Genomic DNA, 53932 nt, shown 5'->3' with positions numbered 1-53932 from the left:
CACCACCGGCACCACCACCCCTGCGACAGTCCCTGGCCACGATCGACGCGCAGGTAACGGACTACATCCGTCGATCCGGACTCCGAAACGCCGCCCGAAAACTCAAGATCAACGTCAAGAACCCGTCAACCAAGCTTCGCTGGGCGGGTGGAGCAGGGAGGTGCGGGCATGACCGACGTCGAGCTGCGCGTCGAGCACGGACGCCTGCCGGCCTTCCTCGCCGCGCCCGAGTCGCCGGGCCCGTGGCCGGGCGTGGTGGTGATCCACGAGGCGCTCGGGCTGACCGAGGACATCCGCTCCATCGCCGACCGGCTGGCCCGCTCGGGGTACCTCGCTCTTGCCCCGGACTTCCTGGCCTGGGGCCGCCGGTTCAGCTGCCTGAGGTCGGCGTTCGCCCAGCTCCGGGCCGGGCACGGCCGGACCTTCGACGAGCTGGACGAGGCCCGGCGCTGGCTGGGCGGCCAACCCGGCTGCTCCGGCCGGGTCGGGGTGATCGGGTTCTGCCTGGGCGGCGGCTTCGCCCTGCTGTCCGCCGGCTCCGGGTTCGACGTGGCCGCCGTCAACTACGGACTGGTGCCGGCGGACGCCGAACGGGCCCTGGCGGGTGCCTGCCCCTGGTGGCCTCGTTGGGTGCCAACGACCGGAGTCTGCGCGGCGGTGACGAGCGGCTGCAGTCCGCGCTGGTCGCGCTGGGGGTCGAGCACGACGTGCGGACCTACCCGGGCGCCGGCCACAGCTTCCTGAACCACCACGAGGGCGTGCTCAACCGCGCCATGGGATCCGTGATCGGAGCGGCGTACCACGATCCGTCGGCGCAGGACGCCTGGACCAGGATCCTCGCCTTCTTCGACACCCACGTACGACCGGAGGGAACGTCATGATCGGCGACATCATCTGGTTCCTTATCGTCGGCACCGTGATCGGCCTGCTGGCCCGGCTGGTGGACGTCAGCCGATCCCGATGTGGCTGACCGTGCTCATCGGCGTCGTCGGCGCCCTTGTCGGGAACTGGCTGGCCACCCTGCTCGGGGTCGGTAGCACCGGGGGGATCGACTGGATCCGGCACATCCTGCAGATCGCGGTCGCGGCCGGCGGGGTGGCCGGGACGGTCGCCATCCTGGGCAGGCGCGCCTCGACCCGCGCCTGACGCCGTCCGCCGGTCAGTCGGAGCAGAGAAACGCGGCGCCCGTGCCGGGCGGCGCCACCTCGGTGGACATGGCGAACCGCAGCTGCCGATCGCCGGTCGGCTCCGGCACCCGTGCGTCGAGGTAGAACACCAGGAACGGGGCGCCCAGGCACGGCTGGGTGTCCATCGCGCGGAACCGTACGGTCACCGCCAGCCGGCCGGCGGCGTCCGGAGCCTGCCAGGCCGTTGAGTCGAACAGCGGGGTCAGCGAGCCGGACGCGCTGTCGGGCGGGGCGACCAGCCGGGCCTGCTGGACCCGTCCCGCTGGCAGCTGGACGACCAGGCGGGCCGTGAGGGTCCCCGTCTGCGGGTCGTAGCTCGACTGTCCTGGCACGGTCACCGCGACCGGGGTGGTGATCCCCCCGCAGGCCACGCTGAGCGCCGCCTGGAGCTCGGTGGCCGCAGACCGGGTGAGTGGGACGCCGGGTGGCTCCCACCCGTTGGGCGGGCTGCCCGTCGTCTGCCGGCCGACCGACGCGACGAGTGGCAGCGGCGTCTCCTGGGTACTCGTGGGCAAGGTGGGCTGCGCCCAGGACAGGCAGGCCGACAGGGCCAGCCGGGTGCGAACGGTGGTGCTCTGCCCGCTCGCGACGGTGACAAAGGTCACCGCCGGGTCGACCGTGTCGCCCCAGCCGTTTCGGCCGGTGGTCCAGGCGACCGCGTCGAGAGGGCCGTCGTTTCGGACGGTGACGGCCAGGTCCAGGGCCGGCTGCAGCGGGTCAACACTGGCTCGGACCGCGGTGACGGACACCTGCTGCTGGGTGCGCACCCACGTGCACGCCCGCTGCACCCGCTCGGCCCAGACCGGCGCCGCCGCACCGAGCGGGACCAGCCGGGGCGCCTGGCGGGCCCCGTCCCGCACCAGCACCCACAGGCGGTAGCCGTCCACTGGGGTGGGCAGCGGGACGGCGGTGCAGTCGAGGTCGGCGCCGATGATCAGGGCTCCGACCGTGGGTGTGGGCCCGCCGAGCCGCGGAGCGCTCGGCAGCAGCGACGTGGCACGCAGGCCGGGGCCGTCCAGCCCGAGCAGCTCGACGGAACGGTTCGGCCCGGCCCAGGACTGGTCGGCCAGCGCGACCGCCACCGCCAGCTCGACGTGGGTGGAGCCGCCGGGCGGGCCCTCGGACAGCTGGGCCACCGGGTCGAGCTGGGCGGAGCCCGGGTCGACCGACACGGCAAGCGCCGGCGCCTGGGGTGGCAGCCGCTTGAGGTACATGCCGCCGGCCGCGAGGAGCACGGCCAGGACGAGGACGAGGCCAAGGACACGCCGCCGGCGGGGGCTGAGCGAGGACCACCTGGGAGCAGTCCAGCGGGTCGGCCGGTCGTTGCCGCTCTCCAGGAGGTCCGGCACGGTTCCGGCTCCGGTCACGCAGTCGATGGTAAGCGGCCCGACGGACTGGCCGGTCCGGCCGCTACGACGCAGACTGGGGTCATGGCGGGTTCCGGCGACGACGACCTGGAGCGGCTGCTGCGCGAGGTGGAGGCCAGCCTCGGCGGCCCGCCCGCAAAGAAGGCCAAGGCCGAGGTGACCCCCGCGAAGGGCTCCGGCGGTGGCGGTCTGAGCGCGACCGTGCGGACCGCGTTGGTCTCGGCCGCTGTGGCCGCGGTGGTCACCTGGCTGCTGTTCGCCGTGCTGCCGTTCGTCAGCGCCTGGTCCGGCGCGTGGGGCGCGGCGCTGGCGACCTTCGTCAGCGTGCTGGTGCTGCGCTGGCGGCGAGGCTAGCCAGCTCGGCCACGCCGTCCCGGATCCCCGCTGCCAGCACGTCGACGTCGGCGGCCTGCTCGCCGTCCCCTGTGACGCCGATGTGCAGCGACCCGTCGTAGCTGAAAATCCCCGTGGTGATCCGGGTGCGGCCGGCCACCGGGATGATCGGGAACATCGCCTGCACCCGGCGCCCGGCCAGGTAGACCGGCACCCGCGGCCCGGGCACGTTGGTGGTGAGCGTGTCCAGGTACCAGGCCGGCACGGTGCGGCCAGCGGTGCGAACGACGGCCTCGAGCGCAGCCGCCGGGACCAGCCGGTCCACCAGGCCGAGCAGGCCGACCAGCGCCACGGGCACGCCGAACGCCCGCATCGCTGCCACCTCGCGGCGCACCTGCCGCAGCCGCTCCACCGGGTCGTCGACGCCGACCGGGAGCCGGGCCAGCAGCAGGCTCACCTCGTTGTCGCTGCGCACCCCCGCGGGTGGCCGCACCGACACCGGGACGGCGTTGCGCACGCTGCGCCCGCGGGTCGGCAGCCCCCGGTGCTCGAGCAGCCGTCGGAAACCGGCGGCCACCGCAGCCAGGACGACGTCGTTGACGGTGCCGCCCAGGGCCGCCCGAACGGCGGCCACCTCGTCGAGCGGCACCGTCACCGAGACCCAGCGGCGCCGGTCCCCGACCGGGCCAGAGAGCGGGGACGGCGACTTCGGCAGCACCGCAGCGACGACGTCCGGCAGCCTCGGGAGTGCGGTCGGCAGCGCGGCCAGGCCGGCGAGGAGCTGCCGGGAGGCGCTGCTGGAACGGCCGGACTCGACGGCCAGGTCGGCCAGCGTCCGGCCAGGTCCAGGCTGCAGGTCGAAGGCGTGCCCGAGCAGCACCAGCGCCCCCAGCCCGTCCGCGATGCTGTGGTGCACCCGCCAGACCAGTGCCCAGCGGTCCGAGTCGGCGTCCTGGACGACCCACAGGTCCCACAGCGGCCGGTCCCGCGGCATCCGGGTCTCCATGATCCCGGACACCATGGCGTCCAGCCCGCCGTGCTCGGCGCAGCACTCCACCCGGTGCGTCTGCTGGGCGAGCGCAGCGGTGGCGTCGGTCGACCAGCTCGGCCGGCGCAGGGCGCCGCCATGGACCAGCCGTTCGCGCAGCCGCCCCATGTCGGGCAGCCGCTCCATGAGCAGGTCGGCGATCTCCCCGTCCGAAGGCGGCGGTCCCTCGGCGACGGCCACCGTGCCGATCGCGATGGGCGGCCCGTCACCCTCCATGGCCAGCCACGCGGTGTCTAGGGCGTGCAACCGATCCATCGCCGACCCCTCGTCGTCCGTCGCCCTGTCAGGGTGGCCCGGGTGCAGCCGACCCGGCCAGAGGCCGAAAGCCCCTGACTTGCCCGCGGTGCCCCGGATGGACTGGACGGGTCGCTACCTCGACCCGACTCGACCCGACCGGAGGCCGCCATGCCCGAGCCGTTCGACCTGGTGCCGGTGGCCTCGCCACTGCACGACACCGCGGCGCTGGAACGGTTCGCCGCGCCCTACCGCGACGCGCTGGCCGCGCTGGGTGGTCGCCCCGCGACCGCGACACCGACCGACGCGCCGCTCGCGGTGCTGGTCACGACCGGAGGCACCGAGCACGCGATCCTCGACCTCTGGCAGCGGCAGCAGGGGGCCTGGCCGGACGAGCCGCTGGTCCTAGTGGCCACCCCGGACAGCAACAGCCTGCCGGCCTGCCTGGAGGCGCTGGCCCGAGTCCAGCAGGACGACGGTGCCGGGCGCATCGTCTACTTCTCGACGCCGTGCGACGCGGCCGCGGCCGCGGAACTGGGTGACCTCATGGGGGTGCTGCGGGTGCACCGGCGGCTGCACCGCACCCGGATCGGCCTGGTGGGCGACCCCTCCGACTGGCTGGTGGCCAGCTCCCCCACGGCCGAGGTGGTGCGGCGGTCGTGGGGACCCGAGGTGGTGCCGGTGGCCATCGGCCGGGCCGTGGACGGGTACCGGGCCGTCCCCGAGCCGGTGGTGCTGCAGCTGGCCCGCTCGGTCTCCTCGGGCGCGTCTGCGTTCGGCGAGACCGACGAGCAGACCGTGGCGGAGGCGGCGCGGTTGCACCCGGCGCTGCGGCGGCTGGTCGACGAGGACCGGCTGGACGCGGTCGCCGTGCGCTGCTTCGACCTACTCACGTCGGTGCAGACCTCCGGCTGCGTGGCCCTGGCCGAGCTCAACGACGAGGGCATCGTGGCCGGGTGCGAGGGCGACGTGGTCAGCACGGTGGCCATGCTCTGGGTGCATGCCCTGACCGGCGGGGCGGCCTGGATGGCCAACCCGGCCCGGGTCGACCCGGCGTCCGGCAGCGTGCGGCTGGCGCACTGCACGATTGCCCGGTCGCTGACCAGCGGCTACGCCCTGCGCTCGCACTTTGAGTCCGGCATCGGGGTCGGCATCGCCGCCCAGGTGCCGCCGGGGCCGGTCACCCTGGTCCGGATCGGCGGCGCCGGACTGGACCGGCTGTTCCTGGCCGAGGGCGAGGCCGCCCCCGCCCGCCCGGACGAGGCGCTGTGCCGCACCCAGGTGGACGTGGCGGTCGGGCCGGACGCCGTGGCCGACCTGCTCGCGCAGCCGCTCGGCAACCACATCGTCGTGGTGCCCGGGCGTCACGCAGCGTGGTTGCGCCGCTACCACGACCTGGCGGTCCGGTCCGGGCGCTGACGGGGTCACGGTGAGTGCGGTGCGGCTGCCCGGGCCGGACGAGACGCCGCTGCCCACCCTGTCCGGGCGCCTGGTGGACACCGGCCGGTACCGGCTGCACGTGCGCCGGACGCCGAGCGCGGCCCGCCGGGGCTCGGCCCGGGCGGTGTACGTGCACGGCCTGGCCGGCTCCTCGCTGAACTGGACCGACCTGATGCACCTGCTCGCGCCCGCGCTGCCGGGGGTCGCGGTCGACCTGCCCGGGTTCGGGCTGTCCGAGGCACCGCCGGACCACGACTACTCGCTGGGGTCGCATACGGCGGCGGTGGCCGCGCTCATCGAGGCCGAGGGCGGCCGGCCGGTCCACCTGTTCGGCAACTCGCTGGGTGGTGCCGTCTCGGTGCGGCTCGCGGTCGAGCGGCCGGACCTGGTGCGCTCGCTCACGCTCGTCTCGCCGGCGCTGCCGGTGTTCCGGCTGAAGTGGACCAACCTGCACATGCCGCTCATGCTGCTGCCGGGGCTGCCCGGGGTGTTGTTCCGGCTGCCCCCAGCGTCCACTCCGGACGCCAGGGCCGAGCTGTTCATCAGCCTGTGCTGGGCCGACGAGAGCCGGCTGCACCCAGACCGTCGCGCCGAGGTCGTCGCCGAGGTACGGCACCGGGAAGGGTTCGAGCACACCGACCGGGCCTACGTGGAGTCGCTGCGCGGCCTCGCTGGTGGGTTCGTGGCCCGGGGCGAGGGCAACCTGTGGAGCTACGCGGCCCGGGTCGAGCGGCCCACGCTGCTCGTCTTCGGCCGCCGGGACAAGCTGATCGACGTGAGCATCGCCGAGCGGGCCGGCCGGACCATCCGCGGCGCCGAGCTCGTGGTCCTCGACGACGTGGGGCACGCGGCCCAGATGGAGGCACCCGAGGAGGTAGCCCGGCTGGTCCTCGCCCGCCTCCCCTCTGCATGAAGGTGCCCTTCTGTCGGCAGTGCGGACAGAAGGGCACCTTCATGCAGAGGGCCAGGCGGAGGGCGGTGGGGACGACGGGAGCGGGGCGAACCGGCGCAGCCGCAGGCTGTTGGTCACCACGAACACCGACGAGAACGCCATGGTCGCCCCCGCGATCAGCGGGTTGAGGAAGCCGGCCGCGGCCAGCGGGATGGCCGCGACGTTGTACGCGAACGCCCAGAACAGGTTGCCCTTGATCGTGCCCAGCGTCCGGCGGGACAGCCGGATCGCGTCGGCCGCCGTCCGCAGGTCGCCCGAGACCAGGGTCAAGTCGCTGGCCTCAATCGCGGCGTCGGTGCCGGTCCCCATGGCGATGCCGAGGTCGGCGGTGGCCAGCGCGGCCGCGTCGTTCACTCCGTCGCCGACCATGGCGACGGTGCGGCCCTCGGCCTGCAGCCGCCTGACCTCGGCGACCTTGCCCTCGGGCAGCACCTCGGCCACAACCTCGGTGATGCCCAGCTCGTCGGCGCCCGCCTGCGCGGCCTTGGCGTTGTCACCCGTGAGCAGCACCGGGGTGAGCCCCAGGTGGCGCAGCCGGTGCACGGCCTCGCGGCTGGTCGGCTTGACCGTGTCGGCCACCACGAGGACACCGGTGACGGCGCCGTCCCAGCCGACCGTGATGGCGGTGCGGCCGTGCGACTCGGCGGCGGCGACCGCCTCGACGAGCGGCGCGGGCAGGCGAAGGGCCCACTCCTCGGCCAGCCAGCGGACCCGGCCGGCCACCACGACGTGACCGTCCACCAGGCCGCGGACCCCCAGCCCGCGGCTGGCCTCGAACGACTCGACGTCCGGCAGGTCGCCGACCCGCTCGCGGGCGGCCCCGGCGATGGCGCTGCCGATCGGGTGCTCGGAGGCGTGCTCCACCGCCCCCGCGAACCGCAGCAGCAGGTCCGGGTCGACCCCGGCTGCCGCCACGACGTCGGTGAGGGCCATCCGTCCGGTGGTGACGGTGCCGGTCTTGTCCAGGACGACGGTGTCCACCCGGCGGGTGCTCTCGAGCACCTCGGGGCCCTTGATGATGATGCCCAGCTGGGCACCCCGCCCGGTGCCCACGAGCAGCGCCGTCGGGGTGGCCAGCCCCAGGGCGCACGGGCAGGCGATGATCAGCACGGCGACGGCCGCCGTGAACGCGGCGGCCACGGCCACCCCGTGGCCCAGCCAGTACCCCAGCGTGCCCACCGACACGGTGACCACGATGGGGACGAAGATCGCGGACACCCGGTCGGCGAGGCGCTGGACCGCGGCCTTGCCGCCCTGCGCCTGGGTGACCAGGCGGCCGATCTGGGCCAGCCGGGTGTCCGCGCCCACCCGGGTGGCCCGCACGACGAGCCGGCCCCCCGCGTTGACGGTGGCCCCGGTGACCGCGCCCCCGGGGCCGACCTCGACCGGGACGCTCTCGCCCGTGAGCAGGCTGCTGTCGATGGCCGAGCTGCCCTCGACGACGACACCGTCGGTGGCCACCTTCTCCCCTGGCCGGACGACGAACTGGTCCCCGACGGCCAGCCGGTCCACCGACTCCCGGACCTCGCGGCCGTCACGAAGGACCGCGACGTCCTTGGCGCCGAGCGAGAGCAGGGCACGCAGCGCCTCGCCGGAGCTGCGCTTGGCTCGGGCCTCCGCGTAGCGGCCGGCCAGGATGAACGTCGTGACGGCCGCGGCCACCTCGAGGTAGATCTCGTCGGTGCCGGAACCCTGGCGGGGCACCAGCGTGAACGGCATCCGCATCCCCGGCATGCCGGCGTCGCCCAGGAACAGCGCGTAGAGCGACCAGCCGTAGGCGGCCAGCACGCCGACGCTGATCAGGGTGTCCATGGTGGCCGCGCCGTGGCGCAGGTTCACCCAGGCGGCCCGGTGGAACGGCCAGGCGCCCCACACCACGACCGGAGAGGCCAGCGTGAGCGCGGCCCACTGCCAGTTGTCGAACTGCAGCGCCGGGACCATCGCCATGAGCAGCACCGGCAGGGTGAGGACGGCCGAGATGAGCAGCCGCTGCCGCAGGGCAGCGGTCTCGTCCTGGCCGGCCGGCGAGCCGCCGCCGCCGTGGCCGTCGTCGTCCGGGGCCGCCGGCAGCTGGGCGGTGTAGCCGGTGTCCTCGACGGTCTGCACGAGGTCGGCCACGCTGACCGGGCCGCTGACCTGGACCCGCGCCGTCTCGGTGGCGTAGTTGACCGTGGCCGTCACCCCGGCCATCCGGTTGAGCTTCTTCTCCACCCGGGCCGCGCAGGAGGCGCAGGTCATCCCGCCGATCTCGAGCTGGACGACGGCGGGTGCGGAGTCGGTGGGGCTCATCGCGTCGCCGCCCCGATCGCGTAGGCGCCCACGAAGACCACGGCCAGCAGCACGACGAACAGCACCAGCCGGGCCACCGCACCCAGCTGGCCGGTCACAGCGGCTGCGCCAGGGCCGGGCCCACCAGCAGGTAGCCCGCCTCGTCGACGGCGTCGCGCAGGCTGGGCTCCTCGACCGGGCCGTCGCTGGTCACGGTGAGCAGGCCGGTGGCGAGCTCGACCTCGGCCGACCGGACGCCGGGGACCGCGGAGACCTCCTGCTGCACGGCGTGCACGCAGTGGTCGCAGGTCATCCCCGAGACGGTCCAGGTGGTCACGTTCATCGCGGTGCTTCTCCTTCGGGGGTTCAGGAACGGACGAGCCGGGCGATCGCGTCGTTGGCCTCGCGCAGCTTGGCCTCGGCCTCCGGCCCGCCCTTGACGGCGGCCTCGACGACGCAGTGGTTGAGGTGGTCCTCCATGAGGGTCAGCGCGACGGCCTGGAGGGCCTTCGTCGCCGCCGACACCTGGGTGAGGACGTCGATGCAGTAGGTGTCACTCTCGACCATCTTGTGGATGCCACGCACCTGGCCTTCGATGCGGCGCAGCCGGGCGAGCACCTGGTCCTTGTCGGCGGTGTATCCGGGCATGACCCCAATATACCCCTACCCCCCTGGGGTATCAACCGGGCGGGTCGACGTTCCAGCGCACGATCACCGGCTGCTCCCGCTCCCAGCCCAACGCGCCGCGGCCGGTCGGCCCGAGCAGCAGGGTGCGACCAAGATCGGCCGGGGCACCGATCCAGCGGGCGGCCAGCACGCGCAGCAGATGGCCGTGGGCGACCAGCAGCACGTCCTCCCCCGCAGCCAGCACCGGATACGCTCGCCGGCTCACCCGATCGGCCCGGCGGGCCACCTGCTCGAGCGACTCGGCCAGCCCACCGGGGCCGACGGTCGCCGTCCAGATCGTCCAGCCCTGGCCCTCCTGCGCCCGGATCTCCTCGGCGGTGCGGCCCTCGAAGGCGCCGTAGTCCCACTCCTGCAGGTCCGTGTCGGTCTCGACCGGGTGGCCCAGGATCAGCTCGGCGGTGCGACTGGCCCGCAGCAGCGGGCTGCTCAGCACCAGGCCGAACGGCCGGTCCGCCAGCACCGGGCGCAGCGCCACCGCGGCCGCCTCGCCGTCCTCGGTCAGCTCGACGTCGGTGCGCCCGGTGTGCCGGCGCTGCGCGCTCCACTGCGTCTCGCCGTGGCGCACGATGACGAGCTCAGCCACGGGTCACCTGCCAGAAGGCGACGGCAGCGGCAGCGGCGACGTTGAGCGAGTCGACGCCGCGGGCCATCGGGATCCGCACCCGGCGGTCGCAGGCAGCCATGGTGCTGTCGGCCAGGCCGGGCCCCTCGGCGCCCAGGACGACGGCGCACCTGCGGGTGTCCTCGGCGCTGAGCCGGTCCAGGTCGACGGCGTCCGGGGCGGGCGTGAGCGCGAGCAGGGTGAGTCCCGCGGTGCGGATGTCGGCCAGCCCCTGCGGCCAGCGCTCGAAGCGCGCGTAGGGCAGGGTCAGCGCGGCGCCCATCGACACCCGGACCGACCGGCGGTACAGCGGGTCGGCGCACAGCGGGTTGAGTAGGACGGCGTCCAGGCCCAGGGCGGCAGCCGCCCGGAACACGGCACCCACGTTCGTCGGGTTGGTGAACCCCTCGAGCACCGCGACGTGCCGGGCGGTGCCGAGCAGGTCGGCGGGTGTCGGCAACGGTCGGCGCTGCATCGAGGCGAGGGCACCGCGGTGCACTGCGAAGCCGGTGACCTGCTCGATGACGTCGTCCGCGGCGGCGTAGACGGGGACGTCGAGCGGCTCGAGGACGTCGGCCAGCCCAGGCAGCCACTTGCGGGCCAGCAGCACCGAGCGCACGCCGTAGCCGGCCGCGACGGCCCGGCGGACCACCTTCTCCCCCTCGGCGAGGAACAGCCCGCCCACCGGCTCGAGGACCCGGCGCAGCTGCATGTCGGTGAGCCGGACGTAGTCGGCCAGCCGCGGATCCGCCGGGTCGTCCACTTCGATCCGCTGCACCCCCCCACTCTGCATGAAGGGTCCCTTCTGTGCGCAACGACGCACAAACCGCACCTTCATCCCGGAGGGGGGTCAAGGAGGGGGGCTTCCGGGCCGATCTTCGGGGCGTGGGGTGGGCGACGCGCCGGCTGATCCGGGCTGCGGTTCCGGCGGTGCTGGCCGCGTCCGTCTTCGCGCTGCTCCCAGGCGGGACGGCGGCCGCGGAGAGCCCCGAGCAGGCCCAGGCCGCGGCCGACGCGGCGGCCCGGGCCGTCGACCAGCTCCGCCCCCAGCTGCAGACCGCGCTGCGCGCCTACGAGGCCTCGCTGGGCAACCTGGCCACCGACGTCAGCGCCGGCCTGACCGCCGACCAGCAGGCCCAGGACGCCGCGGTCGCGGCCGCCGCCGCCCAGCGCACCCAGACCAACCGGGTCCGGGCGCTGTACATGTCCGGCGGCAGCGTGGCCGTGCTGGCCAGCCTGCTGGCGGCGACCAGCCCGACCGACCTGCTCAGCCGGCTGGACGCCGTCTCCCGGGTGGTCAGCTCGGACGCCGTCGCCACCCGGCGGGCCGACCAGATCGCGCTGACGGTCCGGGCCGAGGCCGACCGGCAGCTGGCCAAGGCCGAGCGCACCACGGTGACCGCCTCGGACGTCGAGGCCGCGGCCGTCCGGCTGCAGGACCTGCTGGCCGCCGCCGAGGCCAAGTTGCAGGCCCTGTCCACCCGGGCGAAGGGCCTGCTCGAGGCCCAGCAGGCCGCCCAGGCGCTGGTCGCGGCTCAGGCCGAGGCCGAGCGCGCGGGCCTCGCGGCTGCCGCCACCGCGACCGCCCGCGGCATCCCGGCCGACTACCTGGCGCTGTACCGCGGCGCGGCGACCACCTGTCCCGGGATGGACTGGCACGTGCTGGCCGCCATCGGCCAGGTGGAGTCCGGGCACGGGCGCAACGTCGGGCCGTCGTCCGCCGGTGCCGAGGGCCCCATGCAGTTCCTGCCGTCGACCTTCGCGGCCTACGCCGTCGACGGGAACAAGGACGGCATCACCGACATCTGGAACCCCGCGGACGCGGTCTACTCGGCGGCCAACTACCTGTGCGCCAACGGCGCCGGCCGCCCGACCGGGCTGAGCGGCGCGATTTTCCGCTACAACCACGCGGACTGGTACGTCCAGATGGTGCTGCGGATCGCCGCGCAGCTGACGGCGACCTACCCGGGCTGACCGGTCGGCGGCAGCGCCGGCGGCTCGTCCGCAGCGGCGGCCGGCGGGGCCGACGGCTTCGGCGCGTCCGGAGGGATTCGTGAAAAGGCCTGTGCCAGGCTACCCATCGCCCCGGTGAGCTCGGCCGGGATCACCCACACCTTGTTGGCGTCGCCCTTGGCGATGTTGGGCAGCGCCTGCAGGTACTGGTAGGCCAGCAGCCGCGGGTCCGGGTCGCCGTCGTGGATCGCCTGGAACACCCGCTGGATCGCTTTCGCCTCGCCGTCTGCGCGCACCACCGCGGCCTGCGCCTCGCCCTCGGCGCGCAGCACCGCCGACTGCTTCTCGCCCTCCGCGGTGAGGATCGAGGACTGCTTGAACCCCTCGGCGGTGAGGATCGTCGCGCGCTTCTCCCGTTCGGCGCGCATCTGCTTCTCCATCGAGTCCTTGATGGACGGCGGCGGGTCGATCGCCTTGAGCTCCACCCGGTTCACCCGGACGCCCCACTTGCCGGTGGCCTCGTCGAGGACGCCGCGCAGGGCGCTGTTGATCTGCTCGCGGGAGGTGAGCGCGTCCTCCAGGTCGATGCCGCCGACGACGTTGCGCAGCGTGGTCACCGTCAGCTGCTCGATCGCCTGGATGTAGTTGGCGATCTCGTAGCTGGCCGCCTTCGGGTCGGTGACCTGGAAGTAGATGACCGAGTCGATGTTGACGACCAGGTTGTCCTCGGTGATCACCGGCTGCGGCGGGAAGCTCACCACCTGCTCGCGCAGGTCGATGAGCGGGCGCAGCCGGTCCACGAAGGGCACCAGGATGGTCAGCCCGGGGTTGAGGGTGCGGCTGTACCGGCCGAGGCGCTCGACGACGCCGGCCCGGGCCTGCGGCACGATCCGGACCGTTTTCGCCAGGGTGACGACGACGGCGAAGAACACCGCAAGAACGATGATCAAGGCGATGATGCTGGAACTCACGTGGCTCACATCTCCGATGAGAGGACGACGACGGTGGCGCCGTCGATGCTGATGACGTCCACCATGGCACCCGGTTCGATGACCGTGGACGGGTCGTAGCTGCGGGCCGACCAGACCTCGCCCTTGAGCTTGACCCGTCCGTCGTGCCGGTCCACCCGTTCGAGGACGATGGCCTGACTGCCGACCAGGGCGGCCGTCCCGGTGCGGGTGTCCAGCGGCTGCCGCAGGTGCTTGAGGGCCACCGGCCGGACGACGGCGAGCATGAGGACGGAGATCACGGCCGCGACGATCGCCTGCGCGACCAGCGGCGCACCGAGGGCGGAGGCCAGGCCACCGGCCACCGCACCCGCGGCGAGCATGATGAAGACGAGGTCCACGGTCGCGATCTCGACCACCCCGAGGACCAGGGCCATCAGGAGCCACCAGTACCAATCCACCACTTGACTGTATGACCTTTCCGCGGTCCGGGTGTGGTTCAGTCGGGTGGATCAGTCGGCGAGCCGCGCCGCGAAACGGTCACGGTGCCGGTGCACGTCCAGCGGCAGCCCGAACGTCGCGGACAGCGCCTCCGCGTCGACCACGTCCTCGATCGGGCCGGCCGCGACGACCCGCCCGGCGCGCAGCAGCAGGGCGTGGGTGAAGCCCGGCGGGATCTCCTCGACGTGGTGGGTGACCAGCACCAGCGCGGGTGCGTACGGGTCGGCCGCCAGGCCGGCCAGCCGGGCCACCAGCTCCTCGCGTCCGGCCAGGTCCAGCCCGGCCGCCGGCTCGTCGAGCAGCAGCAGCTCGGGGTCGACCATCAGCGCCCGGGCGATCTGCACCCGCTTGCGCTCCCCCTCGGACAGCGTCCCGTAGCGGCGCCGGGCCAGCTGGTCCGCGCCGAGCGCGACGAGCAGCGCGTGCGCCCTGGAGTCGTCGCTGGAGTCGTAGCGCTCGTGCCACCGGCCGACCACGGCGTAGGCCGCCGTGCGGACCACGTCGATCACGGACTCGTCGGGCGGCAGCCGGTCGGCGAGCGCGGCGCTGGCCAGGCCGATCCGTGGCCGCAGCTCGAAGACGTCGACCTTGCCGAGCCGCTCGCCGAGCACCCAGGCCCGCCCGCTCGTGGGGTGCAGCTGCGTCGAGGCCACCTGCAGCACGGTGGTCTTCCCGGCCCCGTTGGGTCCGAGCACCACCCAGCGCTCGCCCTCCTCGACCGCCCAGTCCACCCGGTCCAGCAGGGTCGTCTCGCCCCTGCGCACACTGACCGCCCGCAGGTCGAGCGCCGCCGCCACCGCCATGCTCCGAACCTACGGCACGCGGCCGCTCGCACCTCACCGTGCCGGGCCCGGCCGCGCCGGGTGCTTACAGTGGACGGCGTGCCGGATCCGAACACCCCCGAGCTGGCGGCCCGCTGCGCGCGGCTGGTCGCCTGGGGCAACGCCGTGCTCACCGGCCGGGTCAGCCCGGACGCCGCCGCGGAGCAGGTCGCGGCCGGCGTGGCCGGCGACCGGGTCGACGGCCTGCCCGGCGGCGACGACCAGAACCTGACCGTCGCGCTGGCCCGGCTGTCCGCCCGCGGCCTGCGAGGGCTTCGGCTGGTGCTGCCGACTCCCGGTGACCCGCTCGGCCTGCGCGGTCCCGGCCCGCTCCTCGCGGCGGCGCTGGACTGTGGCGCGGCCGTCGTCCTGGTCGCGGCCGACGAGGGCCCGGTGCTGGTCCCGGCCCAGTCGGGTGACGGGCCGGTGCGCTGGACCGCGTTCCCGGCGTCCTCCTCGGACGGTGCCGACATCGCCGACCGCTCGGCCGCCGCGCTGCCGTCGCTGGCCGAGGCCGACCGCGACCTGGCGGTGGCGCTACGGGAGGCGACCGAGCTGCTCGTCCAGCTGGACGTCGCTCGCTGCGAACCGGCCGCGGAGGACGCGCTGGAGGCGCTGCGTGAGGGCGGTTACGACGGCGACGGCCTGGCACCGGGCTACCCGGACCGCGCCTTCGGGGTGCTTGTCCGGGCCCGCCGGCTGGCCGCGATCGTGGCCGTGGCGTCGGCGTTCGAGGGTGCCACTGTCACCGCGGCCGAGGCTGACCTGCGCCGGGAGGCGCTGCTGCCGCTGGCCCGGGCCGCCCGGTACGCGCAGATGGCGGCGCACAACGCGGTGTTCGAACCGCAGGGCGCGCGGCTGCGCTGACCGGCCGGCCGGTACCGTCGGGGCCGTCATGAGCACCGATCCCACCGCCGCCGCAGAGCCGCAGACCCTGCTGGTCACTCTCACCGGCCCGGACCGGCCGGGCGTCACGAGCACGCTGTTCAGCTCGCTGGCGGCGTTCGACCTGGCCGTGCTGGACGTCGAGCAGGTGGTGATCCGCGGCACCCTCGTGCTCGGCGTGCTGCTCGGCGGCCCGGACCCGGCGGCGGCAGCCGAGGCGGTCAGGACGGTGGGTGCCTCGCTCGGCCTGGCCGTCGAGACGAGCACCGGGGCGGCCGAGGAGGACCCGCGGCGGCGCGGCCGGGTCCACGTCACGCTGCTCGGCCGGCCGCTGCGACCGCAGGCCGTCGCCGCGGTGGCGGGGGCGATTGCCGACAGCGGCGCCAACATCGACCGGATCGTGCGGCTGGCTCACTACCCGGTCACCGGGATCGAGCTGGAGGTGTCAGGGGCCGACCCGACGGGGCTTCGGGCGTCCCTCGCGGTCACCGCGGCGGCCCATCAGGTGGACGTCGCCGTGCAGCGCTCGGGGCTCAGCCGGCGGGCCAAGCGGCTCGTGGTGATGGACGTCGACTCGACGCTGATCCAGGACGAGGTCATCGAGCTGCTGGCCGCCCACGCCGGGCACGCCGAGGAGGTGGCCGGGGTCACGGCCGCGGCGATGCGCGGCGAGCTGGACTTCCGGGCCTCGCTGCTCGCCCGGGTGGCGCTGCTGGAGGGGCTGCCGGAGTCGGTGCTCGACGAGGTGCGGCACGAGGTGCGGCTCGCGCCCGGGGCCAGGACGCTGGTGCGCACCCTGCACCGGCTGGGCTTTCGGGTCGGCATCGTCAGCGGCGGGTTCACCCAGATCACCGACGCGCTGGCCGCGGACCTGGGGCTGGACTTCGCGGCGGCGAACACGCTGGAGGTCGTCGACGGCCAGCTCACCGGCCGACTGGTCGGCCCGATCGTGGACCGTCCCGGCAAGGCGGCCGCGCTGGAGCGGTTCGCCGCTGCCGCCGGCGTCCCGATCAGCCAGACCATCGCGGTCGGCGACGGCGCGAACGACCTGGACATGCTCTCCCGCGCGGGGCTCGGCGTCGCGTTCAACGCCAAGGAGGTCGTGCGGCAGGCCGCCGACACGTCGGTGAGCGTGCCCTACCTGGACACGGTGCTCTACCTGCTCGGGATCAGCCGCGAGGAGATCGAGGAGGCCGACGCCGAGGGCGGCACCCCGACCCCCGCCCCGGCCATCCCCCCTCCCGACTGACCCCTCGACCGGGGTGGGGACTGGTGGAGGAGGGCGAGGTCAGCCGCGCGGGACGGCGAAGTCCGCGAGCCGGGCCGACCCGGCGGCCAGCTCCCGCCAGGGACCGTTGACGTCCAGCAGGGCCACCCCAGTGGTCGGGAACTTCGTCTCGGCCAGCACCTGCACCTCGCTGCGTTGACCACCGGCCAGCGCCAGCACGAGCTCCTGCACGCCCGGGTTGTGCCCGACCAGCAGCACCGACGCGCTGCCCTTCGCGGTCTCGCGCAGCACCTCGACGAGGTCGCTCACGCTGGCCTCGTAGATCCGCTCGTCGAACTCCACCGGCGGCGTACCGCCCAGCTCCGCGGCTAGCAGCTCCCAGGTCTGCCGGGTCCGCCGGGCCGGCGAGCACCAGACCGCGTCGAGTACGCCCACGTGCTCAGCGATCCACCGTCCCGCGGCCGGGGCGTCCCGCTGCCCCCGTCGGCCCAGCGGCCGGTCCCGGTCGACCACGCCCACCGGCCAGTCCGACTTGGCGTGCCGCAGCACCACGAGTCGTCTCATGTCACCATCCCCGCCGCGGCTCGGATCTGCTGGACCTGGTCGGCGGTGCCGACCACGATGACGACGTCCCCTGGGTCGATGGTGGCCTCCGGTGAGGGGTTGGTCTCGAACTGCGCCCCGGCCCGGCGCAGCGCCAGCAGCGGCGCGCCGCCGCCCTCCTGCAACCGGGTCTCGCGCACACTACGGCCGGCCAGCGCCGAGCCGGCCCGGACGTCGACCTCCTCGAGCCGGAACTCCACGCCGCTGTCCCGCATCGCGACGTCCAGGAACTCGGTCAGGTGCGGCTGCAGCGCGAACGCCGCGATCCGGTCACCACCGATGCGCTGCGGGTTCACCACTCGGTTCGCCCCGGCGTGCTGCAACTGGGCGGTCGCGTCGTCCGTGCGGGCCCGGGCGATGATGGACAGGTCCGGTCGCAGCGCCCGTGCGGTCAGCACCAGGTACACCGACGCGGCGTCGTTCTCCAGGGCGGCGACCAGTGTCGCGGCCCGCTCGACACCGGCTCGGAGCAGCACCTCCTCGCTGGAGGCGTCCCCGACGACGTAGGGGTAGGGGCAGTCCGTCACCCGCTCGGAGTCCACGTCCACGACGACGACGGCGTGCCCGGACCGGGCCAGCTGGTGCGAGGCGGCCCGGCCGACCCCGCCCCAGCCGCAGACGATGGTGTGCCCGTGCAACCGGGCGATAGTGCGTTCCACGCGACAGGTCCCCCACAGGTCGGCCACGTGCCCCTCGCCGAGGGCTTCGAGCAGTGCGGTGAGGGTGTAGAGCACGGCCCCCACGCCCAGCAGCGCGTAGATCATGGTGAAGATCTTCAGCCCGGGTCCGAACGGGACGACCTCGCGGAACCCGATGGTGGTGAGCGTGGTCACCGCCTGGTAGGCGGCGTCCAGTGCGCCGAGCCCGAGCAGCAGGGACCCCAGCGTGCCGACGAGCAGGGCGAAAGCGAGCCGTGCGAGGCCGCGGCCGACCGGCGCCCAGGCCTCGTTGGCCCGCCGGTTCCGCGGCATTCGTCGTCGGGACACCACGGGGTCATCATCGCCGATCAGTTGCGTCACCGTGGGCCGCCCCGCCCATCAGCCCCGGCCGGGACTATGGTCCCTTCGACCCGAACCTACGGTGCCGTAGGTTTCAGCGCATGTCGGTCGATGCCCCGCTGTTGTCCCGCCCGGTGATCCAAGGCGGCATGGGTGTCGGCGTCTCGGGCTGGCGGCTGGCCTCCGCGGTGGCGAGGGGCGGCGGCCTGGGGGTGGTGTCCGGCGTGGCGCCCGACACCATGCTGGCCCGGCGGCTGCAGGACGGCGATCCGGACGGCGACGTGCGCCGGGCGCTGGCCGTGTTCCCCGACCATGAGCTGGCCAGGGAGGTCGAGGGCCGCTACCTGCGGCCGGCGGGTCGTCGTGACGATGCCCCGTACCGGCCGGTCCCCCGGCTGGACGTGCGGCAGCGACGGGACGCCGTCCGGTTGACTGTGCTCGGAGCGTTCGTCGAGGTGTGGCTGGCCAAGGACGGGCACCACGGGGCGGTGGGGCTCAACCTGCTGGAGAAGGTCCAGGCCTGGACACCCGCGACCCTGCTGGGCGCCATGCTCGCGGGCGTCGACGCGGTGCTGGTCGGCGCCGGCATCCCGGGGCATCTGCCCCGGCTGCTGGACGGGCTGGCGCACCTGGAGGCGGTGGAGCTGCCGGTCGACGTGGAGGGGTCGGCGCCCGGTGCGCACCGGATCCGGCTGGAGCCGGCCGCGGTGGTGGGCCGGCTGCCCTCGGCGCTGCGGCGCCCGTTCTTCCTGGCCATCGTCTCCTCGCACGTGCTGGCCGCGTACCTGTGCCGGGACCAGGCGACCCGGCCCGACGGCTTCGTCATCGAGGGGCCGGTCGCGGGCGGGCACAACGCGCCGCCGCGGGGCCGGTTGGTCATCGACGACTCGGGGCAGCCGGTGTACGGCCCCCGCGACGAGGTGGACCTCGACAAGGTGGCCGCGCTGGGCCTGCCGTTCTGGCTGGCCGGTGGGTACGGCACGCCGGACCGGCTGGCCGAGGCGTTGGCGGCGGGCGCGGCCGGCGTCCAGGTGGGGACGGCATTCGCCCTGTCCGCGGAGTCCGGGATGGCGCCACAGCTGCGCACCCAGCTGCTCGAGGCCGCGCGGGCCGGGACCCTCGAGGTGCGCACCGACCCGGCGGCCAGCCCGACCGGGTTCCCGTTCAAGGTGGCGGTCCTGGCCGGCACCGTGGCCGACGCGGTGACCTACGAGCACCGGGAGCGCACCTGCGACCTCGGCTACCTGCGGACGGCGTTCGAGCGGCCGGACGGCAGCGTCGGCTACCGGTGCCCGGCCGAGCCGGTGGACGTGTTCGTGCGCAAGGGCGGCGCCGTCGAGGAGACCGAGGGCCGGACCTGCCTGTGCAACGCGCTGACGGCGACGATCGGCCTGGGTCAGCACCGCAAGGACGGCACCGTCGAGCCGCCGCTGCTCACCCTGGGCGCCGACGCCGCGGTGGTCAAGGCGCTGCTGGCCCGGCACCCGGACGGCTGGACGGCCGCCGACGTGCTGGCCTTCCTCGCCCCTGCCCGCCCCGCATGAAGGGTCCCTTCCTGCGGAATGGGGTCAGGCGCCCATGGCGTGGACGCCGCCGTCCACGTGCACGATCTCCCCGGTCGTCTTGGGGAACCAGTCCGACAGCAGCGCCACGCAGGCCCGCGCAGCCGGCTCCGGGTCGGACAGGTCCCAGCCGACCGGCGCCCGGGTGTCCCACACCGCCTGGAACTCCTCGAACCCGGGGATCGACTTCGCCGCGATCGTCTTGAGCGGCCCGGCCGCGACCAGGTTGACCCGCACCCCGCGCGGGCCCAGGTCGCGGGCCAGGTACCGCGACGTCGACTCCAGCGCGGCCTTGGCCACGCCCATCCAGTCGTACTTGGGCCACGCCACGGCCGCGTCGAAGTCCAGCCCCACGACCGAGCCGCCCTGCGGCATCAGCGGCAGCGCGGCCATGGCCAGCGACTTCAGCGAGTACGCCGACACCTGGACGGCGGTCGCCACGTCCGGCCAGGCCGTGTTCAGGAAGTTCCCGCCGAGCGCCGCCTCCGGGGCGAACCCGATCGAGTGCAGCACGCCGTCCAGGCCGTCGACGTGCTCGCGCACCCGGTCGGCCAGCGCCGCGAGGTCCTCCTCCGACGTGACGTCCAGCGGCAGCACCGGAGCGGCCGCCGGCAGCCGCCCGGCGATCCGCGCGGTCAGGCTCATGGCCCGACCGAACGAGGTCAGCACGACGGTGGCCCCCTCCTGCTGGGCCAGCCGCGCCACGTGGAACGCGATGGACGCGTCGGTCAGCACGCCGGTGACCAGCAGCCGCTTGCCGTCAAGAATGCCCATGCCTCAGTGCCCCATCCCCAGTCCACCGTCCACGGGGATCACGGCCCCCGTGATGTACGCCGCCTCGTCGCTGGCCAGGAACCGCACCACCGCGGCCACCTCCTCGGGGGTCGCGTAGCGCCCCAGCGGTACCTGGCCCACGATCTCGGCCCGGCGCCCCTCCCCCAGCGCTCGGGTCATGTCCGTGTCCACGAAACCCGGTGCCACCACGTTCGAGGTGATGTGGCGCGAGCCCAGCTCACGGGCCAGCGACCGGGCCAGCCCGACCAGCCCCGCCTTGGACGCCGCGTAGTTCGCCTGCCCGGCCGACCCCAGCAGCCCGACCACGCTGGAGACGAACACCAGCCGGCCCCATCGCGCGCGCAGCATGCCGCGCGACGCGCGCCGGGCCATCCGGAACGCCCCAGTGAGGTTCGTGTCCAGCGTCGCGGTGAAGTCCTCGTCGGACATCCGCAGCAGCAGCGTGTCCCGGGTGATCCCGGCGTTGGCGACCAGCACCTCCACCGGGCCGTACGCGGCCTCGATGGCCTCGAACGCGGCCTCCACCTGGGCCTGGTCGGTGACGTCGCAGGCCAAGGCCAGCGCGCCCTCGGGCCCGTCGCCGGTGCGCGAGGTCACGGCGACCTGGTCGCCCTGGGCGAGGAACGCCTGGGCCACCGCCAGCCCGATGCCCCGGTTGCCACCGGTCACCAGCACCGAACGAGCCACCTGCCACCTCCGAAGGTCCGTGATCCCGACGGACGCTAGCGGCTACTGGTCGGTACACCGAACCGCCGCGCCCCGTAGGGTCGCTGCGTGCGCGCTATCGAGATCACCCAGTTCGGCGGACCCGAGCGACTGCAGGTCGTCGACCGGCCCGACCCGGTGCCCCACGACGGCCTGGTCGTCGTCGAGGTCGACCAGGCCGGCGTCAACTACGCCGACACCCACCAGACCGAGGACACCTACCTGTCCCGGCAGACGCTGCCCATGGTCCCCGGGGCCGAGGTGGTCGGCCGGCTGGACGGTCGCCGGGTGCTGGCGGTCGCCGCGACCGGCGGCTACGCCGAGCGGACCCTGGCTCACCCGGGCACCGTCTTCGCGCTGCCGGACGACGTCGGCTCCACCGCCGCGCTGGCCATGCTGATCCAGGGCGCGACCGCCTGGCACCTGCTGCGCACCAGCACCCACCTGGCCGAGGGCGAGACCGTCGTGGTGCACGCGGCCGCCGGCGGGGTCGGCACCATCGCCGTCCAGCTGGCCAAGCGCTGGGGCGCGGGACGGGTGATCGCCACGGCGTCCACGCCGGAGAAGCGGGCGCTGGCCCTGGAGCTCGGCGCGGACGTCGCCGTCGACGGCACCCCCGAGGGCCTGCGCGACCGGCTGCGGGAGGCCAACGGCGGCCACCCTGTCGACATCGTGCTGGAGATGACCGGCGGCCCGGTCTTCGACGAGAGCCTGCGGGCGCTGGCGCCGTTCGGCCGGCTGGCCACCTTCGGGATGGCCTCCCGGCAGGCACCCAGCCCGGTCACCAGCGGCGAGCTGATGCGCAGCTCGCGGGCGGTCATCGGCTTCTGGCTGGCCCACTGCTTCCCGCGCCGGGCCATGATGGACGCCGCCCTCACGGACCTGTTCGGGATGGTCGGACGTGGGGACCTGCGGGTGGTCGAAGGCGGGCGGTACCCGCTGGAGCAGGCCCGGCGGGCCCATGAGGACCTGCTGGCCCGCCGGACGGTCGGCAAGCTGGTGCTGGACGTGCGAGAGGGGACCCAGGCGTGACCCATCCGATCGACGAGAGCTTCCGTGCCCTCCCGCTGGGGGCGATCTGCGACGCAGCGCTGCAGCGCTGCCGCGACCTCGGCGTCGAGCACGCCGACGTCCGGGTGGAGCGCATCCGCAGCCAGGTGGTCCGGCTGCGCGACGCCAGGCTCGAGGGCGCCAACGACAGCGAGGAGGTCGGCTTCGCCGTCCGCGTCGTCCACGACGGTTCGTGGGGGTTCGCCTCCGGCGTGCACCTGACCGCCGCCGAGGCGGTGCGGGTGGCCGAGCAGGCCGTCGAGATGGCCCAGCTGAGCCGGCCGCTGTCCACCGAGCGGGTCGAGCTGGCCCCCGAGCCGGTGCACGCCGACTCGACGTGGGTGTCCTCGTACGAGCTCGACCCGATCACCGTGCCGGACGCCGACAAGGTCGAGGTGCTGGCCGACTGGAGCCGCCGGCTGCTCGCGGCCGCCGGAGTGGACCACGTGGACGCCAGCGTCTATGCGGTACGAGAGAACAAGTTCTACGCCGACACGGCGGGCACCACGACCACGCAGCAGCGGGTCCGCCTCGAGCCGGAGTTCACGGCGGTGGCCGTCGACGCGACGTCCGGGGCGTTCGAGACCATGCGCACGGTCGCGCCACCGGTGGGCCGCGGCTGGGAGTACCTGCTCGGCACCGGCTGGGACTGGCACGCCGAGCTGGCCGAGGTCCCCGAGCTGCTAGCCGAGCGGCTGCGCGCGCCATCGGTCGAGGCGGGCACGTACGACCTGGTCGTCGACCCGTCGAACCTGTGGCTGACCATCCACGAGTCCATCGGCCACGCCACCGAACTGGACCGGGCGCTGGGCTACGAGGCCAACTACGCGGGCACGTCGTTCGCGACGTTCGACCAGCTGGGCACCCTGAAGTACGGCTCCGAGCACATGCACGTGACCGGCGACCGCACGGTCGAGCACGGCCTGGCCACGATCGGCTTCGACGACGAGGGCGTGGCCACCCAGGCGTGGGACATCGTGCGCGACGGCCGGCTGGTGGGCTACCAGCTGGACCGGAACATGGCCCGGCTCAAGGGCCTGGGCCGCTCGAACGGCTGCGCGTACGCCGACTCCCCCGGCCACGTACCCGTGCAGCGGATGGCCAACGTGTCACTGCAACCGGCGTCGAACGGGCCGAGCACGGCCGAGCTCATCGCCGGCGTGGAGCGCGGGCTGTACATCGTCGGGGACAAGAGCTGGTCGATCGACATGCAGCGGTACAACTTCCAGTTCACCGGACAGCGGTTCTTCCTGATCCGGAACGGCCGACTGGCCGGGCAGGTGAAGGACGCCGCCTACCAGGCCACGACCACGGACTTCTGGGGCTCGATGGCCGCCGTCGGCGGGCCGCAGACCTACGTGCTGGGCGGGGCGTTCAACTGCGGCAAGGCGCAGCCGGGGCAGGTCGCGTCGGTGAGCCACGGCGCGCCGAGCGCGCTGTTCCAAGGGGTACGGATCCTCAACACCGTTCAGGAGGCGGGTCGGTGACCGGGTCGATCAGGCCGCAGGAGCTGGTGGAGCGGGCGCTGTCGCTGTCGCAGGCCGACGGCTGCGTGGTCATCGCGCGGGAGTCCAGTGAGGTGAACGTGCGCTGGGCCGGCAACACGCTGACCACCAACGGCGCCATGCGCGGGCGTGCGCTCACCGTGGTCGCCACCGTGGACGGAGCCGAAGGGACGGCGTCCGCTGTCGTGTCCCGCAGCAACGTCGACGCGGCGGAGCTGGAGTCGCTGGTGCGCGCGGCCGAGGACGCCGCCAGGGCGGCCGGGCCGGCCGAGGACGCCCGCCCGCTGCGGTCCGGCGTCCCGGCCGCAGCGGACTGGGACGACGATCCGGCCGCGACGTCCCCCGGCGTGCTGGGGGCCTTCGCCCCCGCGTTGGGCGAGGCCTTCGACCGGTCCCGCGCCGCGGGGCGCGAGCTGTTCGGGTTCGCCGAGCACCAGCTGGTGAGCACCTTCGTCGGGTCGTCGTCCGGGCTCCGGCTGCGGCACGACCAGCCGACCGGGCGGGTGGAGCTGACCGCGAAGGCCGACTCGCGGCGGCTGTCCACCTGGGCGGGGGCCTCGACGCGCGACTTCACCGACGTCGACGTCGCGGACCTCGAGGCGCAGGTCGCGACCCGGCTGGGCTGGGCACAGCGGTCGGTGGAGCTGCCGGCCGGCCGGTACGACACGGTCCTGCCGCCGGGAGCGGTGGCCGACCTGATGGTCTACCTGTACTGGTCAGCCTCCGCGCGCGAGGCGCACGACGGCCGCACCGTGTTCAGCCGCCCCGGCGGTGGCACCCGGGTGGGCGACCGGCTCAGCCCGCTGCCGGTCGAGCTGTACAGCGACCCGGCCGCCCCGGGGCTGGAGGCGGGCCCGTTCGTCGTGGCCGAGGCGTCCGGTGCGACGTCGTCGGTGTTCGACAACGGCGTGCCGCTGGGCCGCACTCCCTGGATCCGTGAGGGCACCCTGGCGGCGCTGCTGCAGACCCGGTACTCGGCCGAGCTGACCGGGCTGCCGGTCACCCCGGCCATCGACAACCTGCTGCTCTCGGTGCCCGGCGGCACCGGCGGGACGGACGAGCTGGTCGCGTCGACGAGCGGGCGGGCCCTGCTGCTGACCTGCCTGTGGTACATCCGGGAGGTCGACCCGCAGACGCTGCTGCTCACCGGGCTGACCCGCGACGGCGTGTACCTCGTGGCGGACGGCGAGGTGGCCGGCGCGGTGAACAACTTCCGGTTCAACGAGAGCCCGGTGGACCTGCTGGGCCGGATCCAGGCGGCGTCCGGCACCCGGCGGACCCTGCCGCGGGAGTGGGCCGACTACTTCAACCGGGCCGCGATGCCAGCCCTGCGCATCGACGGCTTCAACATGTCCACCGTCTCCCAGGCCACCTGACCCCGCCCCTTCCGCAGGAAGGGGGTCAGGCGTCCTCGAGGCGGAAGCCGAGCTTCATGCCGACCTGGTAGTACTCGACCTTGCCGTCGACGATCTGGCCGCGCACCTCGGTGACCTCGAACCAGTCCAGGTGCCGCAGCGTCTGTGCGGCCCGGCCCACCCCGTTGCTGATCGCGTCCTCGATGCTCGTCGACGAGGTGCCCACGATCTCGGTGAGCCGGTAGGTGCGGTTGCTCATGGGTGCTCCCTGGTCATGTCCATCGGATGGTCTGCCCATGATCCACCCTCGCGCCCGGTCCGGACATGCCCTTGCCGGCCAAGGCACGTAGCGTGGGCACGAGCAGCCGAGGGCCTGCGGTGGACGGAGGTGGCCATGGCACGGCGGACCGGCCGCGTGTACCGCATCACCGCGGCCCGCACCGCGCTGTCCGAGGACGTCGACGACCGGGCCCGGCGCTACCTGTTCTCGATGCTCGTGCGCACCGGCTGCTTCGTCGGCGCCGTGCTGGCAAGCGGGCCGCTGCGCTGGCTGCTCATCGCCGGCGCGGTGCTGCTGCCCTACCTGTCCGTGGTGTTCGCGAACGGCGGCCGCGAGCCGGGCCGCGACGAGGACCTGAAGACCACCGTGCTGCAGGCCGAGCGCAAGCAGATCGGGCCGACCGCCCCGCCGGCCTGAGCCGAACTGAGCCGGGAGGGGTAACTAGCCGCCGATGGCCGACATCGGCCGGCTCGGCTGCAGGAAGGCCGGGTCGTTGATCCCGTGCCCGGCGTGCTTGGCCCACAGCGAGGCGCGGAGCACCTCGGCCACCGCCTCGTCGTCGCCGCCGGAGCGCAGCACCGCGCGCAGGTCGGACTCGCTTCGGGCGAACAGGCAGTTGCGCACCTGGCCGTCCGCGGTCAGCCGGACCCGGTCACAGGAGCCGCAGAACGGCCGGGTCACCGAGCCGATCACGCCCACCCGGCCCGGGCCGCCGTCCACCAGCCAGGTCTCGGCCGGCGCGCTGCCGCGGAGCTGCTCCCCTTCGGGCGTGAGCGAGAACGCCTCCGACAGGTGGGCCAGGATCTCGTCGGCCGTGGCCATCTGGGCGCGGTCCCAGCCGTGCTGGGCGTCCAGCGGCATCTGCTCGATGAACCGCAGCTCGTAGCCGCGGTCCAGGCACCACCGCAGCAGCTCGACCGCCTCGTCGTCGTTGACCCCGCGCATGAGGACGGCGTTGACCTTGACCGGACGCAGCCCCGCAGCGTCGGCGGCCGCCAGCCCGTCCAGGACGTCGGCCAGCCGGTCCCGGTGCGCCAGCCGGACGAACTTCTCCCGGTCCAGCGTGTCCAGGGACACGTTGACCCGGTCCAGCCCGGCCGCCTCGAGGGCGGCCGCCACCCTGGCCAGGCCGATCCCGTTGGTGGTCAGCGACATCCGCGGCCGCGGTGCGAGCGCTGCCACCTGGGTCACGATGTCCACCAGCCCCCGCCGCAGCAGCGGTTCACCCCCGGTGAAGCGGACCTCGGTCACCCCGAGCCCCACAGCCACCCGGATCACCCGGACGATCTCGTCGTCGGTGAGGACCTCGGGGGTGGGCAGCCAGTCGAGGCCCTCGGGGGGCATGCAGTAGCTGCAGCGCAGGTTGCAGCGGTCGGTGAGCGAGACCCGGAGGTCCGTGGCCACCCGACCGTACGTGTCGACGAGCACTGGACCTCCTCCGCGAACCCACGACCCCGCGCTGGTCAGGTCACCCTACGTCGCCCGAGGTACCGTCGCAGGGTGCTCTCCCTGCTGCGCCAGCGACGATGGGTCGGCCTGACCTTCCTCGTCGTCGCGCTGGTGCTGCTGTGCTACCGGCTCGCGCACTGGCAGCTGGACCGGCTGCACGGCCGCGAGGCGGCCAACGCGAGCATCACGGCGGCCGAGAAGCTGGCTCCGATCCCTCCCGAGCAGCTGCTCGCGGTGGGCCGGCAGACCTCGTCGGCGCACTGGCGCCAGCTCACGGTCACCGGAACGTGGGACGCCGACCACCAGCTGCTCGTCCGCAACCGGCCGCAGGACGGCAGCAACGGGTTCTGGGTGCTGACCCCGCTGACGAGCGCGCAGGGCACCGCGCTGCTCGTCGTCCGGGGCTGGGTGCCCTACCCGATGCAGGCCGACCAGAACCCCGACGTCCCGGCCCCGCAGCCCGGCCAGGTCACGGGGGTGGTGCGGGTCCAGGGCAGCGAGCCGGCCAAGCCGACCCAGCTGCCGACCGGCCAGGTGCTGCGGGTCAACGTCCCCAGCATCGCCAAGGACCTGCCGTACCCGGTGTACGGCGACTACGCGGACCTGGTCTCCGAGCAGCCGCAGCCGGCGTCGGCGCCGACCCCGCTGCCCGCCCCCACCCTGGACAACGGGCCGCACCTGTCCTACGCCATGCAGTGGTACGCCTTCGGCGTGGTCGCCATCGTGGGCTGGTTCGTGCTGCTGCGCCGCGACGCTCAGGCGGCCGCCCAGGACCGGGCCGCCGCGGCCGAGGCGGCCGCGGCCGACGAGCACACCGTCCCGACGCCCGGGTGACCGGTGCGGATCGAGGACTACGCCATGGTCGGGGACCTGCACACGGCCGCCCTGGTCGGCGCCGACGGTTCGGTCGACTGGCTGTGCCTGCCCCGATTCGACTCCGACGCGGCCTTCGCCGCGCTGCTCGGCGACGAGGAGAACGGCAGCTGGCGGCTCGCCCCGACCGCGGCTGACGCGGTGGCCCGCCGCAGCTACCGGGGCGACTCGCTCGTCCTGGACACCGAGTGGACCTGCGGCGAGGGCCGGATCCGGGTCACCGACCTGATGCCGCCCCGGGAGCAGCAGCCGCGGCTGGTCCGGATCGTCGAAGGGCTCGACGGCGACGTCGCCGTGCGCGGCACGCTGCGGGTGCGCCTGGGGTACGGGCGGGTGGTCCCCTGGGTGACCAGGGAGCCGGGCGGCCTGCGCGCCGTGGCCGGGCCGGATGCGCTGTGGCTGACCACCGCTGCTCCGCTGCTCGGGGCGGACCACTCCACGGTCAGCGACTTTCGGGTGTGTGCCGGCGAGCGGGTCGCCTTCACCCTCGCCTGGGCACCGTCCACCGATCCTGCGCCCGCGGTCCCCGACCCACTCGACGAGCTGCAGCGAACCGAGGAGTTCTGGTCCGGCTGGAGCGGCCGGCTGCCCGCCGACCTGCCCTACCGCGCGGCCGTCGTCCGTTCGCTGGTGACCCTCAAAGGTCTGACCTACCGGCCCACGGGCGGCATCGTCGCGGCGGCGACCACGTCTCTGCCGGAGGACCCCGGTGGGGTCCGCAACTGGGACTACCGGTTCTGCTGGCTCCGGGACGCCGCGCTGACCCTCGGCGCGCTGCTGCGCTGCGGCTACGTCGACGAGGCCGCGGCCTGGCGGGACTGGCTGGTCAGGGCGGTCGCCGGCGACCCCGCCGACGTGCGGGTCCTGTACGGCGTCGCCGGGGAACGGCGGCTGCCCGAGGTCGAGCTCGGCTGGCTGGCCGGGTATGAGGGCGCCCGCCCGGTGCGGATCGGCAACGGAGCTGCCGACCAGGTTCAGCTCGACGTCTACGGCGAGGTGCTCGACGCTTTCCACCTGGCCCGGGAGGCCGGGCTGCCGGACGACGGCCGCGCCTGGGATGTCCAGCGGGCCCTTCTCGGCCACCTGGAACGGCACTGGCAGGACCCCGACCAGGGCATCTGGGAGGTCCGCGGGGAGCCACGGCACTTCGTGTACTCCAAGGTGATGGCCTGGGTGGCGTTCGACCGGGCCGCCCAGGCGGTGACCGAGCACGGGCTGCCGGGGGACGCTGACCGCTTCCGGGCGGTGCGCGACACGATTCATGCCGACGTCCTCGAGCACGGCTTCGACGAGCGGCTCGACAGCTTCGTCCAGTCCTACGGCTCCTCGGACGTCGACGCGGCCCTGCTGCTCCTCCCCCAGCTTGGGTTCCTCCCTGCCGGCGACCCGCGGATCGTGGGCACCGTCGACCGGGTGCAGCGCGAGCTGGTCGTCGACGGCCTGGTGCGCCGGTACCGCGTCGGGTCGACCGGCGGCTCGTCCGACGGGGTCTCGGGCGACGAGGGTGCGTTCCTGGTCTGCAGCTTCTGGCTGGCCGACGCGCTGGCCCTGGTCGGACGACCGGAGCAGGCGCGGGCCCTGTTCGAGCGGCTGTTGGGCCTGACCAACGACGTCGGCCTGCTCGCCGAGGAGTACGACCCGGTCCACCGCCGCCAGCTGGGCAACACCCCGCAGGCGTTCAGCCACGTCGGGTTGGTCAACACCGCGCTCAACCTGGCCGGGCACAGCCCGCAGCTGGGATCGCGCCGCCGGCACCGGGGCTGAGGCCGGTCAGTCCCGGGCGAGCACCGAGCCGACCACAGCGGGCGGCGCCTCGGCGAGCGGCTCGCGCACCACGACGTCGGCGAGCGCGTCGTAGGGCGTGGCCTCGGCATTCATGATCAGCAGCCGGGCGCCCGACCCGACGGCGACGTCGCACAGCGAGGCCACCGGCTGCACCTGCAGCGAGCTGCCGGCCACGAGCAGCAGGTCGCCGGCCCGGGCCGCGCTCACCGCGGCCCGCCAGACCTGCGGGTCCAGAGCCTGCCCGAACGAGACCGTCGCCGACTTGAGCAGGCCGCCGCACAGCTCGCAGGGCGGGTCGGGCTCCCCGGCGGTGACTCGCGCCAGGACGACCTGCATGGGCGAGCGCGCACCACAGCTCAGGCACTGGGCGGCGTGCAGCGTGCCGTGCACCTCGATCACCCGGCCCGAGCCGGCCGCCTGGTGCAGCCCGTCGATGTTCTGGGTGACGAGCGCGCCCATCCGAGCGGACCGCTCCAGCTCGACCAACGCCCGGTGCCCGGAGTTCGGCTGCGCCGTCCAGGCCGCGTGCTCGGCCCGGTCCCGCCACGACCGCCGGCGCAGCTCCGGGTCGGTCAGGTAGGTCTGCAGGGTGAACATCCGCTCGGCGGCCGGGTTCTTGGTCCACACCCCGTTCGGCCCGCGGAAGTCCGGGATGCCCGAGTCGGTGGAGATGCCGGCGCCGGTCAGCACGGTCACGGTGCCGGACGCGGCGACCTGCCGGGCCGCCCGTTCGAGCTGGTCCAGGGCCACCCTGCGACGGTAGCCGCTGCTACGGTCGCACGCAGCCGATCAACGGGGTGACGCATGGATCTGGGGCTGGACGGGCGCGTCTACATCGTCACGGGGGCCAGCCGCGGGCTCGGCCGGGCCACCGCGGAGGCGCTCGTCGCCGAGGGGGCCAAGGTCGTGGTCACCGGGCGGGACCCGGCCACGATCAGCGCGGCCGCGGCGCAGATCGCCGCGCTCGGGCCGACTCCGGACTGTGCTCTCGGCGTCGCCGCGGACAATGCCGACCCGAACGCCGGCGAGCGGCTGGTCGCGGCCGCCATGGCGCGCTACGAGCGCCTCGACGGGGCGCTGGTCAGCGTCGGCGGCCCGGCCTCCGGCCCGGCCCTGTCCCTCAGCGACGGCCAGTGGACCGAGGCCTTCTCGACCGTCTTCCTCGGTGCGCTGCGAGTGGCCCGCGCCGTCGTCGAGGGACTCGGCCCGGACGGCGGGTCGCTGGCGTTCGTGCTGTCGTCGTCGGTCCGGGAGCCGATCCTCGGCCTGGGTGCGTCGAACGGGCTGCGGCCGGGCCTGGCCATGGTCGCCAAGGAGCTGGCCACCGAGCTGGGTCCCCGCGGGATCCGGGTGAACGGCCTGGTCCCCGGCCGGATCGGCACCGAGCGGCTGCGGCAGCTGGACGCCGGTCGCAAGGCGGCCGACCTGGCCAGCGCTCGCCGGAGCATCCCGCTCGGCCGGGACGGGCTACCGGAGGAGTTCGGCCGGGTCGCCGCGTTCGTGCTCTCCCCCGCAGCCGGCTATCTGACCGGGGTGATGCTTCCGGTGGACGGCGGGATGCTCAAGGCGCTGTAGCCGTCAGGACTCCACGAGCGTGCCGTCGGCCTGCCGCTCGAACTGGGTCCGGTACAGGTCGGCGTACAGGCCCCCCTGGGCCAGCAGGGTGCTGTGGTCGCCCCGCTCCACGATCCGACCGGCGTCCACCACCAGGATCTCGTCGGCGTCCCTGACCGTGGACAACCGGTGCGCGATGACGATCGAGGTGCGCCCCTTCAGCGCGGTGGCCAGCGCGCGCTGGACGGCCGCCTCCGACTCGCTGTCCAGGTGCGCCGTGGCCTCGTCCAGGACGACGATCCGCGGCGCCTTCAGCAGCAGCCGGGCGATGGCCAGCCGCTGCTTCTCCCCGCCGGACAGCCGGTACCCGCGGTCCCCGACCATCGTGTCCAGGCCGTCCGGCAGCGCGGTGACCAGGTCCCAGATCTGGGCCGCCCGGCAGGCCCGCACCAGCTCGTCCTCGGTGGCGTTCGGCTGCGCGTACAGCAAGTTGGCCCGGATCGTGTCGTGGAACATGTGGGCGTCCTGGGTGACCACGCCGATCGCGCGGTGCAGGGAGCCCTGGGTGACCTCGCGGACGTCGTGGCCGCCGACCCGCACGGTGCCGGACGTGACGTCGTACAGGCGGGACACCAGCGCGGTGATGGTGGTCTTGCCGGCCCCGGAGGGTCCGACCAGGGCCACCATCCGCCCCGCCGGCACGGTGAAGGTCACGCCGTCCAGCACGTGCTGGGACGGCGTGGCGTCGAGCACCGCGACCGACTCGAGCGAGGCCAACGAGACCTCGTCGGCGGAGGGGTAGCGGAAAGTGGCGCCGTCGAACTCGACGGTGTCCGCGTCCTCGGGGAGGTCGATGGCCCCGGGCCGGTCGTCGACCATGGGCGGCAGGTCCAGCACCTCGAAGACCCGCTCGAAGGACACCAGCGCGGTCATGATGTCGACCTGGACGTTGGACAAGGCGGTGAGCGGCCCGTACAGCCGGGTGAGGTAGGCCGCCAGCGCCACCAGCGTGCCGACCCCCAGCGTGCCGTGCACGGCCATCACGCCGCCGAACCCGTAGACGATCGCGGTGGCCAGCGCTGCGACGAGGGTGAGCGAGGTGAACAGCACCCGGCCGTACATGGCCTGCACGACGCCGATGTCCCGGACCCGGGCCGCCTTTCCGCCGAACCCGCGGACCTCGTCGGCCGGTCGGCCGAAGATCTTGACGAGCAGCGCCCCGGAGACGTTGAACCGCTCGGTCATGGTCTGGCTCATGGCGGCGTTCAGCTGCATCGACTCGCGGCTGATCTCGGCCAGTCGGCGTCCGATCCAGCGGGCCGGGAGCACGAACAGGGGGAGCAGCAGCAGCGCCACCACAGTGATCTGCCAGGACAGGAAGAGCATGGTGGCCAGCACCAGGACGAGCGTGATCACGTTGGACACCACCGACGACAGCGTCGAGGTGAACGCCTGCTGCGCCCCGATGACGTCGCTGTTAAGGCGGCTGACCAGGGAGCCGGTCTGGGTGCGGGTGAAGAACGCGACCGGCATCCGCTGCACATGCTCGAACACCCGCGTGCGCAGGTCGTAGATCAGCCCCTCGCCCACCCGGGCGGAGAACCAGCGGCCGATCAGGCCGGACACCGCGTCGATGACGGCGAGCGCCGCCACGGCGATGGCCGTGCTGATCACGACGGACGTGCTGGGGCTCGCACTGCCGAGGTTGTCGATGATCCGCTTGAACAGCAGAGGGGTCAGCACGACGACGACCGATGACACCACGACGGTGGCGAGGAAGAGCGCGATGTCCAGCCGGTACGGCCGGGCGAACGCGACGATGCGGCGCGCCGTCCCCGGGATCAGCCGACGCTTGACATCGCCGTCCCGGGTGAACGACCGGTAGGCCTGCCACGGGCCGTGCCCTATCGACATTGCGTGTGCCTCGCGTTCCTCGTCTGTTCCTCAGCCAGCGACGCAACGCGTCACCCGGGCGTGCTGTTCCAGCGTTCGCCCTCAGCCGATCCCAGTCGCCGCTCTCAGCGCGCGCAGCCGGTGTCCCTGGGCGACGCGTTCGGCGGCCAGCTGGGCCGGGTACTCGTTGCTCGCGGCCTGCTGGAGCAGTGCCTTGGTTGCCGAGACGGCCCCCGGGGGTGCGCTGAGCAGCGCCCGCGCCAGGTCGTTGACCGCGTCGTCGAGCTCCTCACGCGGCACAGCGAGGTTGACCAGGCCGGTCCGGGCGGCTTCCTCGGCGCTGACCCAACGCCCGGTCGCACAGATCTCGAGGGCCCGCGAGTAGCCGATGGCGGCCACCAGCGGATGGGTCCCGGTCAGGTCCGGGACCAGCCCGAGGGAGGGCTCCCGCATGGCGAACAGCGCGTCGTCCGCGGCCACCCGAAGGTCACAGGCGAGGGCCAGCTGGAACCCGGCGCCGACGGCGTGCCCCTGGACGGCTGCGATGCTGACGAACGACGGGTCGCGCAGCCAGGAGAACCCCTGCTGGTAGGTCTCGATCAACGCATCGAGGTCGGCCGGCGGCAGCCCGGCCATCTCGTGGAAGGCCAGCTCCCCCGGGATGCCCTCGGGGGTGATCATCCGCAGGTCGAGGCCGGCCGAGAACGTCTGGCCCTCAGCCCGCACCACCACCACCCTGACCTGTCCGACCAGGGCCGTGCCGACCTCCGCGAGGGTGCGCCACAACAGCGGCGTCTGCGCGTTGCGCTTGTCGGGTCGGTCCAGCGTGAGGGTCGCCACGCCGTCGCTGGTCTCGACCCGAAGGCACGCCTCGGCGAGCCGCTCCGGGGACGGCAGCCGGCCGGCTTCCACGTCCATGATCCACCCCGCTCCCGACGGTCCTGACGCCGTCGAGACCGACCCTAACCCGCCCCGGTCGGTTCGCTTGCGCGGGCGCTACTTCTTGCCCTTGCCCCTGGTCGCCCCGCCCCGCCCGCGCAGCGTCGTCTCCGACTCGGTCAAGATCCGGTGCACGAAACCGTAGGAGCGCCCGGTCGACTCGGCCAGCGCCCGGATGCTCGTGCCGCTCTCGTACTTCTTCTTCAGCTCAGCGGCCAGCTTGTCACGTTCGGCCCCGGTCACCCGGCGGCCCTTACCCAGGTCGGCCACGCGTGCCTCCTCTGACGTGTCGGTTCTGACGTGTCCCTCGAACCCATGATCACTCAACCACGCCGGAACGCCCACCGGAAGACCCCGGACGGCCCGTGCTTTCGCTGGGGCGGACTGCTGTCAGGCCAGCGCGACCAGGTCGGCGTAGTCCTCGGTCCACAGGTCCTCGACGCCGTCCGGCAGCAGCAGCACGCGTTCGGGCTCCAGGGCGAGCACCGCGCCCTCGTCGTGGGTGACCAGGACGACGGCCCCGCTGAAGGTGCGCAGCGCCTGCAGCACCTCGACCCGGCTGGCCGGGTCGAGGTTGTTGGTGGGCTCGTCGAGCAGCAGCACGTTGGCGCTGGAGACGACCAGCTTGGCCAGGGCCAGCCGGGTCTTCTCCCCGCCGGACAGCACCGCCGCCGGCTTCTCGACGTCGTCCCCGGTGAACAGGAAGCTGCCGAGGATCCGGCGCAGCTCGACCTCGGGGAGATCGGGGGCCGCGCTGGCCATGTTCGCCAGCACCGAGCGCTGGGTGTCCAGCGTCTCGTGCTCCTGCGCGTAGTAGCCCAGCTTGAGCCCGTGCCCGGGCTCCACCTGGCCGGTGTCCGGGGGCTCCAGCCCACTGAGGACCCGCAGCAGCGTGGTCTTGCCGGCGCCGTTGAGCCCCAGCACGACCACCTTGGAGCCGCGGTCGATCGCCAGGTCCACGTCGGTGAACACCTCGAGCGACCCGTAGGACTTGGACAGGCCGGACGCCGTGAGGGGGGTCTTGCCGCAGGGGGCCGGATCTGGGAAGCGCAGCCGGGCCACCCGGTCCTGGACCCGCACCCCCTCGAGGCCGGAGAGCAGCCGCTCGGCCCGGCGGTCCATGTTCTGAGCGGCTTTCGCCTTGGTGGCCTTGTAGCGCATCCGGTCGGCCTGAGCCTTGAGCGCGGACGCCTGCTTCTCCGCGTTGGTCCGCTCCCTGCGCCGCCGGCGCTCGTCGGTCTCGCGCTGCTTGAGGTAGGTGGTCCACCCCACGTTGTAGACGTCCAGCTCGGCCCGGTTGGCGTCCAGGTGCAGCACCCGGTTCACCGTCGCCTCGAGCAGCCCGGTGTCGTGGCTGATGACCACCAGGCCCCCCTTGTGGGTGCGCAGGAACTCGCGCAGCCAGCTGATCGAGTCGGCGTCCAGGTGGTTGGTGGGCTCGTCGAGGAGCAGGGTCTCCGCGCCGCTGAACAGGATCCGGGCCAGCTCGACCCGCCGGCGCTGCCCGCCGGAGAGCGTGCGCAGCTGCTGGCCGAGCACGCGTTCCGGCAGCCCCAGGCTGGCCGCGATCTGGGCCGCCTCCGACTCCGCCGCGTAGCCGCCCTGCGCGGTGAACTCCTCCTGCAGCCGGGAGTAGCGCCGCATCGCCTGCTCAGCCGTGGCTTCGTCCGCGCTGGCCATCCGGCCCTCGGTCTCACGCAGCTTTCGGACCACGGTGTCCAGGTCTCGGGCGGACAGGATCCGGTCCCGGGCCAGCACGCCCAGATCCCCGGTGCGCGGGTCCTGCGGCAGGTAGCCCACCGTGCCGGTGCGCGTCACCGTGCCGCTCGCCGGTTCGCCCTCGCCGGCCAGCACCCGGGTGAGGGTCGTCTTGCCGGCCCCGTTGCGGCCGACCAGACCGACCCGGTCGCCGGCGGCGACCCGGAACGTGGCGTTGCTCAGCAGCACCCGGGCCCCGGCGCGCAACTCAACGGTCTGGGCGGTGATCATGCGAGCCTCTCGCGGGACAGAAGGGACGGCGGGCGCGGAGTCGGACGCCGTCAGGGCTCGCAGCGCAGCACCGGCATAGTCTACTGGCAGGACGCGAGAGGCCCTCGGCGTCGCCCGTGCGGGGAGGCCCGGCCACGGAGTTCGACGACCAGAACGTCGACGTGAGCGGTGTCGACGACCGCCGCGGCCGCACCCGAGGGCTCGGCCGCGGCCCGGTGGTCGCCGGCGGCGGTGGCATCGTCGCGGTGATCGTGACGGTGCTCGTCCTGCTGCTGGGGGGTGGCGGCTCGCTGCCGACCGCGGGAACGCCCGACCAGGGCGGCGGGACTCGGCGGCAGGGGACCTCGCCACGCGCTGCAACACCCCTGAAGCGATCGACCGGTATGACGACGGCTTCCTCGTCAAGGTGTTCTACGAGACGACCGAGGTGTGGACGGCCGAGCTGGGCCGCCGTGGGACGACGCTGCGCGAGCCTTCGCTGACCTTCTTCGACGGTGCGGTCCGGGCCGGGTGCGGCGTGGCGTCGTCCCAGGTCGGGCCGTTCTACTGCCCCGGCGACGGGCACATCTACCTCGACGTCGGGTTCCTCGCCCAGCTCCAGCAGCAGCTCGGGGCGCAGGGCCGCTACGCGCAGGCCTACATCCTGGCGCACGAGTTCGGACACCACCGGCAAACGGTGTTGGGGATCGAGTCGCAGGTTCGCCGGAGGCAGCAAGCCGACCCCGCCGGGGCCAACGCGCTGTCGGTCCAGACGCAGCCGCCGGCCGACTGCCTGGCGGGGGTGTGGGGCGCGCTCGCCAACTCCGCAGGCAACGTGACGGTGTCCCCCGCCGACATCGCCGAGGCGCAGACCGCGGCGGCGGCGGCCCGGTGAACCAGGAGGCGTGGACGCACGGCTCGGCCCAGCAGCGTCAGACCTGGTACTCGACCGGGGACCGGACGGCGGACCTCAACCGCTGCAACGCCGTCGCCGCCTGACACCGGCGACGGCGGTTGCGTCGCTCAGACGTTGAAGCCGAGCGCACGCAGCTGCTCGCGGCCCTCGTCGGTGATCTTGTCGGGGCCCCACGGGGGCATCCACACCCAGTTGATCTTCACATCGGCGACGAACCCGTCGAGGGCCAGCCGCGTCTGATCCTCGATGACGTCGGTCAGCGGGCACGCGGCGCTCGTCAGCGTCATGTCCAGCACGGCGACGTTGTTCTGGTCGACGGTGATCCCGTAGACCAGTCCGAGGTCGACGACGTTGATCCCGAGCTCAGGGTCGACGACGTCGCGCATCGCCTCGGTGAGCGTCTCGATCCGGTCGGCACCGGTAGCCGTCTCGGTCATGCCTGCTCCTTCGCCGCGACGGCCCGGGCCGCCGCATCCTTGAACGCCATCCATCCCAACAGCGCGCACTTCACCCTGGCCGGGTACTTGGCCACCCCGACGAAGGCCACCGCATCCTCCAGCAGCTCCTCGTCCGGCTCTCCCTGGCCCCTGGACTGCATGAGGGCAAGGAACGCATCCCCGGTCTCCATCGCCTGGGCCAGGGTGCGACCGGTCACCAGGTCGGTCATGACCGACGTCGACGCCTGGCTGATCGAGCAGCCCAGCCCCTCATAGGACACGTCCGTAACCGTGTCGCCGTCCAGCCGGAGCCGCAGCGTCACCTCGTCGCCGCAGGTCGGGTTCACGTGGTGCACCTCGGCGTCGAACGGCTCGCGGAGCCCGGCATGCCGCGGGTGCCGGTAGTGGTCCAGGATCAGCTCCTGGTACAGGGCCTCGAGCTGCATCAGGCCGCCCCGAAGAATCGCTGCGCGTACCGCACGCCGTCGACGAGCGCGTCGAGGTCGGAGCGGTCGTTGTACAGGTACAGCGACGCCCGGGTGGTGGACTGGACGCCGAACCGCTGGGCCAGCGGCCAGGCACAGTGGTGGCCGACCCGGACCTCGACGCCCTGGTCGTCGAGCACCTGCCCGACGTCGTGTGGGTGGATGCCCTCGACGGTGAACGAGACCGCACCGCCGCGGTCGACCACGTCCCGCGGGCCGACCACCTGCACCCCGGGGATCTCGGCCAGCCGCTCCAGTGCGTAGGCGGTGAGCGCGCGTTCGTGCGCGGCCACGGCTTCCATCCCGATCGCGGACAGGTAGTCGCACGCAGCCGCCAGCCCCACCGCCTGGGCCGCCATCGGGACGCCGGCCTCGAAACGCTGCGGCGGGGCGGCGTAGGTACTGCCCTCCATCCGCACGATCTCGATCATGGAGCCGCCGGTGAGGAACGGGGGCATCACCTCGAGCAGCTCGCGGCGTCCCCAGAGCACTCCGATGCCGAGCGGGCCGAGCATCTTGTGGCCGGAGAAGGCTACGAAGTCGACCCCCAGCGAGGCGACGTCGACCGGGACGTGCGGCACCGACTGGCAGGCGTCGAGCAGCACGAGGGCGCCGACCTCGCGGGCGCGGGCGACGATGGCGCCGACCGGGTTGACCGTGCCGAGCACGTTGGACTGGTGCACGAAGGCGACCAGCTTCGTGGTCTCGTCCACGACCGACGCCAGGTCGGACAGGTCGAGCCGGCCGTCGTCGGTGAGCCCCAGCCAGCGCAGGGAGGCGCCGGTGCGCCGGCACAGCTCCTGCCAGGGCAGCAGGTTGGCGTGGTGCTCCATCTCCGTCACCACGATGCTGTCCCCGGGGCCGACGACGAAGCGCGCCGCCTCGGGGTCACCGGTGGCCGCGTTCGACAGCGAGTAGGCGACCAGGTTGATCGCCTCGGTGGCGTTCTTGGTGAAGACCACCTCGCCCGGGTCCGCGCCGATGAACGTGGCCACGGTCAACCGCGCGCCCTCGTAGGCGTCGGTGGCCTCTTCGGACAGCTGGTGGGCCCCCCGATGAACGGCCGCGTTGTGCCGCTCGTAGAACTCCCGCTCCGCGTCCAGCACCCGCACCGGCTTCTGCGAGGTGGCGCCGCTGTCCAGGTAGACCAGTCGGCGACCACCGCGCACCGTACGGCCCAGCAACGGGAAGTCGGCCTTGATCCTGGCGACGTCCAGGACGGACGACGCGGGAGCCGACAGGTCGGCCGTCACGCCCCGGCCGCAGCCTTCGTGTAGCGCTCGTAGCCCTCCGCCTCGAGCTGCTCGGCCAGCTCGGGGCCGCCCTCCTTGACGATGCGGCCGTCGACGAACACGTGCACGAAGTCGGGCCGGATGTAGCGCAGGATCCGGGTGTAGTGGGTGATGAGCAGCACGCCCACCTCGCCGCCCTCACCCACCCGGTTCACGCCCTCGGAGACGACCTTGAGCGCGTCGACGTCCAGGCCGGAGTCGGTCTCGTCGAGGACGGCGATCTTCGGGTGCAGCAGCTCCAGCTGGAGGATCTCGTGCCGCTTCTTCTCCCCGCCGGAGAAGCCCTCGTTGACGTTGCGCTGGGCGAACGCCGGGTCGATGGACAGCCGGGTCATGGCCTCGTTGACCTCCTTGACCCAGGTCCGCAGCTTCGGCGCCTCGCCGCGGATCGCGGTGGCCGCCGTCCGCAGGAAGTTCGACACCGAGACGCCGGGCACCTCGACCGGGTACTGCATGGCCAGGAACAGCCCGGCCCTGGCCCGCTGGTCGACGGAGAGTGCCAGCAGGTCCTCGCCGTCCAGGGTGACCGTGCCCGAGGTCACGGTGTACTTCGGGTGCCCGGCGAGGGAGTAGGCGAGCGTCGACTTCCCCGAGCCGTTCGGGCCCATGATCGCGTGCGTCTCGCCCGCCCTCACGGTGAGGTCGACGCCGCGCAGGATCTCCCGCGCGCCCTCCTCGGTCTCGACGGTCACGTGCAGGTCGCGGATCTCCAGGGTGGCCATCAGTTCGCTTTCTCGACGTCGACGAGGACGTCGTCGCCCTCGATCTTCACGGGGTAGACAGGGACCGGTTTGGTGGCCGGCAGGCCGGTGGGACGGCCGGTGACCAGGTCGAAGCGGGAGCCGTGCAGCCAGCACTCGATGGTCAGGCCCTCGACCTCGCCCTCGGACAGTGAGACGTCCGCGTGCGAGCAGGTGTCGTTGATGGCGCGCACCTCGCCGTCGGTGCGTACCAGGCAGACCGGGATCCCGTCGATGACGACCCGGTGGGTGCCGCCCTCGCGCAGCTCGGCCAGCGGGCAGGCGTTGCGGTAGCTCATGCGCCAGCTCCCACGGAGATCGCGAGCTCGGCGTCGACCGCTGCGAGGAGACGCTCCTCCAGGTCGGGCACGCCGATGCGGGCCAGCAGGTCGGCGAAGAAGCCCCGCACGACCAGCCGGCGCGCCTCGTCGGACGGTATGCCCCGAGACTGGAGGTAGAACAGCTGCTCGTCGTCGAACCGGCCGGTGGCACTGGCGTGTCCGGCGCCGACGATCTCGCCGGTTTCGATCTCCAGGTTCGGCACCGAGTCGGCGCGGGCACCCTTGGTCAGCACCAGGTTCCGGTTGATCTCGTAGGTGTCGGTGCCCACCGCACCGGACCGGATCAGCACGTCACCGATCCACACGGTGTGCGCGTCGGCGCCCTGCAGCGCGCCCTTGTAGACCACGTTGCTGCGGCAGTGCGGCACCGCGTGGTCGACGAACAGCCGGTGCTCCAGGTGCTGGCCGGCGTCGCCGTAGTACAGCCCGAGCAGCTCGACGTCGCCGCCGGGGCCGGTGTAGTCGACCACCGGGCTGATCCGGACGAGGTCCCCGCCCAGGGTCACCACGGCGTGCCGCACCCGGGCGTCCCGTCCCACGTGGATCCGGTGCGACCCGACGTGCACCGTGTGGGCGGCCCACTCCTGCAGCGAGACCACGGTGACCTGGGCGCCGTCCCCGGCCAGCACCTCGACGGTGTCGGCGTAGGTGGCCGACCCGGTGTGCTCCAGGACGATGACCGCCGAGGCGAACGGCTTCACATCGATCACGGTGTGCCCGTAGGCCGCGCCCTCGGCATGCTCGCCACGCACCGTGAGCACGGTGGGACGCGAGGCCGTGGTCTCCGCCGGAACGGTCACCACGGTGGCCCGCTCGAACCCGGCCCAGGCCTGTGCGGCGACCCGGTCGCGCGGCGCGCCCGTGGTGCCGAGCCGCGGGTCGTCGCGCCCGACCGTCTCGACCGTCACCTCGGGTGCTGCGTCGACGTCGACGACGACCTTGCCGTCAGCCGCCGCCGTGCCGTCGTGCAGGCCACGCAGCCGGGCCAGCGGGGTGAACCGCCAGGCCTCCTCGCGGCCCTGTGGCACCGGGTGGTCGGCCAGGTCGAACGAGTCGACCTGCTGCGGCCGGACGTCGGTCGCGGTGTGCGTGACTCCCATGGTCAGCCCACGGCCCCTTCCATCTGCAGCTCGATGAGCCGATTCAGCTCGAGCGCGTACTCCATCGGCAGCTCGCGGGCCACCGGCTCGACGAAGCCGCGCACGATCATTGCCATGGCCTCCTCCTCGGTGACGCCACGGCTCATCAGGTAGAACAGCTGGTCCTCGGAGACCTTGGACACGGTCGCCTCGTGCCCCATCGACACGTCGTCCTCGCGGACGTCGACGTACGGGTAGGTGTCCGACCGGCTGATGCCGTCCACGAGCAGCGCGTCGCAGCGCACCGTGGAGCGCGAGCCGTACGCGCCCTCCTGGATCTGGATCAGCCCGCGGTACGAGGTCCGACCGCCGCCCCTGGCCACCGACTTGGACACGATGGACGACGACGTGTTCGGCGCGCAGTGGACCATCTTGGCGCCGGCGTCCTGGTGCTGGCCCTCCCCCGCGAACGCGATCGACAGGGTCTCGCCCCTGGCGTGCTCGCCCATGAGGAACACGGCCGGGTACTTCATGGTGACCTTCGAACCGATGTTGCCGTCGACCCACTCCATCACGGCGCCCTCGTACGCGACGGCCCGCTTGGTGACCAGGTTGTAGACGTTGTTCGACCAGTTCTGGATGGTCGTGTACCGCACCCGGGCGTTCTTCTTCACGATGATCTCGACGACGGCCGAGTGCAGCGAGTCGCTGGAGTAGATCGGCGCCGTGCAGCCCTCGACGTAGTGCACGTTGGAGCCCTCGTCGGCGATGATCAGCGTCCGCTCGAACTGGCCCATGTTCTCGGTGTTGATCCGGAAGTAGGCCTGCAGCGGGATCTCGACGGTCACGCCCTTGGGCACGTAGATGAACGAGCCGCCCGACCACACCGACGTGTTCAGCGAGGCGAACTTGTTGTCGCCGACGGGGATCACCGAGCCGAAGTAGGTGCGGAACAGCTCCTCGTGCTCGCGCAGGCCGGTGTCGGTGTCGAGGAAGATGACGCCCTGCTCCTCGAGGTCCTCACGGATCTTGTGGTAGACAACCTCGGACTCGTACTGCGCCGCGACGCCGGACACGAGGCGCTGCTTCTCGGCCTCCGGGATGCCCAGCCGGTCGTAGGTGTTCTTGATCTCGGCGGGCAGCTCGTCCCAGGATGTGGCCTGCTTCTCGGTCGACTTGACGAAGTACTTGATGTTGTCGAAGTCGATGCCGCCGAGCTCACCACCCCATGCGGGCATCGGCTTCTTGTCGAACAGCCGCAGCCCCTTCAGCCGCAGGTCGAGCATCCACTGCGGCTCGTTCTTGCGGGCCGAAATGTCGCGGACGACCTCCTCGTTCAGCCCGCGCCGCGCGTTCGCGCCGGCGTCGGTGCTGTCGTGCCAGCCGAACTCGTAGCGGCCGAGGCCCTCGAGGTCGGGGTGGGCGGTCTGGGTCATGACGCGGTCCTCTCCGGCGATGCGGAACGGTTCGGGACGACGGTGGTGCAGACATGGTCCCCGTGCCCGATGGTGGCCAGCCGTTGCACCGGCCGGCCGAGCAGGCGGGAGAACACCTCGGTCTCGGCCTCGCACAGCTGCGGGAACTCCGCCGCGACGTGCGCGACCGGGCAGTGGTGCTGGCACAGCTGTTCCCCCAGGCCGGCCGGGGCCGGCTCGGCGGAGGCGGCGTAGCCGTCCGCGGACAGGGCTGCGGCCAGCGCGGCCGCTTCCTGGCCGGGCTCGGCGTGGGCGACCAGGTCGGCGTACCGCTGCTCGAACAGCGCCGCCCGCTCCCGGGCGAACTCGCCCACAGCGACCTCACCGCCCACCCGGGTGAGGTAGCGAAGGGCCTGGGCGGCGAGGTCGTCGTAGGTGCTCTGGAACGACTCGCGGCCGGTGGGGGTGAGCGCGTACACCTTGGCCGGGCGGCCGCGGCCACGCCGCGGGTCCGGCCCGTAGGGGGACCGCTGCCCCGCGGTGACCAGGCCGTCCGCGGCGAGCACGTCGAGGTGCCGGCGGACGGCCGCGGAGGTCAGGCCGACTCGCTCGGCCAGCGTGGCCGCCGTGGCGGGACCGTCCTGCAGCAGCGAGCGGACCAGGCGGGAGCGGGTGCCCCCGCCGGCCTGCTGCGGTGCGTCGGCCAATTTCACAACGGCCATGTTACCTAATTCCCGCCGTCCCGCACGCCCCGGTTCGCCAGGAATCGGGAAACGTAGGATCGGCGCCGTGATCGAGCCGGCGGTGGTGCTTGATGGGCTGGTGATCCGCTACGGGGGGACCGTCGCCGTCGACGGGCTCTCGCTGGCCGCCCCCCGCGGCTCGGTCACCGCCGTGCTCGGCCCGAACGGGGCCGGCAAGACGAGCACGGTCGAGACCTGCGAGGGCTACCGGACCCCCGCCGAGGGGACCGTGAGCGTCTTGGGGCTGGACCCGCACCGCGACGCGCGCGCGCTGCGCCCGCGCATCGGGGTCATGCTGCAAGGCGGCGGAGTGCCGCCCGGCGGCCGGGCACTGGAGTCGCTGCGGCTCGCGGCCGCGCTCTACGCCCACCCGCTCGACCCGCAGGCGCTCGCCGAGCGGGTCGGGGTCGACCGCATGGGCCACACGCCCTACCGGCGGATGTCCGGCGGTGAGCAGCAGCGGCTCAAGCTGGCGCTCGCGCTCATCGGGCGCCCCGAGCTGGTGTTCCTCGACGAGCCCACCGCCGGGCTGGACCCGCAGGCCCGGCTGTCCACCTGGGACCTGGTCCGCGAGCTGCGCGCCGACGGCGTGTCCGTCGTCCTCACCACGCACCTCATGGACGAGGCCGAGCAGCTGGCCGACCACGTCGTCATCGTGGACGCCGGCCGGGTCGTGGCGGCCGGCTCCCCCGCCGAGCTCACCCGCCACGGTGCCGAGAACACGCTGCGGTTCAACGGACCCAAGCGGTTGGACGTCGCCGCCCTGAGGGGTGCCCTGCCCGAGGGCTGCGAGGTCACCGAGGACTCCCCCGGCAGCTACCGGGTGGTCGGCCCCATGGACCCGCAGCTGCTCGCCACCGTCACCGCCTGGTGCGCCGCCCACGGCGTGATGCCGGACCGCCTCGCGGTCGAGCGCCGCACCCTCGAGGACGTCTTCCTCGAGCTCACCGGCCGGACCCCGCGATGACCGCGCCCGCAGTAGACGGCGGGCGGTTCACCCCCGCCCCCGGGGCCGCGCCGTTGGGCCGCATGGTCTGGGCCCAGACCCGCTCCGAGCTGGCCACCCAGCTGCGCAACGGCGAGCAGCTGCTGCTCATCCTGGTCATCCCGACCCTGCTGCTCGTCCTGTTCACCCTGGTCGACGTGGTCAGCCTCGGCTCGGGTCGCCGGGTGGACTACCTGCTCCCCGGCATCCTGGCCCTGGCGGTCATGTCCACGGCGTTCACCGGCCAGGCCATCGGCACCGGCTTCGAGCGCCGCTACGGAGTGCTCAAGCGGCTCGGCTCGACGCCGCTGCCCCGGTCGGGGCTGCTGGCAGCCAAGACGCTGGCCGTCCTGGTCGTCGAGCTGGGCCAGCTGCTGCTGCTGCTCGGCGTCGGCGCGCTGCTCGGCTGGCGGCCAGGGAACATCCAGTGGCTCACGGTCCTGCTGCTGCTCGCGCTCGGCACCGCGGCGTTCTCCGGCCTCGGGCTGCTCATGGCCGGCACGCTGCGCGCCGAGGCCACCCTGGCCCTGGCCAACCTGGTCTACCTGCTCCTGCTGCTGGCCGGCGGCATCGTGGTGCCCCTCGACCGGTTCCCCGCCGGGGCGCAGCCGGTCCTCGAGGCGCTGCCCTCGACCGCCTTGGCGGACGGGCTGCGGACGGCGTTCAGCGGCGGCCCCGCCCCCTGGGGGCCGATCGGGGTGCTGACGCTGTGGGCCGCCGGGTCGCTGACTGCGGCCGCGTTGACGTTCCGCTGGGAGTAGCCCCCTACCATCGTCGCCGTGGAGACTCAGGCGGTGGGGCCGCTCGCCCGGCGCGTGTTCCAGGCCAACATCGTGGCGCAGGCCGGCATCGTCGTCACCGGCGGCGTCGTCCGGCTCACCGGGTCCGGCCTCGGCTGCCCCACCTGGCCGCAGTGCTCGCCCGGCTCCTACGTGCCCACCCCGCACCAGGCGCAGGGCTACCACAAGTACATCGAGTTCAGTAACCGCACGCTGACCTTCGTCGTGTTCCTCACCGTGGCGGCCGCCGTGATCGTGGCCTGGCGGCAGGTGCCGCGCCGCCGGCCGCTCGTGCTGCTGGCCGGCGCCGGGGTCCTGGGCGTCGTGGCCCAGGCGGTCCTCGGGGGCATCACCGTGCTCACCGGGCTCAACCCCTACACCGTGTCCGCGCACTTCCTGCTCTCGATGGGCCTCATCGCGACCGCCGTGGCGCTGTACGAGCGGGGCAACGAGCCTGGGGACGGTCCCACCACGTCACTCGTCCGCTCCGAGGTCGTCTGGCTGTCCCGCGGGGTGCTGGTGCTTGCCGGGTTCGTCCTGGTCCTCGGCACGATCGTCACCGGCTCTGGGCCGCACTCCGGGGACGCCGTCACACCGGCCCGGTTCGGCCTCGACCCGCGCACCATGAGCTGGCTGCACGCGGACGTCGTCCTGCTGTTCATCGGCGCCACGCTCACCCTGTACGTCGCACTGCGGCTCACCGATGGGCCGCCGGTCGCCCTTCGACGGGTCGTCGTGCTGCTCGCGGTCTCCCTCGGCCAGGGCGCCGTGGGCTACCTGCAGTACTTCACCGGGCTGCCCGAGGCGATCGTCGCCGTGCACCTGCTCGGGGCCACCCTGGTGTGGATCTCGACCCTGCTCATCCCGTTCGCGCTGCGGCAGCGGGCGGTCCGCCCGCCCGGCACGCCCAGCCCGGACCCGGACCAGCAGGCGCTGCGCCCGGCCTGACCGGAGGTCAGTCGCCCGACTCAGTCTGGACGCTGGCCGTCGCCGTCCCGCCCGAGCAGGCCACCTGAACGGTGATCTTGCTGCCGTTCCCGACGAACTCGACCTTGATGTGCGAGTCCGGGCCGAGCTCCTGCTCGGTGATGCCGTAGCCGTTGTTCGGCGTCGCCGTCCCGCTGACCTGGTTCCCGCTCGTACAGCGCGCGAAGACCGTGCCGCCGGCCGAGGTGAACGCCTGGTAGGACGACGTGGCGGTCGAGGCGGCGGTGGGCGGTGCCGTCGGGGTCGAGTGCTCGGTCTGCGTCGGCGCCGGGCTGGTCTTGGCTTCCGGGCTGGGCGAGGCCGTCGTGGACGTCGCTTGGCTGGGCGGCACGACTTGCGGCGTCGCGGTGGTCGCCGGGTGCGACGGCGGCGCCGGGTGCGACTGGCCCGGCGCGGTGCTGGTGCCCTGCGCGCTGCGGGTCGGCGAGGTCGACTTCGTCGCTGCGCCGGGGGCCGTCGTGCTGGCCGCCACCGCGGGTGCCGCGCTCTGCAGCTGGTCGGTGACCTGCTGCTGGCTCAGGGCGGTGACCGTGTCGTTCCCCTGCACCGCCCCGCGCAGCACGCCCACGGCCCCGAGGCCGATCACCGTGGCTGCGGACGTGACCGCGACCCATCCGGTGACGTAGACGGCACGACGAGGCATGCCGTCATGGTCCCTCACCCACCCCGCCGGGACCACTAACCGGAGGCTAAGACCCCGACAAGCGTCGGCCAACCGCCCAGCCGTCCCCACGCCAGCCACGACCACCTCACCCGCGCCCGCCGTCCGGGCGGCTACCGTGCGCATGTGCCCAACGTGCTGGTGGTGGAGGACGACCCGGCGATCCGCTCCGCCCTGATCCGCAGCCTGGGCGAGCGGGGGCACGCCGTCTCCACCGCTCCCGACGCCATGACCGGGCTGCGGGAGGCCCTGGAGTCCCGACCCGACCTGGTGGTCCTCGACCTGGGGCTGCCCGACCTCGACGGCGCCGAGCTGCTCCGGATGCTCCGCGCGGTCAGCTCGGTCCCCGTCATCGTGGCCACCGCGCGCGACGACGACCCGTCGATGGTCCGCGCGCTGGACGCCGGCGCCGACGACTACGTCGTCAAGCCGTTCAGCGCGGAGACCCTGGACGCGCGGATCCGCGCCGTGCTGCGCCGCTCGGCGACGGGCGAGCCGGACTCCCGGCTCACGGTGGGCCCGCTGCAGATCGACGTGCGAGCCCGGACCGTCGTGCTGGACGGCGGCCCGGTGGACCTGAGCCCCCGCGAGTTCGAGCTGTTGGCCTACCTGGCGGCGCACGTGGGCCAGGTGGTGACCAAGCGCGAGCTGCTGTCCGAGGTCTGGCGGCTGCCGTACGGCGGGGCGGACAAGACCGTCGACGTCCACTTGTCGTGGTTGCGCCGCAAGCTCGGCGAGACAGCCCAGGAGCCCCGGTTCCTCATCTCGGTGCGGGGCGTGGGGGTCAAGCTCGTGGAGCCGGCTGAGTGAGACGGCAGGTCCTGCTGACCCTCGCAGCCACGACCCTGCTCGTCCTCGTGGCCTTTCTGGTGCCGCTGGCGCTGCTGATCCGCTCCTCCGCGGCGGAACGAGCCACCAACGAGGCGACCCTGGGCGTGCAGCCCCTGGCCGCCGTGGTCGCCGTGGTGGACGCCTCCACCCTCGGGGTCACGGTGGCCCAGATCCGCTCGTCCCTCGGCGAGCCGGTCACCGTGTTCCTGGGCGACGGCAGCGTGCTCGGTGACCAGCGGCCACGCAGCCGCTCGGTGGACCTGGCCGCCACCGGGCGGGCGTTCACCGCCAAGCTGCCGAACGGCGGCCGCGAGGTGCTCATCCCGGTGGTCGGCCGACCCGAGGGCACCGCCGTGATCCGGGTGGAGGTGCCCGCCAGCAAGATCACCAAGGGCGTGGCCGCGTCCTGGGGGGTCCTCGCCGTGCTCGGGGTCGTCCTGCTCGGGGTGTCCCTGCTCGTCGGCGACCGGCTGGCCCGCTCCTGGCTGCGCCCGGTGCACTCGCTGACCGACACGGCCAGCCGGCTCGGTGGCGGCGACCTGTCGGCCCGCGCCCGCCCGGGTGGCCCGCCCGAGGTGGCGGCTGCCGGTCGGGCGCTCAACGGGCTGGCCGGGCGGATCCGCGACCTGCTGCGGGCCGAGCGGGAGGCCGCCGCCGACCTGTCGCACCGGCTGCGGACACCGGTCACCGCGCTGCGCCTGGACGCCGAGGGGCTCCGCGACCCCGAGGAGCGCGAGCGGCTCGCCCGCGACGTCGGCGAGCTGGGCCGCGTCGTCGACCAGGTCATCGCCGAGGCCCGCCGGCCCGAGCGCGAGGGCGTGCTCGCGTCTTGCGACGCGGCCGCGGTGGTGTCCTCCCGGGTCGACTTCTGGCGGGTGCTCGCCGAGGACACCGACCGGCAGGTGGTCACCGAGATCCACCGGGGGCCGATCGCGGTGCGGAGCTCCGCCGCGGACCTCGCCGAGACCGTGGACGCGCTCCTCGGCAACGTCTTCGCGCACACCCCGGACGGGACCGCCCTGAGCGTCGAGCTGCGGCCGCGCCGGCTGGGCGGCGCGCGCCTCGTCGTGGCTGACGACGGCCCCGGGCTGCCCGGTCCCGGGGTGCTGGAGCGGGGCAGCAGCCACGGCGGGTCGAGCGGCCTCGGCCTGGACATCGTGCGGCGAACGGCGGAGGCCTCCGGCGGCGAGCTCAGTCTCGGGCTGTCCGAGCACGGCGGCACCCGGGTCGTGGTGGACCTGGGGCCGCCCCGCTGACCTGGCCGGCCGGGCTCAGAACAGCGGGTGCAGTGGCAGCAGCGGGTCGATCGCGACCATGACGAACAGCAGGCTCAGGTAGGAGATGGACCAGTGGAACAGGCGCATCGGCCGCAGGTCGCCCGCCCCGGCCCGGACCCGGCCCTGCAGCCGGTGGGCCTCGAGCAGGAAGACCGCGCCGAGCAGGACTGCGCTCAGCGTGTAGACCACGGTCATCCGCCCCACCGGCACCAGGACGACGGTCGCTGCCACCATGGCCCAGCTGTACCGGACGATCTGCCGGGCGACCGTGGCCGGCGACGCGACCACCGGCAGCATCGGCACGCCGGCCGCCTCGTAGTCGTCCCGGAACCGCACCGACAGCGGCCAGTAGTGCGGCGGGGTCCACAAGAAGATCACCGCGAACAGCACCACCGGCGTCCAGGCCAGGCCGTCCGTGACGGCCGCCCACCCGATGAGCACCGGCATGCAGCCGGCCGCGCCGCCCCAGACGATGTTCTGCGGGGTCCGCCGCTTCAGCCCCGCCGTGTAGACGAGCACGTAGAACAAGATCGCGACCAGGGTCAGCCAGGTGGCCAGCGCGTTGACCGTCCAGGCCATCCACAGCAGCGACAGGACGCCCAGCGCCGCGCCGAAGACCAATGCGGCCCGGGGGGTGATCGCGCCGGTTGCGAGCGGACGACGGCCGGTGCGCCGCATCACTGCGTCGATGTCGCGGTCCAGGAACGAGTTGAGCGTGTTGGCGCTGCCGGCGGCCAGCGTGCCACCGAGCAGCGTGGCCAGCACGAGCCCCAGCGACGGCACCCCGCCCGAGGCCACGAACATCGTCGGGACGGTGGTCACCAGCAGCAGCTCGATGATCCGCGGCTTGGTGAGGGCCACGTACGCCGCCGCCGTCGTGAGCACCGTCGGCCGCGAGGCGGAGTCGGCGGGGGTCCTCGGGTCGACGGCGGTCACGTCCACCTTCCGGTCCGGTCCCGTCCATCCACACCGACGGGCGCCGGCCCATCGTATCGGTAGGCTCCGAGTGGGTGCGGGCCCGCGCAGCTCAGTCCTGACCCAGCGCGACGGCGACCCGCCGTCCCACCGCCGAGAGGAACGGTTCACCCGTGAGCGACACCACGCATCGGCCCGGCGACCGGCCGGCCTGGACCGACCTCGACGACCGGGCGGTGATCATGGCCAGGGGGCTGGCCATGGACGCCGTCCAGAAGGTGGGCAACGGCCACCCCGGGACGGCGATGGCGCTGGCGCCGGCGGCCTACCTGATCTTCCAGCGGTTCCTCCGGCACGACCCGTCAGACCCGTCCTGGGCCGGGCGGGACCGGTTCGTGCTGTCGGCCGGCCACTCCAGCCTCACCCTGTACACCCAGCTGTTCCTGTCCGGGTACCCGCTGCAGCTGTCCGACCTGCAGAGCTTCCGCACCTGGGGCAGCCGCACCCCCGGCCACCCCGAGCACGGGCATACGGCCGGGGTCGAGACCACCACCGGGCCACTGGGCCAGGGGGTGGCCACCGCGGTGGGGATGGCGATGGCGGCGCGACGCGAGCGGGGCCTGTTCGACCCCGACGCGGCGCCGGGAGAGAGCCCCTTCGACCACCGGATCTGGGTGATCTGCTCCGACGGCGACCTGGAGGAGGGCCTGTCCGGGGAGGCGTCCTCGCTGGCCGGCCACCAACAGCTGGGCAACCTGGTGCTGGTCTACGACGACAACCACATCTCCATCGAGGACGACACCGCGATCGCGTTCAGCGAGGACGTCGGCGCCCGCTACGCGGCCTACGGCTGGCACGTCCAGCACGTCGCCGCGCTGCCCGACGGCAACGTGGACCGGGCCGGCCTCGGCGCGGCACTCGAGGCCGCGCGGGACGAGACCGCCCGCCCCTCGATCATCGTGCTGCGCACCGTGATCGGCTGGCCGGCCCCCCACCTGCGCAACACCGGCAAGGCCCACGGCTCGGCCCTGGGCGTCGAGGAGGTGGCCGCCACCAAGCGGCTGCTCGGGCTGGACCCCGCACGGTCCTTCCAGATCGACGACGAGGCGCTGGCGCACGCCCGGGAGGTGGCCAGCCGCGGCGCCGCCCTGCGCGGCGAGTGGGACGACCGGTTCGCCGCGTGGGCGGCCGCGCACCCCGAGCGGGCCGCGCTGCAGGCCCGACTGGCCACCCGCACCCTGCCGGACGGCTGGACGACGGCGCTGCCGACGTTCCCGGCCGACCCGGACGGGATGGCCACCCGCAAGGCGTCCGGCCTCGTGCTGGACGCGCTGGCCCCGGTTCTCCCCGAGCTGTGGGGCGGCTCGGCCGACCTGGCCGAGTCGAACAACACGACGATGAAGGGCGAGCCCTCGTTCGTCCCCGCCGTCCATCAGACCGGCATGTGGCCCGGCGGACCGTACGGCCGCACGCTGCACTTCGGCATCCGGGAGCACGCGATGGGCGCGATCCTCAACGGCATCGCGCTGCACGGCGGCACCCGCCCCTACGGCGGCACCTTCCTGGTGTTCAGCGACTACATGCGGCCGGCGGTGCGGCTCGCCGCCCTCATGCAGACCGCGGTCGTCTACGTGTGGACCCACGACTCGATCGGCCTGGGCGAGGACGGCCCCACCCACCAGCCGGTCGAGCAGCTGGCCGCGCTACGGGCCATCCCGGGCCTGGCCGTCGTCCGGCCGGCCGACGCGAACGAGACCGCGCAGGCCTGGCGGGTCGCGCTGGAGCGTGCCACGCCCACCGGCCTGGCGCTGACCCGGCAGAACGTCCCGGTGCTCGACCGCGCGGTGCTCGCCTCGGCCGAAGGGGTGGCCAGGGGCGGCTACGTGCTGGCCGAGGCCGACGGCGGCGCCCCCAGGGTGCTGCTCATCGGCACCGGGTCGGAGGTCCAGCTGGCGCTGGCCGCCCGCGAGCGGCTGCAGGCCGACGGCATCCCCACCCGAGTCGTGTCGATGCCCTGCCTCGAGTGGTTCGACGAGCAGGACGCCGCCTACCGTGACGGCGTGCTCCCGGCGTCGGTGACCGCCCGGGTGTCCGTGGAGGCGGGCATCGCGCAGCCCTGGTACCGGCTGGTCGGCACCGCCGGGCGCTGCGTGAGTCTGGAACACTTCGGCGCGTCCGCGGCTTACCAGACGTTGTACCGGGAGTTCGGGATCACCGTGGACGCCGTCGTCGCGGCGGCCCACGACAGCAGGCACGCCGCGAGCTGAAGGAGAACCGCCATGGCCGACCCGATCGAGGAGCTCGCTGCCGACGGAGTGTCCGTGTGGCTGGATGACCTGAGCCGGCACCGACTGGCCGGTGGCAGTCTGGCCGCGCTCGTCGCGCGTGGGGTGACGGGGGTCACCAGCAACCCGACGATCTTCGAACAGGCGCTGCGACGGGGCGAGGACTACGCAGCCCAGGTCGCCGACCTCGCGGCGCGCGGGCTCAGCGTCGAGGAGTCGGTCCGGATGATCACCACCTACGACGTGCGCTGGGCCTGCGACGTCCTGCGTCCGGTGCACGAGCGCACCGACGGCTTGGACGGACGGGTCTCGATCGAGGTCGACCCGCGGCGAGCCCGGGACGCCGAGGCAACCATCGCGGAGGCCCGCGGGCTGGCCTGGCTGGTGGACCGGCCCAACCTGCTGATCAAGATCCCGGCCACCGTCGAGGGCCTCCCCGCGGTCACCCAGGCGCTGGCCGACGGGATCAGCGTCAACGTCACGCTGATCTTCTCCCTGGACCGCTACCGCGCGGTGATGGACGCGTTCCTGGCCGGCCTGGAGCAGGCCCGGGCGGCCGGGCGGGACCTGTCGCAGATCGCCTCGGTCGCGTCCTTCTTCGTCAGCCGGGTCGACACCGAGGTGGACACCCGACTGGAGAAGATCGGCACCCCGGAGTCGATGGCGCTGCGCGGCCGGGCCGCCATCGCCAACGGCCGGCTCGCGTACGAGGCGTACGAGGAGGTGTTCGGCTCAGTCCGGTGGCAGGCGCTGGCCGCGGCCGGCGCCCGGCCACAACGCCCGTTGTGGGCCTCGACCGGGGTCAAGAACCCCGCGTACGACGACACCCGGTACGTCGTGGACCTGGTTGCTCCCGGCACGGTCAACACCATGCCGGAGAAGACCCTCGACGCCATGACCGACCACGGCCGGCTGCACGGGGAGACCGTCCGGCCGTCCTACCCGGACGCGCACCAGGTGATGGCCGACCTGGCGGCAGTGGGCGTCGACTACGACGACGTCGTCACCGTCCTCGAGGACGAGGGCGTGGCCAAGTTCGAGGCGTCGTGGACCGACCTGCTCAGCTCGCTGCGGACCTTGCTGGACCAGGCCGGGACGCACCGGTGAGCAATCCGCTGCGGGGCCCGCGCGACCGGCGGCTCCCCCGCGTCGCCGGACCCTGCGGGATGGTCATCTTCGGGGTGACCGGAGACCTGGCTCGCAAGAAGCTGATGCCGGCGATCTACGACCTGGCCAACCGGGGGTTGCTGCCGCCGGGCTTCGCCCTGGTCGGGTTCGCCCGCCGCGACTGGGCCGACCAGGACTTCGCCCAGGTGGTCCACGACGCGGTGAAGGAGCACGCCAGGACCGAGTTCCGCGAGACGGTCTGGCAGCAGCTGGCCAAGGGCATCCGGTTCGTCCCCGGCGAGTTCGACGACGACGCCGCGTTCGACACCCTGCGGCAGACCATCGCCGACCTCGACGAGCAGCAGGGCACCGGCGGAAACCACGCCTTCTACCTGTCGGTGCCACCCAAGTTCTTCCCCCAGGTGATCCACCAGCTGAAGAAGAACGGGCTGGCCGACGGGCCCGAGGGGGCCTGGCGCCGGGTGGTCATCGAGAAGCCGTTCGGGCACGACCTGGCCAGCGCCGAGGAGCTCAACCGGATCGTCGACGAGGTGTTCCCCAGCGGCTCGGTGTTCCGGATCGACCACTACCTCGGCAAGGAGACCGTCCAGAACATCCTGGCGCTGCGCTTCGCGAACGAGATGTTCGAGCCGGTGTGGAACTCCAACTACGTCGACCACGTGCAGATCACCATGGCCGAGGACGTTGGCATCGGCGGCCGGGCCGGCTACTACGACGGCATCGGTGCGGCCCGGGACGTCATCCAGAACCACCTGCTGCAGCTGCTCGCCCTGACCGCCATGGAGGAGCCGGTCTCCTTCGACGCGGCCGCCGTGCGGACGGAGAAAGCCAAGATCCTCTCCGCGGTGCGGCTCCCGGCCGACCTGTCGA

The 53932-nt window shown here is 73.5% G+C and carries 57 protein-coding genes and 1 pseudogene; 27 read left to right on the top strand and 31 right to left on the bottom strand.

Going from position 1 to position 53932, the window contains the following annotated elements; genetic code table 11:
- The first annotated feature begins 168 nt into the window (after positions 1-168).
- The 3 genes and pseudogenes from VIM19_05355 (at position 169) to VIM19_05345 (ending at position 1146) form a co-directional block, all read left to right on the top strand.
- Positions 169-744 carry a dienelactone hydrolase family protein gene (locus VIM19_05355; protein ID HEY5184330.1) on the top strand — a complete coding sequence of 192 codons (576 nt, stop codon included), beginning with the start codon at positions 169-171 and terminating at the stop codon, positions 742-744.
- Positions 627-881, top strand: coding sequence for a dienelactone hydrolase family protein (locus tag VIM19_05350; GenBank protein HEY5184329.1), 255 nt, complete (start codon positions 627-629; stop codon positions 879-881). Before VIM19_05355 ends, VIM19_05350 begins: the two co-directional genes overlap by 118 nt.
- Positions 878-1146, top strand: a pseudogene (locus VIM19_05345) (GlsB/YeaQ/YmgE family stress response membrane protein). The gene VIM19_05350 and the pseudogene VIM19_05345 overlap by 4 nt, the downstream one beginning before the upstream one ends.
- 13 nt (positions 1147-1159) lie before the next feature.
- Here VIM19_05345 and VIM19_05340 read toward each other — a convergent pair.
- Positions 1160-2554 (bottom strand): hypothetical protein, encoded by a 1395-nt coding sequence (locus tag VIM19_05340; protein ID HEY5184328.1) that lies wholly within the window; start codon positions 2552-2554, stop codon positions 1160-1162.
- Positions 2555-2617: 63 nt separating this feature from the next.
- On the opposite strand from VIM19_05340, the gene VIM19_05335 reads away from it, so the two are divergent.
- Positions 2618-2908 (top strand): hypothetical protein, encoded by a 291-nt coding sequence (locus VIM19_05335; protein ID HEY5184327.1) that lies wholly within the window; start codon positions 2618-2620, stop codon positions 2906-2908.
- Here the strand turns inward: VIM19_05335 and VIM19_05330 are convergent.
- Positions 2874-4190: a wax ester/triacylglycerol synthase domain-containing protein gene (locus tag VIM19_05330; protein HEY5184326.1), complete on the bottom strand. Its 1317-nt coding sequence runs from the start codon at positions 4188-4190 to the stop codon at positions 2874-2876. The genes VIM19_05335 and VIM19_05330 overlap by 35 nt on opposite strands.
- Positions 4191-4340: 150 nt before the next feature.
- Between VIM19_05330 and VIM19_05325 the strand changes: the two genes are divergently transcribed.
- Positions 4341-5588 carry a hypothetical protein gene (locus VIM19_05325; protein HEY5184325.1) on the top strand — a complete coding sequence of 416 codons (1248 nt, stop codon included), beginning with the start codon at positions 4341-4343 and terminating at the stop codon, positions 5586-5588.
- A gap of 10 nt (positions 5589-5598) precedes the next feature.
- Positions 5599-6522, top strand: a complete 924-nt coding sequence (locus VIM19_05320) for an alpha/beta hydrolase (GenBank protein ID HEY5184324.1) — start codon at positions 5599-5601, stop codon at positions 6520-6522.
- 39 nt (positions 6523-6561) lie between these two features.
- Here VIM19_05320 and VIM19_05315 read toward each other — a convergent pair whose 3' ends face one another.
- From VIM19_05315 to VIM19_05295, 5 genes are all read right to left on the bottom strand, one after another.
- Entirely contained in the window at positions 6562-8850 is a 2289-nt protein-coding gene (locus tag VIM19_05315; protein HEY5184323.1) for a heavy metal translocating P-type ATPase, read from the bottom strand.
- A gap of 94 nt (positions 8851-8944) precedes the next feature.
- Positions 8945-9172, bottom strand: a complete 228-nt coding sequence (locus VIM19_05310; GenBank protein HEY5184322.1) for a heavy metal-associated domain-containing protein — start codon at positions 9170-9172, stop codon at positions 8945-8947.
- Positions 9173-9195: 23 nt separating this feature from the next.
- Entirely contained in the window at positions 9196-9477 is a 282-nt protein-coding gene (locus tag VIM19_05305) for a metal-sensitive transcriptional regulator (GenBank protein HEY5184321.1), read from the bottom strand.
- A 31-nt stretch (positions 9478-9508) separates the two neighbouring features.
- Positions 9509-10099, bottom strand: a complete 591-nt coding sequence (locus VIM19_05300; GenBank protein ID HEY5184320.1) for a histidine phosphatase family protein — start codon at positions 10097-10099, stop codon at positions 9509-9511.
- Positions 10092-10910: an RNA methyltransferase gene (locus VIM19_05295; GenBank protein ID HEY5184319.1), complete on the bottom strand. Its 819-nt coding sequence runs from the start codon at positions 10908-10910 to the stop codon at positions 10092-10094. Before VIM19_05295 ends, VIM19_05300 begins: the two co-directional genes overlap by 8 nt.
- A gap of 92 nt (positions 10911-11002) precedes the next feature.
- Here VIM19_05295 and VIM19_05290 point away from each other — a divergent pair, with 92 nt between their 5' ends.
- Positions 11003-12091 carry a lytic murein transglycosylase gene (locus VIM19_05290; protein ID HEY5184318.1) on the top strand — a complete coding sequence of 363 codons (1089 nt, stop codon included), beginning with the start codon at positions 11003-11005 and terminating at the stop codon, positions 12089-12091.
- Here VIM19_05290 and VIM19_05285 read toward each other — a convergent pair.
- The 3 genes from VIM19_05285 to VIM19_05275 are packed head-to-tail and all read right to left on the bottom strand — an operon-like array spanning position 12079 to position 14315.
- Positions 12079-13050 (bottom strand): SPFH domain-containing protein, encoded by a 972-nt coding sequence (locus VIM19_05285; protein HEY5184317.1) that lies wholly within the window; start codon positions 13048-13050, stop codon positions 12079-12081. The two genes, VIM19_05290 and VIM19_05285, sit on opposite strands and share 13 nt — an antisense overlap.
- Complete coding sequence (locus VIM19_05280) at positions 13047-13478, bottom strand: NfeD family protein (GenBank protein ID HEY5184316.1); 432 nt, start codon at positions 13476-13478, stop codon at positions 13047-13049. Before VIM19_05280 ends, VIM19_05285 begins: the two co-directional genes overlap by 4 nt.
- 51 nt (positions 13479-13529) lie before the next feature.
- Entirely contained in the window at positions 13530-14315 is a 786-nt protein-coding gene (locus VIM19_05275) for an ABC transporter ATP-binding protein (GenBank protein ID HEY5184315.1), read from the bottom strand.
- Positions 14316-14399: 84 nt separating this feature from the next.
- Here VIM19_05275 and VIM19_05270 point away from each other — a divergent pair, with 84 nt between their 5' ends.
- Complete coding sequence (locus tag VIM19_05270) at positions 14400-15206, top strand: hypothetical protein (protein HEY5184314.1); 807 nt, start codon at positions 14400-14402, stop codon at positions 15204-15206.
- Between the two features lie 28 nt (positions 15207-15234).
- Positions 15235-16473, top strand: coding sequence for a phosphoserine phosphatase SerB (gene serB, locus VIM19_05265; protein HEY5184313.1), 1239 nt, complete (start codon positions 15235-15237; stop codon positions 16471-16473).
- 39 nt (positions 16474-16512) lie between these two features.
- Here the strand turns inward: serB and VIM19_05260 are convergent, their stop codons facing one another.
- Both VIM19_05260 and VIM19_05255 read right to left on the bottom strand, forming a co-directional pair.
- Positions 16513-17016 carry a histidine phosphatase family protein gene (locus VIM19_05260; GenBank protein HEY5184312.1) on the bottom strand — a complete coding sequence of 168 codons (504 nt, stop codon included), beginning with the start codon at positions 17014-17016 and terminating at the stop codon, positions 16513-16515.
- Positions 17013-18074: a potassium channel protein gene (locus VIM19_05255; protein ID HEY5184311.1), complete on the bottom strand. Its 1062-nt coding sequence runs from the start codon at positions 18072-18074 to the stop codon at positions 17013-17015. Before VIM19_05255 ends, VIM19_05260 begins: the two co-directional genes overlap by 4 nt.
- 80 nt (positions 18075-18154) lie before the next feature.
- On the opposite strand from VIM19_05255, the gene VIM19_05250 reads away from it, so the two are divergent.
- A complete protein-coding gene (locus VIM19_05250) occupies positions 18155-19597 on the top strand; it encodes a nitronate monooxygenase (protein HEY5184310.1) in 1443 nt (480 codons plus the stop codon).
- A 24-nt stretch (positions 19598-19621) separates the two neighbouring features.
- On the opposite strand, the gene fabI is transcribed toward VIM19_05250, so the two are convergent.
- Together fabI and fabG are read right to left on the bottom strand one after the other, a co-directional pair.
- Positions 19622-20389, bottom strand: a complete 768-nt coding sequence (gene fabI / locus VIM19_05245; GenBank protein HEY5184309.1) for an enoyl-ACP reductase FabI — start codon at positions 20387-20389, stop codon at positions 19622-19624.
- A gap of 3 nt (positions 20390-20392) precedes the next feature.
- On the bottom strand, positions 20393-21097 hold the full coding sequence (gene fabG, locus VIM19_05240) for a 3-oxoacyl-ACP reductase FabG (protein HEY5184308.1): 705 nt from the start codon (positions 21095-21097) through the stop codon (positions 20393-20395).
- A gap of 87 nt (positions 21098-21184) precedes the next feature.
- Between fabG and VIM19_05235 the strand changes: the two genes are divergently transcribed.
- The 3 genes from VIM19_05235 to VIM19_05225 are packed head-to-tail and all read left to right on the top strand — an operon-like array spanning position 21185 to position 25046.
- Complete coding sequence (locus VIM19_05235; GenBank protein HEY5184307.1) at positions 21185-22147, top strand: NADPH:quinone oxidoreductase family protein; 963 nt, start codon at positions 21185-21187, stop codon at positions 22145-22147.
- A complete protein-coding gene (locus VIM19_05230) occupies positions 22144-23652 on the top strand; it encodes a TldD/PmbA family protein (GenBank protein ID HEY5184306.1) in 1509 nt (502 codons plus the stop codon). The genes VIM19_05235 and VIM19_05230 overlap by 4 nt, the downstream gene beginning before the upstream one ends.
- A complete protein-coding gene (locus tag VIM19_05225) occupies positions 23649-25046 on the top strand; it encodes a metallopeptidase TldD-related protein (protein HEY5184305.1) in 1398 nt (465 codons plus the stop codon). Before VIM19_05230 ends, VIM19_05225 begins: the two co-directional genes overlap by 4 nt.
- Positions 25047-25071: 25 nt before the next feature.
- On the opposite strand, the gene VIM19_05220 is transcribed toward VIM19_05225, so the two are convergent.
- Positions 25072-25284: a dodecin gene (locus VIM19_05220; GenBank protein HEY5184304.1), complete on the bottom strand. Its 213-nt coding sequence runs from the start codon at positions 25282-25284 to the stop codon at positions 25072-25074.
- A 135-nt stretch (positions 25285-25419) separates the two neighbouring features.
- On the opposite strand from VIM19_05220, the gene VIM19_05215 reads away from it, so the two are divergent.
- The gene (locus VIM19_05215) at positions 25420-25722 is read left to right on the top strand and encodes a DUF3099 domain-containing protein (protein HEY5184303.1); all 303 of its coding nucleotides are present in this window, start codon (positions 25420-25422) and stop codon (positions 25720-25722) included.
- Between the two features lie 24 nt (positions 25723-25746).
- On the opposite strand, the gene moaA is transcribed toward VIM19_05215, so the two are convergent.
- Positions 25747-26733, bottom strand: coding sequence for a GTP 3',8-cyclase MoaA (gene moaA / locus VIM19_05210; GenBank protein ID HEY5184302.1), 987 nt, complete (start codon positions 26731-26733; stop codon positions 25747-25749).
- Between the two features lie 72 nt (positions 26734-26805).
- On the opposite strand from moaA, the gene VIM19_05205 reads away from it, so the two are divergent.
- Together VIM19_05205 and VIM19_05200 are read left to right on the top strand one after the other, a co-directional pair.
- On the top strand, positions 26806-27588 hold the full coding sequence (locus tag VIM19_05205; protein HEY5184301.1) for an SURF1 family protein: 783 nt from the start codon (positions 26806-26808) through the stop codon (positions 27586-27588).
- Between the two features lie 3 nt (positions 27589-27591).
- The gene (locus VIM19_05200) at positions 27592-29391 is read left to right on the top strand and encodes a glycoside hydrolase family 15 protein (GenBank protein HEY5184300.1); all 1800 of its coding nucleotides are present in this window, start codon (positions 27592-27594) and stop codon (positions 29389-29391) included.
- A gap of 6 nt (positions 29392-29397) precedes the next feature.
- On the opposite strand, the gene VIM19_05195 is transcribed toward VIM19_05200, so the two are convergent.
- Entirely contained in the window at positions 29398-30162 is a 765-nt protein-coding gene (locus VIM19_05195; protein HEY5184299.1) for a Sir2 family NAD-dependent protein deacetylase, read from the bottom strand.
- A 54-nt stretch (positions 30163-30216) separates the two neighbouring features.
- Here VIM19_05195 and VIM19_05190 point away from each other — a divergent pair, with 54 nt between their 5' ends.
- Complete coding sequence (locus tag VIM19_05190) at positions 30217-30987, top strand: SDR family oxidoreductase (protein ID HEY5184298.1); 771 nt, start codon at positions 30217-30219, stop codon at positions 30985-30987.
- Between the two features lie 3 nt (positions 30988-30990).
- On the opposite strand, the gene VIM19_05185 is transcribed toward VIM19_05190, so the two are convergent.
- The 4 genes from VIM19_05185 to VIM19_05170 form a co-directional block, all read right to left on the bottom strand.
- On the bottom strand, positions 30991-32880 hold the full coding sequence (locus VIM19_05185; protein HEY5184297.1) for an ABC transporter ATP-binding protein: 1890 nt from the start codon (positions 32878-32880) through the stop codon (positions 30991-30993).
- Between the two features lie 81 nt (positions 32881-32961).
- Entirely contained in the window at positions 32962-33777 is an 816-nt protein-coding gene (locus VIM19_05180; protein HEY5184296.1) for an enoyl-CoA hydratase/isomerase family protein, read from the bottom strand.
- Positions 33778-33855: 78 nt separating this feature from the next.
- Positions 33856-34068: a helix-turn-helix domain-containing protein gene (locus VIM19_05175; protein HEY5184295.1), complete on the bottom strand. Its 213-nt coding sequence runs from the start codon at positions 34066-34068 to the stop codon at positions 33856-33858.
- 120 nt (positions 34069-34188) lie between these two features.
- Entirely contained in the window at positions 34189-35787 is a 1599-nt protein-coding gene (locus VIM19_05170) for an ABC-F family ATP-binding cassette domain-containing protein (GenBank protein ID HEY5184294.1), read from the bottom strand.
- Between the two features lie 406 nt (positions 35788-36193).
- Between VIM19_05170 and VIM19_05165 the strand changes: the two genes are divergently transcribed.
- Positions 36194-36661: a neutral zinc metallopeptidase gene (locus VIM19_05165; protein ID HEY5184293.1), complete on the top strand. Its 468-nt coding sequence runs from the start codon at positions 36194-36196 to the stop codon at positions 36659-36661.
- Positions 36658-36765 (top strand): neutral zinc metallopeptidase, encoded by a 108-nt coding sequence (locus VIM19_05160; GenBank protein HEY5184292.1) that lies wholly within the window; start codon positions 36658-36660, stop codon positions 36763-36765. Before VIM19_05165 ends, VIM19_05160 begins: the two co-directional genes overlap by 4 nt.
- 24 nt (positions 36766-36789) lie before the next feature.
- Here VIM19_05160 and VIM19_05155 read toward each other — a convergent pair whose 3' ends face one another.
- Genes VIM19_05155 through VIM19_05120 form a run of 8 tightly spaced genes read right to left on the bottom strand, consistent with a single transcriptional unit; the run spans position 36790 to position 43193 of the window.
- On the bottom strand, positions 36790-37119 hold the full coding sequence (locus tag VIM19_05155; GenBank protein ID HEY5184291.1) for a metal-sulfur cluster assembly factor: 330 nt from the start codon (positions 37117-37119) through the stop codon (positions 36790-36792).
- Positions 37116-37565, bottom strand: a complete 450-nt coding sequence (locus VIM19_05150; protein HEY5184290.1) for an SUF system NifU family Fe-S cluster assembly protein — start codon at positions 37563-37565, stop codon at positions 37116-37118. The genes VIM19_05155 and VIM19_05150 overlap by 4 nt, the downstream gene beginning before the upstream one ends.
- On the bottom strand, positions 37565-38857 hold the full coding sequence (locus VIM19_05145; protein ID HEY5184289.1) for a cysteine desulfurase: 1293 nt from the start codon (positions 38855-38857) through the stop codon (positions 37565-37567). Before VIM19_05145 ends, VIM19_05150 begins: the two co-directional genes overlap by 1 nt.
- Positions 38854-39618, bottom strand: coding sequence for a Fe-S cluster assembly ATPase SufC (gene sufC / locus VIM19_05140; GenBank protein ID HEY5184288.1), 765 nt, complete (start codon positions 39616-39618; stop codon positions 38854-38856). Before sufC ends, VIM19_05145 begins: the two co-directional genes overlap by 4 nt.
- A complete protein-coding gene (locus tag VIM19_05135) occupies positions 39618-39935 on the bottom strand; it encodes a non-heme iron oxygenase ferredoxin subunit (protein ID HEY5184287.1) in 318 nt (105 codons plus the stop codon). The genes sufC and VIM19_05135 overlap by 1 nt, the downstream gene beginning before the upstream one ends.
- Positions 39932-41077, bottom strand: a complete 1146-nt coding sequence (gene sufD / locus VIM19_05130; protein HEY5184286.1) for a Fe-S cluster assembly protein SufD — start codon at positions 41075-41077, stop codon at positions 39932-39934. Before sufD ends, VIM19_05135 begins: the two co-directional genes overlap by 4 nt.
- A gap of 2 nt (positions 41078-41079) precedes the next feature.
- Positions 41080-42492: a Fe-S cluster assembly protein SufB gene (gene sufB / locus VIM19_05125; GenBank protein HEY5184285.1), complete on the bottom strand. Its 1413-nt coding sequence runs from the start codon at positions 42490-42492 to the stop codon at positions 41080-41082.
- The gene (locus VIM19_05120; GenBank protein HEY5184284.1) at positions 42489-43193 is read right to left on the bottom strand and encodes a helix-turn-helix domain-containing protein; all 705 of its coding nucleotides are present in this window, start codon (positions 43191-43193) and stop codon (positions 42489-42491) included. The genes sufB and VIM19_05120 overlap by 4 nt, the downstream gene beginning before the upstream one ends.
- Before the next feature lie 70 nt (positions 43194-43263).
- On the opposite strand from VIM19_05120, the gene VIM19_05115 reads away from it, so the two are divergent.
- The 3 genes from VIM19_05115 to VIM19_05105 are packed head-to-tail and all read left to right on the top strand — an operon-like array spanning position 43264 to position 45926.
- Positions 43264-44181, top strand: coding sequence for an ABC transporter ATP-binding protein (locus VIM19_05115; protein HEY5184283.1), 918 nt, complete (start codon positions 43264-43266; stop codon positions 44179-44181).
- A complete protein-coding gene (locus tag VIM19_05110; GenBank protein ID HEY5184282.1) occupies positions 44178-44960 on the top strand; it encodes an ABC transporter permease in 783 nt (260 codons plus the stop codon). The genes VIM19_05115 and VIM19_05110 overlap by 4 nt, the downstream gene beginning before the upstream one ends.
- Before the next feature lie 18 nt (positions 44961-44978).
- Complete coding sequence (locus VIM19_05105; GenBank protein HEY5184281.1) at positions 44979-45926, top strand: COX15/CtaA family protein; 948 nt, start codon at positions 44979-44981, stop codon at positions 45924-45926.
- A gap of 7 nt (positions 45927-45933) precedes the next feature.
- Here VIM19_05105 and VIM19_05100 read toward each other — a convergent pair whose 3' ends face one another.
- The gene (locus VIM19_05100; protein ID HEY5184280.1) at positions 45934-46608 is read right to left on the bottom strand and encodes a hypothetical protein; all 675 of its coding nucleotides are present in this window, start codon (positions 46606-46608) and stop codon (positions 45934-45936) included.
- Positions 46609-46752: 144 nt separating this feature from the next.
- Here VIM19_05100 and VIM19_05095 point away from each other — a divergent pair, with 144 nt between their 5' ends.
- Together VIM19_05095 and VIM19_05090 are read left to right on the top strand one after the other, a co-directional pair.
- On the top strand, positions 46753-47436 hold the full coding sequence (locus tag VIM19_05095) for a response regulator transcription factor (protein HEY5184279.1): 684 nt from the start codon (positions 46753-46755) through the stop codon (positions 47434-47436).
- Entirely contained in the window at positions 47433-48713 is a 1281-nt protein-coding gene (locus tag VIM19_05090; protein ID HEY5184278.1) for a HAMP domain-containing sensor histidine kinase, read from the top strand. Before VIM19_05095 ends, VIM19_05090 begins: the two co-directional genes overlap by 4 nt.
- Positions 48714-48728: 15 nt before the next feature.
- Here VIM19_05090 and VIM19_05085 read toward each other — a convergent pair whose 3' ends face one another.
- Entirely contained in the window at positions 48729-49619 is an 891-nt protein-coding gene (locus VIM19_05085; protein HEY5184277.1) for a heme o synthase, read from the bottom strand.
- A 203-nt stretch (positions 49620-49822) separates the two neighbouring features.
- Here VIM19_05085 and tkt point away from each other — a divergent pair, with 203 nt between their 5' ends.
- From tkt to VIM19_05070, 3 genes are all read left to right on the top strand, one after another.
- A complete protein-coding gene (gene tkt / locus VIM19_05080; GenBank protein ID HEY5184276.1) occupies positions 49823-51916 on the top strand; it encodes a transketolase in 2094 nt (697 codons plus the stop codon).
- A gap of 12 nt (positions 51917-51928) precedes the next feature.
- Positions 51929-53041, top strand: coding sequence for a transaldolase (gene tal / locus VIM19_05075; GenBank protein HEY5184275.1), 1113 nt, complete (start codon positions 51929-51931; stop codon positions 53039-53041).
- On the top strand, positions 53038-53932 hold an 895-nt coding region (locus tag VIM19_05070; GenBank protein ID HEY5184274.1), incomplete at its 3' end, for a glucose-6-phosphate dehydrogenase. The genes tal and VIM19_05070, both read left to right, overlap by 4 nt.

Source organism: Actinomycetes bacterium (assembly GCA_036510875.1).
Classification (GTDB): domain Bacteria; phylum Actinomycetota; class Actinomycetes; order Prado026; family Prado026; genus DATCDE01.
The sequence above is the reverse complement of the archived record's forward strand: the minus strand, read 5'-3'. Positions and strand labels throughout refer to the sequence as shown.

Bases quoted from the DNA above. Each gene is read 5' to 3' on its own strand.
- VIM19_05355 (HEY5184330.1), top strand. From the start codon at position 169: ATGACCGACGTCGAGCTGCGCGTCGAGCACGGACGCCTGCCGGCCTTC.
- VIM19_05335 (HEY5184327.1), top strand. From the start codon at position 2,618: ATGGCGGGTTCCGGCGACGACGACCTGGAGCGGCTGCTGCGCGAGGTG.
- VIM19_05330 (HEY5184326.1), bottom strand. From the start codon at position 4,190: ATGGATCGGTTGCACGCCCTAGACACCGCGTGGCTGGCCATGGAGGGT.
- VIM19_05325 (HEY5184325.1), top strand. From the start codon at position 4,341: ATGCCCGAGCCGTTCGACCTGGTGCCGGTGGCCTCGCCACTGCACGAC.
- VIM19_05315 (HEY5184323.1), bottom strand. From the start codon at position 8,850: ATGAGCCCCACCGACTCCGCACCCGCCGTCGTCCAGCTCGAGATCGGC.
- VIM19_05310 (HEY5184322.1), bottom strand. From the start codon at position 9,172: ATGAACGTGACCACCTGGACCGTCTCGGGGATGACCTGCGACCACTGC.
- VIM19_05305 (HEY5184321.1), bottom strand. From the start codon at position 9,477: ATGCCCGGATACACCGCCGACAAGGACCAGGTGCTCGCCCGGCTGCGC.
- VIM19_05295 (HEY5184319.1), bottom strand. From the start codon at position 10,910: ATGCAGAGTGGGGGGGTGCAGCGGATCGAAGTGGACGACCCGGCGGAT.
- serB (HEY5184313.1), top strand. From the start codon at position 15,235: ATGAGCACCGATCCCACCGCCGCCGCAGAGCCGCAGACCCTGCTGGTC.
- VIM19_05260 (HEY5184312.1), bottom strand. From the start codon at position 17,016: ATGAGACGACTCGTGGTGCTGCGGCACGCCAAGTCGGACTGGCCGGTG.
- VIM19_05250 (HEY5184310.1), top strand. From the start codon at position 18,155: ATGTCGGTCGATGCCCCGCTGTTGTCCCGCCCGGTGATCCAAGGCGGC.
- fabI (HEY5184309.1), bottom strand. From the start codon at position 20,389: ATGGGCATTCTTGACGGCAAGCGGCTGCTGGTCACCGGCGTGCTGACC.
- VIM19_05220 (HEY5184304.1), bottom strand. From the start codon at position 25,284: ATGAGCAACCGCACCTACCGGCTCACCGAGATCGTGGGCACCTCGTCG.
- VIM19_05215 (HEY5184303.1), top strand. From the start codon at position 25,420: ATGGCACGGCGGACCGGCCGCGTGTACCGCATCACCGCGGCCCGCACC.
- VIM19_05190 (HEY5184298.1), top strand. From the start codon at position 30,217: ATGGATCTGGGGCTGGACGGGCGCGTCTACATCGTCACGGGGGCCAGC.
- VIM19_05185 (HEY5184297.1), bottom strand. From the start codon at position 32,880: ATGTCGATAGGGCACGGCCCGTGGCAGGCCTACCGGTCGTTCACCCGG.
- VIM19_05180 (HEY5184296.1), bottom strand. From the start codon at position 33,777: ATGGACGTGGAAGCCGGCCGGCTGCCGTCCCCGGAGCGGCTCGCCGAG.
- VIM19_05170 (HEY5184294.1), bottom strand. From the start codon at position 35,787: ATGATCACCGCCCAGACCGTTGAGTTGCGCGCCGGGGCCCGGGTGCTG.
- VIM19_05155 (HEY5184291.1), bottom strand. From the start codon at position 37,119: ATGACCGAGACGGCTACCGGTGCCGACCGGATCGAGACGCTCACCGAG.
- VIM19_05150 (HEY5184290.1), bottom strand. From the start codon at position 37,565: ATGCAGCTCGAGGCCCTGTACCAGGAGCTGATCCTGGACCACTACCGG.
- sufC (HEY5184288.1), bottom strand. From the start codon at position 39,618: ATGGCCACCCTGGAGATCCGCGACCTGCACGTGACCGTCGAGACCGAG.
- VIM19_05135 (HEY5184287.1), bottom strand. From the start codon at position 39,935: ATGAGCTACCGCAACGCCTGCCCGCTGGCCGAGCTGCGCGAGGGCGGC.
- sufD (HEY5184286.1), bottom strand. From the start codon at position 41,077: ATGGGAGTCACGCACACCGCGACCGACGTCCGGCCGCAGCAGGTCGAC.
- sufB (HEY5184285.1), bottom strand. From the start codon at position 42,492: ATGACCCAGACCGCCCACCCCGACCTCGAGGGCCTCGGCCGCTACGAG.
- VIM19_05120 (HEY5184284.1), bottom strand. From the start codon at position 43,193: ATGGCCGTTGTGAAATTGGCCGACGCACCGCAGCAGGCCGGCGGGGGC.
- VIM19_05110 (HEY5184282.1), top strand. From the start codon at position 44,178: ATGACCGCGCCCGCAGTAGACGGCGGGCGGTTCACCCCCGCCCCCGGG.
- VIM19_05100 (HEY5184280.1), bottom strand. From the start codon at position 46,608: ATGCCTCGTCGTGCCGTCTACGTCACCGGATGGGTCGCGGTCACGTCC.
- tal (HEY5184275.1), top strand. From the start codon at position 51,929: ATGGCCGACCCGATCGAGGAGCTCGCTGCCGACGGAGTGTCCGTGTGG.